Below are 57,671 nucleotides of genomic sequence, written 5' to 3'. Positions count from 1 at the left end.
GAATTTCAAGTAAATTTTCTTCGGAAATGTGGTAGTCTTCAAATTTTTTACCGATTTGATTTGCCATCGGCATGAATTCATCAAAGATTGCTTTTGCAACCGAAACCAATCCCGGATGGGCAACCCAAGTCCCATCGTGGCCATTTTTAACTTCGCGTTCTTTGTCGGCGCGGACTTTCGCATAAGCGATTTCGTTTTCCTTTTCGTTATTTTTCACGGGAATTTGCGCTGCCATTCCGCCCATCGCGTGAACATTTCTTTTGTGACAAACCTGAATTACTCTTTTGGAATATGCACTCATAAAAGGCGAAGTCATGGTCACCTGATCTCTGTCGGGAACCAAAAATTCGGGCAGATTCCGAAACTTTTTAATGTAAGAAAAAATATAATCCCACCTTCCACAATTGAGGCCGGAACTGTGTTCTTTTAATTCAAATAAAATTTCATCCAGCTGAAAAGACGCAGTAATGGTTTCTATGAGAACTGTTGCTTTAATGGTACCTTGAGGGATTTCAAGATAATCTTGCGAAAATTTAAAAACATCGTTCCACCAATTTGCTTCTTTGTAATGTTCTAATTTTGGCAAATAAAAATAAGGCCCACTTCCGTTTTCAATTAATTTTTCAGCATTTCTAAAGAAATAGATTCCAAAATCGATTAAAGAAGCGGAAGTCCTTTCACCATTGATTTTAATATTTTTTTCTTCTAAATGAAGACCACGCGGGCGAACCAAAAGCGTGGCTACCGTTTCAGCCAATTCATATTTTTTACCGTTTTCACTTTCGAAACTGATGGTTTTATTGACGGCATCGGAAAGATTTCTTTGTCCTTCCATACAATTTTCCCAGGTCGGCGAATTGCTGTCTTCAAAATCTGCCATGAAAGTGGAAGCTCCGGAATTCAAAGCGTTGATGATCATTTTTCGTTCAACAGGTCCGGTAATCTCCACTCTTCTGTCGAGTAAATCTTTTGGCAAAGGATTACAAATCCAGTTTTCTTTTCTGATTTCCTCTGTTTCTGCCAAAAATTTCGGAAGTTGGCGGTGATCGAATTCGATTTGCTTCACATTTCTTGCCTGAAGAAGTGCGATTCTTCTATTGTTGAAATTAACATGAAGTTCCGCCAAAAAAACCAATAATTCAGAGGTGAAAATGTCGCTGTACTGTTCCTGAGGGACGATCTGAAATTGTGTTGCCGTTTCCATGTGTATAAACTTTAAAGATTTGATACTGCAAACTTAAATAAAAAATTTTCACAAATAGCGAACGTTCGCTAAATTTACCAAACATAAATTATGCGAACAATCGCTTTATTTTATTTATCTTTGTGTTCATCGGATTTTACACCTATTTAGAAATAATATAAATTAATTTTTGACTAATGGCAAGTGACAGTGATTTTATAAAAACCGTTTTCGGACTGAAAATGAAACAGTTCCGTCAAAAAAAAGGTTTTTCCTTACAAGACCTGGCAAATTTAACGGGAGTTTCCAAATCGTATTTAAATGAAATAGAAAACGGCAAAAAGTACCCGAAACATGATAAAATCTCACAACTTGCAACTGCATTAAATTGCACTTATGACGATTTGGTTTCTACAAAACTGGATAAAAGCTTAGCGCCAATCGCAGAAATCATACAGTCGGATTTTTTTAAAGAAATTCCGCTCGACCTGTTTGGCATCAACAAAAACAACCTCATCAGTATCATCAGTGAAGCGCCCAAAAAAGTGACCGCTTTCATCAATACTTTAATTGAGATTGCGAAAAATTACAATCTCAGTAAAGAGCGTTTTTATTTTGCCGTCATCAGAAGTTTTCAGGAATTATACGACAATTATTTTCCCGAAATCGAGGAGAAAGCAAAGGATTACATTTTGGAAAATAATCTGTCGGAAAAACCTCATTCAACTGAATTCCGGCAGATTTTAGAGCGGCAGTTTCAGTACCAGATCCGGTCTCTCGATTTGGGGCAATATGGTGCTTCAGGAAAATTGCGTTCGCTTTTTATTCCAGAAAAAAACCTGCTTTTGCTGAATGAACTTTTAGATGAAGATCAGAAAACTTTTATTTTCGCGAAAGAAATCGGATTCAATGTTTTGAATCTCAATCCCCGACCAAACACTTATTCCTGGCTGGATTTCACAAGTTTTGAAGAACTTCTCAATAATTATTACGCTGCCTATTTCGCCGGATCATTATTGATTCGAAAAGAAACATTAACACAAAAACTAAGCAGTTTTTTTGAAAATGAGGAGTGGAATCCTACCCTTTTTGAAAATTTAATTGAAGAATTCACCAATTCGCCGGAGACATTTTATTATCGCCTGACCAATATATTACCGCAAGAATTCGCGATTAAAGATTTGTTTTATCTCTGTTTTACCAAAAAGAAAAATTCAGATAAAATTCAGATTTTGAAGGAACTTCATTTGAACCAGCAACAAGCTCCGCACGCAAACGCTACGAGTGAACATTATTGCCGACGCTGGATAGCGGTGAAAAACATGAGCAATCTAAAAGAAAATGAAAAGCTCACCGATGCACAAATTTCTCATTATAAAGATACGGGTTTAACCTATCTGGTAATTTCCACGTCACAGAAAAATCCTTTTTCTGATGGAACGAACAGAAGTTATTGTATTGGAATTTTATTAAATCCAGCTTCTTTGAAGAAAATTAAATTTGCCAAAAGCAATCAGATCAAAACAGTTAATGTCGGCGTAACCTGTGAGTTTTGCAGTATTTCTGACTGTGAAGTGCGGCAAGCGCCTCCTTTGAGATTAGAAAAGGAAATTTTTAATGCAAATATGAAAAAGTCTATCCAGCAGATTCGGAAGGAAATTTTAAAATAAAGCACAAGATTTTATTAAAATTAAGAGCCTGTTTAAAAATGATAAAAAATAATTAAGCCCTCTAAATTGTTCAAAGTAATTTGTAACTTTCACTAAACAAATGGAGTATGTTTTTAGTAGACTTACTTTTTCCGAATCGCTGTCTGGAATGCAACCGAATTATTCCTTCGGAGGAAGTGATTTGTGAACTGTGTTTTGATCAAATCAATTTTACTCATCATCACATTTCCGAAAGCAATCTTCTAACTGAGAAATGCCGTTTACTTTTTCCCATTGAAAACGCTTTCTCATTGATGCAGTTTGAGGAAGAAAGCACGAGTCAGAAAATTATTCATCAATTAAAATACGGAAGTCGGGAGAAAATCGGGAAAATCATTGCCAATTGGACGGTGGAAAAATTAGATTTTTCGGATTCAAAACCCAACCTTTTAGTGACCGTTCCACTCCATCCAAAAAAGCAGAAAGAACGTGGCTATAACCAGTTACACCTTTTCGGGGAGACCCTTTCGAAAGAGCTAAAAATCCCCATTGACCACCATTTAATTAAACGTAACTTTTACAAGAAAGCACAAGCTAAAAAAAGCAAAGAGCAAAGAATTTTCAATGAAAATCTGTTTTCAGTCACCAAAAACATTTCCAATCAGCATATTTTATTGATCGATGATGTTTTCACGACTGGAAATACGATGAGCGCCATTGCCTGGGAAATTTTAAAAGCCGGAGATAATAAAGTGAGCGTTTTGGTGATGGCAATGGATTAATTTAAAGAGCCATGAACCAAGGTTAAAAATCCAAGATAATTATCTCTGTAATTTTTCGCCGTAGGACAAATCACCAGCATCACCCAAACCTGGAGTAATATAGCCTTTTGAGGTCAACTTTTCGTCGATAACGCCTACCCATATTTTTGCATCTGGAAACTCTTTTTGAATGGTATCAACGCCTTGTTGTGAAGCGATTGCTGCGACAATATGGAGCTGTGTCGGTTTTCCGTGATTTAATAAATCCTTGATGGCTTCAATTAAACTTGCGCCTGTTGCCAACATGGGATCAGCGACAATCAAAGGTCTGCCGTCAATACTCGGGCAGGTTAGATAATCCTGTTTGATTGAGAAGTAATCGTTTGCATCATGTTTTCTATACGCCGCTACGAACCCACAATCTGCTTTATCGAGATAATTTAAAATTCCCTGAAACAATGGAACACCAGCTCTTAAAATCGTGGTAATTACAGGTTGTACAGCAACTTCCTGTGATTTGATTTTGTCTAAAGGCGTGGTAATTTCGATTTCCTTTTGTTCCAACCCTTTGCTGATTTCAAAGGCGGCAATTTCTCCAATTCTTTCCATATTTCTACGGAACCGGAGTCGGTCGTTTTGAATTTCTACATTTCGAAGTTCGTTAATCCAAGTATTAATGAGAGAAAATTGATCTGAAAGGACAGTAATCATAATATTGATTTGATGATGTGACGATTTGTTGATGTGATGATGTGGCGATTAATACGATCTTATTTATTAATTTTTGAAGTCGATATAATTTTTGACAAAAGCTTCTGAATACTGAGTAATGTTATTTTCAAATCTTCATTAAAAGGATAGCTTGGTGATTTTTCACAGAGCAAAAGCCAATATTCTGTTTCTTTTGCTTCTTTATCTGCTATTTTTAATTTGTGAATAAAATCTGCTCTGCTTTCTGCACTTTGAGATTCGAAAATATTTGCGCCCACAGATGTTCCTGATTTCAACAATTGATTAGCAATTACAAATTTTCTTTTACTCTCAAGAATTTCAGTAAATTCGATAATGTCTAATGCAAACTGAATACTCAATTCCAAAATTTCATTTCTTTTTTCCATTTGTTTATGTTTAATAATTAAATCAGCAAATTAACAAATCGACACATCATCAAATCAATTTATTTTTGTCTGAAGTAAATTTCAATAGGAACACCGGTGAAACCGAAATGTTTTCGAAGTTGATTTTCAGTGAATCTTTTATAAGCTTCTTTTACATATTGCGGTAAATTACAGAAGAATACAAACTGTGGACTTGGCGTTGGCAGCTGTACACAATATTTTATTTTCACATATTTCCCTTTCAATGCCGGTGGCGGAGTTGCCTCAAAAACAGGAAGCATTACTTCATTTAATTTTGAAGTTTTAATTTTCTTCGCTCTGTTTTGGTAAACTTCCATGGCAACTTCAACGGTTTTCAGAATTCTCTGTTTCGTTAAAGCAGACACAAAAAGAATTGGAATATCGGTAAACTGACCAATTTTTTCTTTAATTCTCGCTTCAAAATCACGGGTCGTATTGGTTTCTTTTTCTACCAAATCCCATTTATTCACCACGATCACGATTCCTTTTCTGTTTTTCTGAGCCAGTCCGAAAATATTCATATCCTGAGATTCCCAACCTAAAGTGGCATCAACCATGATAATTACGATATCAGAATATTCTATGGAACGAACAGCACGCATCACTGAATAAAATTCTAAATCTTCTTTTACTTTGGCTTTACGGCGCATTCCTGCGGTATCAACCAAAACAAATTCGTGCCCGAACTTGTTATATAAAGTCTGGATAGAATCCCGGGTCGTTCCCGCTACATCAGTTACGATGTTCTGTTCCTTGTCTAAAAGGGCGTTGGTTAAAGTGGATTTTCCTACGTTTGGTCTTCCTGCAATGGTAATTTTTGGTAAACCTTCGAAAGGATCTTTATATTCAGTAGTCGGGAAATCTTTTACGATATCATCCAACAACTCTCCGGTTCCGGAACCTGTTGCAGAAGACATGGTATAATATTTTGGAATTCCCAATTGATAGAATTCAGTTGCGGCCAATTCTTCTTTTGCAGAATCCGCTTTGTTAACAACAATATAAACCGGTTTATTAGACCGGCGTAACATTTCATGAATTTCAATATCGGTATCTGTTAAACCTTCAGCTACGTTGAGCATGAAAATAATCGATGTAGCTTCATCAACGGCTAATTCAACCTGTTTGATAATTTCTCCTTGAAATGCATCTTCAGTATCCACTTCGTAACCACCGGTATCGATCACGGTAAATTCAACTCCGTTCCAGTCAGATTTTCCGTAATGACGGTCTCTGGTAACTCCGGCTGTTGAATCTACAATTGCTTCTCTTCTTTCGAGAAAACGGTTAAAAAGGGTGGATTTTCCTACGTTGGGACGTCCAACTATGGCGACGATATTCGACATAAAATTTTGTTTAATAATGACATTATTAATGGGTTACTCGAACTTTTCGAGCCCAAAAATTTTTGCAAAGATAGTTTTTTTTCAGCGGCTGTATAAATTATGTTAAATATTTGTAACTTTCCGTTACATTTGATACATCATGCAACCGATTGCTTAGATCACATGTAAAAAAACCATTAAAAAAAAATTAATACCAAAAAACTTTAAAATTATGAATGCTATTTTAATTATTCTTGCTTTTTGCGCTGTAGCTTTATTCTATGGAGTATCTATCTACAATCAACTGGTAAAGTTGCGAACGATGGTTGATGAAGCGTGGAGCAGTATCGATGTAATGCTGAAAAAACGATACGATTTAATTCCAAATCTGGTAGAAACGGTGAAAGGTTATGCCACGCACGAGAGAGAAACCTTTGACAGTGTGACGAGAGCGAGAGCCGCCGCCATGTCGGCAAATTCCGTTGAGGAAAAAGAAGCGGCTGAAAAAAATCTGAATCAGGCAATGATGAATTTGAATGCTGTTGCAGAACAATATCCGGACTTAAAGGCAAATACCAATTTCCTGCAACTTCAAAGCGAATTATCCACTTTGGAAGGCGACATCGAAAAATCGAGAAGATATTATAACGGAACCGTTCGGGAAAACAATATTCTGGTCGCTACTTTCCCGAGCAATATCATTGCCAATATGTACAAGTTTACCAAATCTCCTTTCTTTGAACTGGAAAACATTACCGAAAGAGCGGTTCCGAATGTAAAATTCTAAAAACCATGAACCGGTTAATTTTTACATTTCTAATCCTGATTTTCGGGATTGGTGCAGCACAGGATTTGGCGGTTGATTCCTCTGCCCGGAAAAACTACGAACATATTATTTCTTTCGATTCCGATATCGTTATTGCTAAAAATGCACAAATTACGGTTACCGAAAAAATAAAAGTTTACGCAGAAGGAATTAATATCCGCAGAGGAATTTTCCGGTCCTTACCTTTATGGAGGAACATTAATGGCAGGAAAATAAGAATTAAATATGATCTCATTTCGGTTCAGAAAAATGGATCAAAAGAAGATTATCATACCGAAAGTACCAGTTCTGATTACGATATTTATTTTGGAAACAAAGACATCATCCTAACTCCAGGAGTTTATGAATATGAACTGAAATACAAAACATCAGATCAGATTGGATTTTTTGACAATTATGATGAATTTTACTGGAATGTGAACGGTACATTGTGGGATTTTTCAGTGGACGAAATATCGGCTAAAGTTACCTTGCCGGAAAATGTGCAAATTCTGCAACATTCCTGTTATACCGGAAGTTATGGATCGAACGCTTCCAATTGTACCGGTCACCAATCATCTTCAAACACCATTGAATGGTCCGCAAAAAACTTAGCACAAAATGAAGAATTAACGATTGCAGTTGGGTTCAACAAAGGAATCTTTGCCCCTCCGCCTCCACCGGGATTTTTAGAAAAATACGGGATTTTAGCAGCGCTTATTGCAGCAGCTTTAGGATTATCAGGATACTTTTTTACCAGTTGGAAGAAATATGGAATCGATCCGCAGAAGCCCGTTGTTTACCCGCAATTCAATGCGCCACAAAACCTGTCTCCTGCTTCTTTAGGTTATCTGGAAAACGAACATTACTCGACGCAGATGATTTCGGCAGCCATTGTAAGTCTGGCTGTTAAAGGTTTTATCAAAATCATCGAAGAAGATAAAAGAATTCTGGGAATTTTCGGCGGCAAAGAATATACATTAGAAAAGATCAAAGAACAGGATCAGACTTTACCAAAAGAGGAAATCAACCTGATGAATAAATTATTTTCCGGCGAATCAACGGTTATCACTTTCGATGGACAATACAATTCAAAAATTGAAAATGCTGTGAATGATTTCAAGGCCAGTTTAAAATTTCAACATGATGACTTTTTGAAAAAAGGAAATAATACGAGTAAATTAATCTTACCGATTATTGTCATTTTCGGCTTTTATGGACTTGGTTTATTTTTCAGTTACCGAATAAGTTATAGCGACACTCATTTGGGCGCAGGAATTTTTCTGAGTGCGGCTGCTTTATTTACAGGAATTTTTATTTCTGTTTTTTTTGAAAGATCAAGTGTGGTGAAAGTTTTATTTGCCTTCATTGCAATAGGATTGATGTCGATTCTTTCAACAATCTTTTCACTGGACACAGAAAGAACAGAAAACATAGGCTTCTACGCAAGTTATGGTTTCTTACTATTTGGATTTATCGCAATGGTACTTTATCAATATTTCATTAAACAACCAAGTTCAGAAAAACTGGAAACCCAATCGCTCATAGACGGTTTCAAAATGTACCTTGGAACGGCAGAAGAAAAAACACTGCAATTTCACAATCCGCCGGCAATGACGCCAGATATTTTTGAAAAAATGTTGCCTTACGCGATGGTTTTAGGTGTTGAGAAAATTTGGGGCGAAAAATTCCAAAGCATGTTAAAAAAATCAGCTTTAGGAGAAAATCAGCAGTATCATTCGAATTGGTTTATTGGCGCTTCGGTAATGAATATGAATTTTGCGGGCTCCTTAAATTCTTCACTGTCGCAATCCATCGCGAGTTCTTCTACGCAACCTTCAAGTTCCGGAAGCGGATCAGGTGGTGGTGGATTTTCCGGCGGCGGAGGTGGCGGTGGCGGAGGCGGCGGCTGGTAATTATGAATTGTCGTTTTTCTATTTTTAAACCATAAAAAAACGTTCTGATTTTCTCAGGACGTTTTTATGTAAGAAGAGAATTGATTTCTAATCAATATTTTTAATTTAAACCCTGCGGCCAGAGAGTAAATTAATTATTGCCAGTAAAACAATTGCACCGACAGCGCCAGTAAGAATCTGTCCAATAACCGCCGTTCCAAACAAAGTTCCTAAAAGCCAATATCCGATAAATCCACCGATGATACCGACGATTATATTTCCTATTAACCCAAGGCTTCCCCCTTTAAAAATCTGCGAGCCTAACCATCCTGCGACAGCTCCAATAATTAATGTCCATAAAATTCCCATAATGTTAATTTTTAATGTTAATATTTAATGATTTCTAAAGATAATATCCAAATTTATGCCGAAATATATTTTGTTAAAATTCTAACATTATTCATGTATTAAAAATAAACTTCGTTGCATAGCTTGGCCTGCTACAATTAATAAAACATTTAAATTTATTTAAAACACGTAATTCAACTTAAGTTCAAATGTTTTCATTTAGAAAAGAGGACAAAATAGGATCAACTATTTTATAAACTAATGGGAAGTGTTGTGACCTGTTAATTTTCAATTTTAATCAATAAAAGCATTATAACTTATCACATTATTTTTAAAAGGTAAACACTGATGGTCACTCCTGATATTTCATGAAATTACTGGTGGTTTTCACTTGAGAAATTTCCGTATATTTGCCCACGAAAATTTAAATAAATTAAATTATAACGCACTCAATACGGAGTGCCAAAGACGATCAAATTTTATGAATGCTCCACAAGCAATTATTGAAAAAATTCAATTAAGCGATGGTAGAGAAATCACCATTGAAACAGGAAAATTAGCGAAACAAGCTAATGGTGCTGTAGTAGTAAGAATGGGAGGCACGATGCTTCTTGCAACAGTTGTAGCCAGCAAAGATGCCAAACCAGGTGTTGACTTCTTACCTTTAACAGTAGATTACAGAGAGAAATTTTATTCCGCAGGAAAAATCCCGGGAAACTTTTTCAGAAGAGAAGCAAGACCATCTGACGAAGAAATCTTAACGATGAGATTAGTTGACCGTGTTTTACGTCCGCTTTTCCCGTCAGATTTCCATGCAGAAGTTCAGGTGATGATTTCCCTGATCTCGTATGATAAAGAATGTATGCCGGAATCTTTGGCCGGATTAGCCGCTTCTGCTGCAATCGCCATTACCGACATTCCTTTCAACGGACCAATGTCTGAAGTTACCGTAGCAAGAATCGACGGAAAATTGGTTGTTAACCCAAGTATGGAAAATTTAGCGAAAGCTGATTTGAATATTATGGTTGGTGCAACTAAAGATTCTATCGTAATGGTAGAAGGTGAAATGGAAGAAATTTCTGAACAGGAAATGATCGAAGCCATTAAATTCGCACACGAAGAAATTAAAGTTCAGGTAGCCGCTCAGGAAAGATTAGCCGAGAGAGTTGGTAAATCTCTTCCAAAAAGAGAATATTCTCACGAAGATCACAACGAAGAAATTCGTGAAAAAGTTTGGGCTCAAACTTATGATAAAGTATTGGATATTGCAAAAACTCCTTCTGCCAAAGAAGAAAGACATGATAACTTCCAGGCTGTTTTAGCAGACTTCTTAACTCAGTATTCTGAGGAAGAATTAGTAACAGTAACACCTTACGCAAAAATCTATTTCCACGATGTAGAAAAAGAAGCAATGCGCCAAATGATCCTTAACGACAAAATTCGTTTGGATGGAAGAAGCCCGGAAACGATTCGTCCGATCTGGTCAGAAGTTGATTATTTACCGGGAGCACACGGTTCTGCAATCTTTACAAGAGGAGAAACTCAGTCATTGACTGCAGTAACTTTAGGATCTGTAAAAGATGCAAACATGGTGGATACCGTTGCGATCAACTACGATCAGAAATTCTTCTTACATTACAACTTCCCACCGTTCTCAACGGGTGAAGCAAGACCTTTAAGAGGAACTTCAAGAAGAGAAGTAGGTCACGGAAACCTGGCTCAAAGAGCTTTGGCGAAAATGATCCCTACAGAAAACCCTTACACCATCCGTATCGTTTCTGATATTTTAGAATCAAACGGTTCGTCTTCTATGGCAACTGTTTGTGCTGGAACTTTAGCATTAATGGATGCAGGTGTTCAAATTTCAAAACCGGTATCCGGAATTGCGATGGGATTGGTAACTGATCCTAAATCAGGCAAATTCACCGTACTTTCCGATATCTTAGGAGACGAAGATCACTTAGGTGACATGGATTTCAAAGTAACTGGAACTGCAGACGGAATCACGGCTTGTCAGATGGACATTAAGGTTGTAGGATTATCAATGGACATTATGGAAAAAGCATTAATCCAGGCGAAAGACGGAAGATTGCATATCCTTAATGAATTATTGAAAACTCTTGACGCACCAAGACCAGACGTTAAACCACACGCACCAAAAATGGAAGTATTGGAAATCTCCAAAGACTTCATCGGGGCGATTATTGGACCTGGAGGAAAAATTATTCAGCAGATGCAGAAAGATTTCGAAACCGTTATCGCGATTGAAGAAATTGGCGAAATCGGAAGAATTGAAATTTCCGGCGTGAACAGAGAAAACATCAACGCAACGATCGCAGCGATCAACGAAATCTGTTTCGTTCCTGTGGTTGGAAGTGTGTACAACGGTAGAGTTGTAAAAGTAATGGACTTCGGTGCTTTTGTAGCAATTGCAAAAGGAACTGAAGGTTTATTGCATATTTCTGAAATCGAATGGGCGCGTTTGGATAAAGTTCCTTACAACGAAGGCGATCAGGTAGAAGTGAAATTCATGGGTTACGATGACCGTAAGAAAATGAAACTTTCTAGAAAAGTTTTATTGCCAAGACCGGCTCGTGAAGAAAGACCACAAGGTGACCGACCTCAGAATAACGACAGACCGAGAGAAGACCGTCCACAAGGTGACAGACCTCAACGAAGAGATGACCGACCGGAAAATAACGGCGGACATAAGCCTGAAAATAACGGATAAAATAATAGAAACCACCTCGAAATGAGGTGGTTTTTTTATTTATAAAGTTACTGTTAAGTCTTCTATCCTATCAGAAACTCCTTTCCCTTTTTACGATGATGCCCAGTTTTTCCAGGGTTTGATCATCGCGGAAAAGCACTTTGGCAAAAGCGACGAGCTGCGTATACTTTGGGTAAAGCATATCCAGCGCGGTATCCCGGATATCGGTCGCACGCTGTGCTTCGCCGAGTTCTTTTTTCTGAGATTCCTTTAGGGCAGAGACCTCCACCAAAGCTGTTTGCTGCGCAGCAATTGCGACATCGTCAATGTTTACCGAGGCTGCCTTGGCTTTGAAGGTTGGATTAGCCAAAATCTGCGCATAGAAATTACTTACCTGCTGAAACCATGCAGCATAAGCCTGTTTGCGTCCGGCATCGATCCCCAGCGTTGTGTTTGCCTGGCGGTCACCTTTGAAGATAATTTTTGCCAGGTTGCGGTGGCGGGTAAAGGCAGCGTCGATTTCGTCACGCTTTAGATTGAATTTGTCCGTTTCGGCATACTGCTCTCCATACTCCATTTTCTGTTGTTGGCTCAGCTGCTCCAGATTGGCAATGTTTGTCAGATAGTCGTCCAATTGAGTTTCGGTAATGCCTACGGTTACGAGTTCCGTTAATATTTCGGGTTGTTTGGCATTGGTGAAAGCAACTTTCATTTTTGCGATCAACTGTTCTGCGGAAACATATTTGCTTCTCGATTTCTTACCGTCTGGCGGATTTGTGTTTTTAAGATTCTCCATGTTTATTTGTATTTAATTGTAAATATAGCAAATAAATGGATGAATAAACAAATCATCAATTACAGAAATCCTTACACAATGTTGTTTTACCATTTACTGCACTTGCGGAATGATTTCTGACGCTTGCGGAACCATTTCCTGCACTTGCGGAATGATTTCTAAAGGTTGCGGAATAATTTCTTGCAGTTGCAGAATGATTTCTTGCAGTTGCGGAACCATTACTGAACCTTGCGGAACAAATTCTAAAGGTTGCGGAAGGATTTCTGAAGGTTGCGGAAGGATTTGTCGACTGAAAAAAGAAAACTCTGAAGTCGGGAAACTTCGGAGAGCGGGGAGAAAACATTCTTTTAATAGACGCCACTCGATATAATCGCGGCAGCGAGTGCTTTCATTTCTTGTCTTTCAGACAAAACGAAAGCTTAGTTATTATCTGTAGTGCTTTTTATTTTAGGTATTTTTTAACATCTACAAGTTCATATTTTGGGCTTCGTTTCATAAATTCGTTCAAAAATGCGGTATGAGCAGCACCCATAATTATAAAAATTCTATCGTCTTTTGTAACAGGTATTTGGTTTAAGTTAGAAAAAATTCTCAAATTTCTGTGATAAAATACGCTCGCTTCATCAGCACCTTCAAAATTCCCTTTTGTGCTGACATAAGTTAAGTTATCAGCATTAATGTTTATATTTTGGTCTAAATATTTTTTGGTGTTAATTCTTTTTAATTTTTGGAGCGTAGATAGTTTTTCAATTTCGTCAAATTCTTTAAAAATTTCTGCATTAAATTTTTTTTCGCTTAAACTATCAACTTGATTTTTTAGTTGATTGCCAATATTAAAATTGTAATATGAAATTTCTTGTTCATCTATTGCATACAATTTGTTCACTCCTGCAATTTTTCCAACTTGGTAAGCAATTAACGCAATTTCTCCGCCGTAAAAAGTTTTGTAATCCTTATTTTTTAAAAAATTTGAATAATCATTATTCAGTTTATATGTTTCATTTGGAACTTTTTCTATGCAAATAATTGTAGGTTTAAATTTTGCAATCATTTTTGCTATTTCATAAGTTTCATTTATATTTTTTTGGTCTTTTGCGTCAAATTTATAACTGTGTGCATCGGGTGTATAAGCCATATGAAAAGTTCCAAAATTTAGAACTTTAACTTTTTGAGCGAAAATTAAATTACAGATAAGTATTCCAAAAATTAATAATGATTTTTTCATTTGTTGACGGGATTTTTATAGCATTATAGATAACGGTTGGGTATTTCTGTTGGCGGGGATTTATATAACTAAACTTTGTAAATATAACAAAATGAACAATTAGCGAAAATCTTTATGATGTAAACTTCAACCCCGCTAATAGAAATACCTTGTTGTGCGATCGTTTTTTTAATAATTTAACAATTTGTCAAGCTTTTCGTAATCTCCATCTTGTCCGAAATTTTCAATGTTTTTATTTGTTCCCAAAATTTGATTTTTATTACATTCAAAACATATTTTTGCAATTCCGATGATTTTTTCATTCTTTTTGAAAACTAGAATATCTCGCTAAATGGCAATACAAGCATAATCAAGTCTTTGATTCACGGTTTTTTCAACAAATATTCTATTTAGTTCCAGAAATTTATTTTTTTTAACCTCATTTTTTACAAACCCAATTTTTTCTAAATCTTTAAAAAAGTCTGTGTCATAAATTTTTTGAGGTTTGTCTCTTAAAATAATATCATATTTTAATTTGCCAAGTTTTGAATTTGTTTTATTTGCTTCGATATTGTCAATACTGTCAAGTTTATTTTTGTAATGAAGAACAGCATCGTAATCGTAAAATATTTCTCCAAATTTTGGAATAAACTCTTGCTCAATTTTTGCAGTTTCATTTTCTTTTTTTGATTCAGTTTTACTGCAAGAAATTAAAAAACTGAAAAGGAGTAAAATCAAATATTTTGCTTGCATATCGGCAGTTTTGAGAAAATGTCGCACAACTTGTATATATGTCTCATATAATACTACAAATACAACCATATAATGTTGAATTTGTCTCATCAATGAGATTTTAGTCAGCAATCCAAATATAAGCAAGTTTTGGGAATTCGCTAAATAATTTAGATCTTTCAGCACTTAAAGAATTAAATAAAAATAAAATGATCTTAGACCAACTCAAAACCTCCCCGGAAACCATAGCCTTTAAAGAAGTCATCGCTTACATTGATGAGTATTATGACTTTACACCAATACAGTTTAAGAATGGAAATACAGTGAACGAAGCCAATGAAAATAACGGTTCGTGCAAAGTTTTCAGTTTTGCAAAATTGAATGATTTATCAAAAGAAGAAACCTTATCGTTATTTGGAGATTTCTATAGAAATGATGTTTTGGAAAATCCAGAAGGAAACGACCATCAGAATATCAGAAACTTTATGGAGTTCGGTTGGGACGCAATTTCGTTTGATGGCGAAGCTTTGAAGCTGAAATAATTTGGGAAAATATTTTTTACAAATTTTGGCAAAATAATTGCAAATACTCCTGCAATTAAAAAATAAGATTATGAATCCAGCACTTTTAAGAAAAATCCTGATTTGGGTTTCACCGATGATCATCGCTTTTATTGTAAAAAAATATGAAGAAAGACAATTGAAAAACCAACAGGCAAAAGCAACGGTAAAAAATTAGAAGTAAAAAAAATTCCGTCACGTTAAATGCGGGACGGAATTTTTTATTTATAAATCAAAGGAATTTACTTCCCGATATTCTTTCAATAAATTTTCAAAGACTTTTTTAACCGGCAAAATTTCATGAATTAACGCCGAGACCTGACCGATTTCTAATTCGCCTTCCTCTAAATCACCTTCGAACATTCCACGCTTAGCTCTTGCTCTTCCGAGAGTTTCTCTTAAAGCTTCTGCATCTCTGCCTTGATCGTAAAGTTTTTCCAAATCGTGGAAAAATTTATTTTTCACCAAACGAACGGGCGCCAATTCTTTTAAAGTCAAATATGTATCGCCTTCATTTAAAGAGATGACTTTATTTTTAAAGTTTTCATGCGAACTCGCTTCTTCGGTCGCAGCGAAACGGGAACCGATCTGAACGCCGTCTGCGCCAAGAATCATGGCCGCTTTCATTTGAGAACCCAACGCAATTCCGCCCGCGGCAATCAAAGGTTTTGAAATATGCTGTTTCACGTTTGGAATTAAACAGAAAGTGGTCGTTTCATCACGTCCGTTATGTCCGCCGGCTTCGAAACCTTCTGCGACAATGGCATCAACTCCCGCATCTTCGCATTTCATGGCAAACTTCGTCGAGGAAACCACGTGAGCGACTTTTAAACCTTCTTTCTTTAATGTTTCGGTATAGGTTTTGGGATTTCCGGCAGAGGTGAAAATAATCTTCACGCCTTCTTCCAAAACAATCTGGATGATTTCTTCTAAATTCGGATAGAGCATCGGTACATTCACCCCGAAAGGTTTGTTGGTCGCGGCTTTGCATTTGCGGATGTTTTCGCGCAGAATATCGGGATACATACTCCCGGCTCCAATTAAACCTAAACCACCGTTATTTGATACCGCAGAAGCCAGGCGCCAACCGGAATGCCAAATCATTCCACCCTGAATAATGGGATATTTTATTTCAAATAATTGAGTGACTTTATTTTGTTTTTCACTCATTTCTTTCATCTTTTTGGCCACGCCAAAATCTAAAAAATTACTCATGTGGTAAATTTAAATAATTCGGCGGTGAGGAAAAAATATGCGAGTGAAAATTTATTACAGAAGAAAGAGGTAGATCTGATATTTTATCATCATCAAAAAATGAACGCAGGAGAAACCTCCTTTAAAACAAAAAGTTAATCTTTAATAATTTTGTATTCCCCGAATTCTCCATTCCAATTTTCACCGTATGTTGAAAATTCGATATATAAAATTTTGCCGTCAGTAACGTCAATTACATAACTTAAACCCTGTTTTAAACCTTTAATTTCTATATTTTCTCCATTACTGAATAATGCATTCATATCATCAAAATTCAATTCTTCATCAGCATTCACATATTCAAGATTTACCTCCATTCCGACACCGGTGTTTTTTCTTTCCTTCACTTTTAAATAGGGAATATGAGATTTTAAAGAGGGATATTTTTCGGTCAAAGCGTTTAAAAGGGCCAATTCAAGATTGTTTAATTCTTCCATAGTTATGATTTTCATTGTTAATGAATATTTTTTTTGCCGGCAAAGTAAGGATAACAATTGAAACGAAATGACGATCAATCAAAATACATTCATCAAAGATACAGCCTTCAAAAACAGCGGGCGTAAAAATTATTTCGTTTTAAACAGAACCAAATGATACAATATTCTGGCAGTATGAGCGTGATATTTTATACAAGGTTTCGTTCTTTCAGCTGGTTTTCTACGGCTTTTTTTCGGGCTCTGTTTTTAGTAAAAACAGGAATGAAAAAGAGCGGAAAAAAAGTAAGAATTCCAAGACCGTTTTTTACCGTGCTGTAAGTGGCAACTCCAATCATGATGCTGCATAATACCGCATTGACGATTAAAGCTGATTTGATTTTCTGTACTTCCTGCAAGAGTTCCTGATCTGATAATTCTGATGGTTCTTTCTGTTTCATTTATCGTAATTTGTTTTTGGTGATTTTTCACAATATTTTACCTCTTAACGGAAGTTTACGTGTAGAACATTATTACACAACTAAAATAGTAATAATCCCTCATAAATAATCAAAAGAACTTCTTTTATTATAGACGTAAGGGATTCTTTCGAAAGAATAAATGCCTGATGTTCTAGCCCCGATTGCAGCGGCATCCTTTTTTCGAGGAGGAACGACGAAAAAAAAGATACAGCGGAAAGCGGGACCGGATTTCTACAAAGCGAAAATCTTGTTGCTCCTTATTCAGATTTTCATGCTTCATTCCCGTAGAATTTGTAATATGATATGCAAAAAAAATCTCCGCCAGTGCAGAGATTTAATTTTATTTATTTGGTAACTGTTTTACGCCAGTCAGTTTTGAAAGTACAGTCTTTGTAACGGTCATTGATAGAAATAAATACACTTGGTAATTTTTCTTTTACCCATTTTTCTACCATTTCGTTTTTCTTTTTATTAAGCGCCATTTGCTTAATTCTGTTGTAATCGGTAGTAATATCCAGTTTGTGCGCTGCGATCACATCATCGATTTTAATGATGGCTACGGTTTTTCGGTCCTGTTGCGCGGTATCTTGAAATACATCGGTAATGTCGCCTTTGTTATGTCCTGCAATCTGGTAAGAGATCGTGGGTGGGAGATTTAGCTTTTCAATTTTATCTGACCCGTCCTGTCCGGTGATAATTCCTGCATTGAACTTGGTTTGTTTGTCATCTGAAAATCGGAATGCTGCGTCTTTGAAACTCATTTTACCATCGATAATTAAAGTTCTGATGCTGTCTAATTCTTTTTTTGCAGATTGAATTTCTTCTGCATCCGGTTCGGCTTTTAAGAGGATGTGGCGGGCATCATACTGCTTCCCACTTTTCTTTACCAATTGAATGAGGTGGTACCCAAAATCGGATTCTACCGGATCAGAGATTTCCCCTTCCTGCAAATTCAGCGCTGCTGCTTCGAACGGTTTTACCATTTTGCCTTTTGCAATATTGGTGTATAATCCTCCTTTTGCGGCAGATCCCGGGTCGTCTGAATAAATTCTGGCCTGGCTTTCAAAAGATTCGCCTGCTAAAATATCCTGCTTTATTTTATTGAGCCGTGCAATGATTTCATCTTTGTGGGCATTGGTCAGTTTGGGATACATGACAATCTGAGAAAGCGAAACTTCATCTTTCACTTCTGGAAGCTGGTATTGAAAAGTAGTAAAAAAATCGGTTACTTCATTGGGTGTAACGTCAGCTTTATCGGTAATTCTGCCAAACTTCATCTGTCCGTAATAGTTGTCGGCATCAATCTTTTCGATGGCATTTTTCATCTCAAAAGCGGTGCGGAATTTATAGGTAGAAAGCATTGTTTTCTCATCCGGAAACTGCCCTAAAATCTGAGTGTATTTTTGGTTCGCCTGCTCTTTGATCGCTGCAGATCGGTTTTCGATCAACGTATCTCTTTTGGCTTCATAGATCAAAAGTTTATTGTTGATGATACTTTCCACAAATTCGCATTTGTCTGCAACATTCGCACCCTGCTGTTTTGCAAAGTTGGCCTGTTCTTCTATATCTGATTCTAAAATAATTTCATCCCCTACGACTACAGCAATCCCATCAATCATGTCGCCTTTTTTCAAATGCGTCTGCGCTTTGTTGAGAGTCCCGAAAAACACGAGCATTAAGCTAAAAAGCAGGGTGAATTTTACATTTTTGTTCATATCTATTTTTTATCGATTTGCAAAATTATCATTCTAAACGAAATAACCTGCATGTTTTATTATAATTATTTCTTAAAATTCTTTTCTAAATCCTTTAGGAATTCGGGTTGAACCACAATTTTAGTTTTCGCTTTCTGTTCAGCGATGATTTCATTGAGCTTTTTTTCGTTCACGGCATCTTTCAATTCTTCTGCTGCTTCTTCCTGGGTCATCTGGGAAGGAGGAAGAATTTTATCAATGGCGATCACCAAAGATTTATCTCCCATTTTAGTGGTGTGAACGCCTGTTTTAAAAGGAACATTGTATTTGGTAAAGACGTCAGCTTCTTTCGACATTTCGCCTTTTTCAAAATTCACCAGGACTTGTTTTTTGTCATTCAGTTTTCCGGCGAATTTCCCTTTTAAAAACTCCCAGGCCTTAACATCTTTTATTTCTTTAGCAATATCTTTGGTCAGTTTGGCGTCACCGAAGATGGCAACTCTACCTTCCGCTCTTTCGCCCCAAATGTATTTGGACTTGTGCTGGTTGTAATATTCGGTCAGCCATTCCGGGTGTTTTGCAATTTCTTCAGTCAAATATCTGGAGAAAATATAGTCAGAGTAAAGTGATTTTTTATTGGCTTCCAGTTCCTCTTTTACATTTTTAATAGTGGTAAAGTTCTTACTGTAAATTTTCAGAATATCCTGAGAATTGATATTATTCAGAGCTTCTGCCCAAACTGCAGGTGATAGTTTTGCAGCATCGTCTTTTTTGTCACCAATGAGTTCTTTGATAAATCCGGCGGTTACTTTTTCATTTTTATACTGATAAAGAAGTTCGCTGTCTTTTGCAGCCACTAAATTCTGATACGATTTTTTGATGTTTTGAAAAGCCGGAAATTCTTTATAAGAAGGATCTGTTTTCAGGAAAGCCGTCATCCTGTCCTGTAAGACTTCAGCATAAAGCGTGTTGTTCATCTCTCTCAGGAAGAATGCTCTGTTTTTTTCTGTTAAAACATAAGGTTCAACATTATAAATATTAAAAACAAAATAACTGTCTCCAAAAAGCAAAGGTTCCGGCGTGTAATATCCCGCTTTTTTTCCTTTGAACAATTCATAAACTTCGTCCGGCAAAGTTGGTGAACCCATAATTACGCCACCATTTTCTTTCTCATGTTCATTGGCTCCATATAGTTTTGCCACTTCCTGAAAGGTTTTTCCTTCTTTCAAATCCCGGTAAATTTTATCTTTTACCGAATCAGAACTGGCATCTTTAGGAAAAGAGATCGTTCCAAAAATCATGTAACCCAAACTTGGCCTGGAGTTCAGAACTTTGGCAAAACCTATATACGAAGGAGTGTTGAAAAATTTGGTCAGTGTATTATTCGGCAAAGTTTTAATCTCTGCGTACATTTGATTATCAAGACTTCCCGGTTTTATGTAAATTGGTTTTGGATTCGCTTTTGTATATTTTGAGATGGCGTCTTCAATCGTCAGTTTACCTGATTTTACATCGTTATAAACCTGCTGATAATCGGTTTTATCGCCTTCCGTTTTTTCTAAGATAAAAACCTGAACTTCTTTCTCTGTCTGATTATCTTTAACAAAATCATTTAAAACCGGATCGATCACCTGTGATGGAAAAAAATATTTACTTCTCAACTCCGCTTCTCTTTCCGACATTCTTTCACGGAAATAAGTCAAAGTATCTGCTTTTTTCTCGGCTGCAAATTGCTGAAACAGGTAGAAATTCTGTGTCGTATTAATGGTATTGGCAACACCGGCATTTTCTAAACCATATAAATTCTCTTTCTTGAACTGAGCCAGCGAAATACTGTCTTTGCCCACAATCATATATTGTGCAGAAATTCCACCGCCGAACACCATCATCATCAATACACCGACTATTTTTCTCATATTTTTACCTGTTATTTTTTTTGAAGATTAATCCAATTTTAAATTTATCATTCCGGGAATGAATTTATTGATATAGCAATTCTGATTCTTTAATGGGAGGAAAGTTAAACGTTTACTTCAAAAGTAGTCAATTCTTTAAAGCTATTGATTCTTTCAATCATTTCACTTTCTGTCACTTCTTCTAAACGCTGAGTTCCGAATTTCTCTACCGTGAAGGAAGCCATTGCAGAACCTACAATCAAGGCAGATTTCATGGTTTCAAAAGAGAAATCTTCTTTCTTCGCTAAATAAGAAGCAAAACCTCCTGCAAACGTGTCGCCCGCTCCGGTTGGATCATAAACTTCTTCTAAAGGCAACGCCGGAATTGCAAATATTTTTCCTTCGTGGAATAATAACGCACCGTGTTCTCCTTTTTTAATGATCACGAATTGCGGTCCCATCGCATGAATTTTTTGAGCCGCTTTTACTAATGAATATTCGCCGGAAAGCTGTCTTGCTTCTTCATCATTAATGGAGATTACATCGGTTTTAGCAATCATCTGCATTAAAATATCCAGAGCAGAATCCATCCAGAAATTCATGGTATCAAGAATAACCAGTTTCGGACGGTTGTGCATCTTTTCCAACACAGAAAGCTGAACGCCAGGATGAAGATTTCCTAATAATAAAATCTCGGCATCCTGCATTGATTCAGGAATTTTCGGATCGAAGTTTTCTAAAACGTTCACTTCCGTTACCAAAGTATCTCTTGAATTCAAATCGTTGTGGTATTTGCCACTCCAGAAAAAAGTTTTCCCTTCTTTGATGATTTCAATCCCTTCGATATTTACTCCTCTTCCGGTAAGCATATCCAGATCGGTCTGTGGAAAATCGCCACCAACTACAGAAACAATTCCAGATTCCACTCCTAAAACTGAAGAAGCAATACTGATATAGGTTGCAGCGCCACCCAAAATTTTATCTGTTTTTCCGAAAGGTGTTTCAATCGCATCGAAAGCCACTGAACCAACAACTAATAATTTCATATTTAAATTTGTTTTATTTTTTTTTATAAAATCTATCTTATAAAAGATATCATCTAATTTGTTTTATTTTTAACAGGATTACTTTATCCTTTCTTAAATCGTCACTTTATGAATCAACTCCGTTTTATTAAAAAATACCTTATTTTAAAATATTGCTCATTAATAAATGCTTATTGCCCATTATTCATGATTACTTTTTCCATTCAAAGGTTTCAATTAAATGGAGGATATCATTTTTAATATATTCTACCGCCGGTGCCAATGAATCCGGCTTTGGTCTTGAATTGAAATACAAATTTGCGGTCACATAATGGCGCGTAGAATCGGTCACAAAAAACTGAAGATTCGAGGCACTTTGACCTTTCAGTTCGTAGAAATTACCAAACACTTTCCTTTCAGGAAAACTAAATGATTTCGTGTCGATTGAACTCGCTTTGATGGTATGTTCATACACCATTTTCTCCGATTCTTTTACATGAAGATCAAAATCATTTTTAATGGGAAAATAGGTGATAAAAACTTTTGCTTTCATTTTCGGATATTCGATATAATACCAACACGGATTTTTCGCCGCTCTAACTTTGGCAAAATCCGAGTACTCAAAACTAAAATTACACGGGGAAGTGAATCTTTGATATTTCGGGGCGGGATATTCTAAACGAAGTTCACCAGAAGGTTTTGGCTGTGCTTCTTTTGAACAGGAAAGCAAAATAAATCCTAAAAAAGTGAAAATAAGTCTTTTAAACATTGCGCAAAAATACGAATTAGTTTTAAATTTTTAATAAAGAAAAAATAGGCTTATGAATGACACGAATTCACGAATGGTTATCTGCAAAGTATAAAGGATTGATTATTTAAAATTAAAGCAGTTTGATGAAAATAATTGAATCCGTGGCTAATAAAATGCCACGAATTCACGAATGAACATTTATCTACATGAATAATGGTTTGATTATTTGTCCTTAAAGCAGTTTAAAAAAAATTCGTGAATCCGTGGCCGAAGTAAATTCGTGAATTCATGGCAGAAAAAAAACGATAAGCTCTGATTAAGGAGTTCAGCGCATTAAAGATTTGTTTTCATAATAATCTTTCAGGTAATTTTCCAGCGGTTTCGGAAAGGATTTCTGGTGCGATTCTTCATAAGTTATGATTGAAAAGCCGTTCCCGTTTGCAAATTCGGTGAAAATATCCTGCGACTCCAGTACAACATGACTCATTTGAATCGATAAATTTTTATGCGTCAGTTTATGAGCAATGGTTTTCTGCTTAACGACGAACTGCTGCCAGTCTGCCGGAATTTCAACAGGAAATTCAAAAAGCTTTTTCCAGATAAAATCGTCTTTTCTCTGTCGTACCAAAAATTGACCGTTATATTCCACAAAAGAATAGTAAAGGTCTAAATCAGTTGGTTTCACTTTTTTGGTCTTTACCGGAAAACCGGAAATCTTGCCTAAGTTAAAAGCGACGCAGTCTTTATTTAAAGGACAGGATTCACACTTCGGATTTTTGGGTTTGCAGATTTCGGAACCCAAGTCCATCATGGCTTCATTGAAATGTCCGGCTTCATTTTCGGGCATCATCTTTAAAGCCAGTTCAGAAAAATAATCAAAGGCTTTGGAGTTTGAAATATCAAAATCATCGGCAAATAACCGGGATAAAACGCGATAAAAATTACCGTCTACCGCAGCGATTTTTTTTCCGAAACAAATGCTTGAAATGGCTGCTGCAGTGTATTTTCCGATTCCTTTTAACTGCAAAATACTGTCGTAATCTGCGGGAAAAATTCCATTAAAATCATTAATGATCTGCAGCGATGCTTTATGCAGATTCAAGGCTCTGGAATAATATCCGAGGCCTTTCCAATAGAGTAAAACTTCATCAGTTTCTGCCCCGGCTAAGGTTTGAACATCGGGAAATCTTTCAATGAAATTTCGGTAATGGTTAAGCCCCTGTTCTATCCGGGTTTGCTGAAAAATAATTTCGCAAATCCAAATCTTATAGGGATCATTGGTTTTTCTAAAGGGCAATTCTCTGCCATGGATTTTGTACCAATCCAGTAATTTCCTACCAACATGAAGAAAATCAGCATTTTGTTTTTTTGTTTTCAAAAATTCTTATTATATTTGCACACCAAAAATATAAATAAAAAAAGGAAATGACAAAGGCAGAATTGGTAAACACCATCTCAAATAAATTGGGAACTGAAAAGAATGAAACCCAGAAAGTTATTGAAGCTTTTATGCAGGAGATCAGAACATCAATGTATAACGGAGATAATGTGTATCTAAGAGGATTTGGTTCATTTATTATTAAAACCAGAGCAGCAAAAACAGGAAGAAACATCTCGAAAAACACCGCTATTGAAATCCCTGCTCATAATATCCCGGCCTTTAAACCTTCGAAAACGTTCGTAGAGAAAATCAAAACGAAAGTTCCAGTTAAGTAATAAACTAAATAATAAATATAAGTTACAAACAAAAAAATTTAAATTATGCCAAGCGGAAAGAAAAGAAAGAGACATAAGGTTGCGACCCACAAAAGAAAGAAAAGAAGAAGAGCAAACAGACACAAGAAAAAATAATCTCTTTGCGATTTACAATATAACAATATAGTTGGTGTTTTTATCTATTTAAAATTACACCGGCTATATTTTTGTTTATATCAAAAGGATGACATTTCGCCAAATTTGATAAAACAAAACCAAGAAACTATTAAAAAATTGAGCAATTAGAATTGATTTTTTCAGAATTTCTAAGACCCTTAATATTTTAATCCCTTATCAACAGAATGAAGAAAGAACTGATTATATCACATGAAGGCGAGCAATCTAAGATTGCTTTGCTGGAAGACGGACGGCTTTTTGAGCTCCACGAACAGGAGGACAAGAGTGAATTCGTGGTCGGCGATTTATTTATCGGTAAAGTAAAAAAACTTGCACCCAATTTAAATGCTGCCTTCGTAAGCATTGGTTATGAGAAAGATGCCTTTTTGCATTATCAGGATTTAGGCCCACAATTTCTTACTTACAAAAAATTTCTACAAGACACTGTTTCCAAAAAACAACACAATTCGTCGCTAAAGAATTTCGAAATTCAAAAAGAGATTAATAAGAACGGAACCATTGATAAAGTTCTGGCAAAAGACGACAGCGTTATTCTACAAATCACCAAAGAACCGATCTCAACAAAAGGACCGAGAATATCAACTCAAATTTCCCTTACCGGAAGATTTTTAGTCTTGATTCCATTTGACAAAAGCGTTTCTATTTCAAAAAAAATCAGCAACTCTGAGGAGAAGGAGAGACTCAAAACTTTAATTGAAAGCATTAAACCTGAAGGTTTCGGTGTGATCATCAGGACCGTTGCCGAAGGAAAAAAAGTCGCAGAACTCCACAATGACATGAATCAGCTGATTCAGAAATGGGAAACCGCATTTAAAAACCTTCAGAAAAACAAAGTCCCGAGCAGAGTATTGAGCGAAGAAGATAAAGCTTCCTCTATTTTACGGGATAATTTTAATGCCGATTTCGTTTCCATTATTTGTGATGATGAGCAAATGGTTGACGATATGCGGAATTATATCGAAGTTATCGCGCCGGAAAGAAAAAACATTGTTCAGTTCTACGATAAACCAATTCCATTAATGGAATATTACAACGTAGAAAAACAGATGAAACAGAGTTTTGGGAAACACGTGAATATCCCAAGTTCGAAAGGTGCCTATTTGGTCATTGAACATACAGAAGCACTCCACGTTATTGATGTAAACTCCGGGAATAATCTTTCCTCAGGAGCGGGTTCATCGAACAAAGAGCACGCTTTGACCGTGAATAAAATGGCAGCCACCGAAATCGCCCGTCAACTCAGACTGAGAGACATGGGCGGAATTATCGTAGTCGATTTTATTGACATGATCAATGCCGACCACCGACGAGATCTGTACGAACATTTCAAAGCCGAAATGAGCCGTGATAAAGCAAGACACAAGATTTTGCCACCGAGTAAATTCGGACTGATCCAGCTAACCCGTCAACGGACCAAACCGGAAAAAGTCATCAAAACCAAGGAAGACAATCCTAATATTGACGGAGAAATCCTGGCCCCAATCGTTGTGGTGGAGCGCATGGAAGAAGTGATCCGGAATTTGATTCAGACCGAAAAAGGCAAACTGTTTTTGCATGTCCATCCTTTTGTAGAAGCTTATTTGACCAAAGGTTTGCGAAGCATCCAAATGAAATGGTACTTGAAATACAAAAAATGGGTAACGATTATCCCAAGAGATTCCTTTAAATATCTGGAATACAAAATGGTCAATTCCAAAAAAGAGGAACTGATGAGTTATTCAAATTAAGAATAAGAAAGAATCGTACTAAAACATATAACTTCCGGAGATTTTCGGAAGTTTTTTTGTTTCGAATTAATGATCCCGCGGAGTTTTTTTTACCGCAAAAGAAACAAAAGATTTATTTTAAAAAGTTTTTCAAAAGATGGCAAAATGTTGCTGCAAATTATTTATTTCAACCGGAGGAAATCTTAATAATCTTAATCCCTTAACCGAATCTTCATGGTGCAATTTTCACTGATAATTTTCAACTTTTTTTAACCGCAAAAGAAACAAAAGATATATTTTAAAAAGTTTTTCAAAAGATGGCAAAATGTTGGTACAAATTATTTATTTCAACCGGAGGAAATCTTAATATTCTTAATCCCTTAACCGAATCTTAATGGTTCAATTTCTAATGATTCTTTGTAAATCTTTTAACTACAAAATAGGTGAAGTTATTTTTAATAAGTATTTCGCAAGATTGCCACAGTTTAACTTTTTAAACCATTTACCATTTAAAAGTTTTGAATGAAAAATATTGTTATATTTGATAAAGTCAATCATAATAAAATCACTTCTATGAAAACAAAATTATTTCTTTTGCTGACATTCATTTCCTGCTCAAGTATGTTTGCACAGAGTTTCGAAAAGTTACTGTATTCCAAAAAAGATAAGCCCACCGTTTTGATTAATGAAAACATTATCGCCAATTGGGAACTGATTAATACGCAGCCGAACATCACAATAAAGGAAATGCAGGTGATGAAATCCGCACAAAAAGGAATTGATCAATATGCGAAAACCTACCCAAATTTAAGTGAATATGGCTTGATTCTTTGTAAGGCAGATTTAGGAAACATTGAAACAAAAACTCAAAACGACATCAGAATATTTCTCGGTGCAGATCCTCAAACAAAAATCTATGTGGATGGTTTTTTATTGATGAATGACCACTATCTCATCGCCACAAAAAGCATTAAAGAAATTGAATTCATCAGTCCAAACGAGCAGGATTTTAACTCTGAAAAAATCATTAATATCTGGACTTTAACTAAAGACACAAGATTAGGTTCTCTGCATTTTCTTAGAACTGAAAAATCGAAGGATAATTAATGAAAACTGATTTACTTCAAATAAAAGTAAAAAATAAGCTCTTATAACATTTATGAAAATTCAAAAGAACAGCCTCAATAATTTTCAGTAATTTCAAAAAAATAAGGACAGTCAGACAGCGTTTTTTAAGCGCTGTTTTTTTATTTGTTTATCTTTTAAAACAATATTGCAATTCAATAACAGCTGTTTTAAATGATCTAAAACTCACCTTTTCTAAAATAGTTCGGGGATCGCCTCCGTTTATCCGTTGTTTGATTCTGAGGCAAAGAAAATAAAAAAAACAAATTGCCAGCTAAAAAAATACAGTTTGTAACCTATTTCTATTATATCTTTGTATCGTACTGAATATGAAAACGCTATGAGGATTTATTATAAAAATCCACAAACCGATGAACGTGCAAAGCTCTTCTTCCGATCAAATAACAGCATAATGAAAATCAGTTTACCCACAATCCTCTTTTTTCTCCTCCCGCATTTTATAGTGAGCCAGGATCTGATGGATTACACCACTATAAAAACGAATTCCGGGGAAGTAAAAATTCCGGGGAATTGGACCCAATTGAATACGGTACGCCAATCTGGCCAAACCTATTTGAAAAATGGCGACGGAATCATTATAGCAATTGCGCAGAATCTGAAGAAGTCTTATCCATTTTATAAAGCAAACCGGTCGGATTTTGAAAACCTAAAAGCATTTTATAAATGGGATTCTGATTTGAAAAAAAAACATAACTTTAAAACGCAAAAACTTAAAGAGAATTCAAACTTAGAATTTATCATTTGGAAATATAAAGATCAATTGGACCATGTATTTCTTTTCGGTTCCTCAGAAAAAAATTTCTTAAATTTTTTGATTTACACGAATCGATGGACAGAAAACGAAAAAATACAGTTTTTAGAAAATCTGTATCAATGGAATAAGTAACTCATATAAAGTGAGAGCTTTACAAAAATTGATCACTGCGTGAATCAGTAAAAGTAAAAATGATATCTAGCTGTTTTGTGCAAGACGGAAGATTTAAAATCAGAACTGGATATAGCAGCGAGTTAAGCACCTGAAACCAAGACTCCAAATTAATTTTAACATCTGTCATCATGTTAAATATATTCAATAAAAAAGTGACCGCCAGTTTAGTTTCGCCGGACAATAGTGCAAACCAACTCGCCGCGAAACAACTTTTAGAAGCCGCAGAAGCCGATCCCCAAAAACTGTTCACTCAACTCGAAAGCAGTGAAGAAGGCCTTTCAGATGATCAGGTTATAAAAAAACGGTCAGCATATGGCATCAACGAAATAGCGCACGAAAAAGCTCCCTCTTGGTATATTCAGTTACTCGGCGCTTTCATAAATCCTTTCAATGGGGTCTTATTTTTAATCGGCGTGGTTTCCTTTTTTATGAATGTAATTTATGCGGCTCCCGGCACCAAAGATTACAAAGAAGTGATTGTGGTTTTGCTCATGATCCTTACCAGTGTATTGCTGAGATTCTCTCAGGAATTCAGAAGCAACAAAGCTGCAGAAGAGCTGAAAAGCATGGTTAAAACGAATGCTTCTGTGCTGCGGAAAGACTCGGGTAAAATTGATATTGATATCAAAAAATTAGTCCCCGGTGATCTTATCTCGGTATCTGCCGGCGATATGATTCCCGCCGACGTCAGAATACTTCACTCCAAAGATTTATTCGTAGGCCAATCAATGCTGACCGGTGAAGCCATGCCTGTTGAGAAACACGATACGCTGCTGACTGACAGTTCCGAAAAATCTTCACTCGATTTAGAGAATATCTGTTTCCTTGGAACCAATGTGGTGAGTGGAACTGCTCAGGCAATCGTAGTGGCCACAGGCAATCAAACGTACTTTGGCACGATGTCGGAATCACTGGTGGGCAAAAGAGCCGAAACCAGTTTTGAAAAAGGAGTCAACAGTGTAAGCTGGCTGCTCATCAGGTTTATGTTTGTTATGGTTCCGCTGGTTTTTTTAATTAATGGATTGACGAAAGGAAACTGGCTGGAAGCATTTATGTTCGGTATCAGCGTTGCCGTAGGATTAACGCCGGAAATGTTGCCGATGATTGTAACGACCAACTTGGCAAAAGGCGCCGTAAGCATGAGCAAAAGAAAAGTAGTCGTCAAAAGATTAAATGCCATTCAGAATATCGGTGCGATGGATATTCTATGTACGGACAAAACCGGAACTTTGACGCTTGACAAGATAGTCATGCAAAGACATCTCAACATTCACGGTATCGAAGATGACGAAGTTTTTAAATGGGCTTATCTGAACAGTTTTTATCAAACCGGTTTGAAAAACCTCATGGATTTGGCCGTCATCGATTATCATGAAAACCATGAAGATGTACAGGCCGATTTAAAACTGGCCGAATTTAAAAAAGTAGATGAGATTCCTTTTGATTTTAACCGGCGAAGGATGTCTGTCATTTTGGAAGAAAAAAACCACAAACACTTTTTGATCTGCAAAGGTGCTGTCGAAGAAATGCTGTCGGTTTGTAACCGGGCAATAGATCCCGGGGCAGATGAACAAAGCCAGTTTTTCACAGATGCCATTATTCCTTTAGACGAAAATCTCAAAAACAAAATAATCCAAATCACAGATAAGCTGAATGGAGACGGACTTCGGGTCCTGCTTATCGGTGTAAAAGAAAGCGATGCACGACCGCTCACTTATTCGATTGCTGATGAATGCGATTTGGTACTTACCGGTTTCATCGGCTTTCTGGATCCTGCAAAACCCACGGCAAGTGAAGCCGTTCGTGAACTGCAGAAATTAGGAGTCAACATAAAAGTACTGACCGGTGATAACGGAATTGTCACTAAAAAGATTTGCCGCGAAGTGGGTATTCCGGTAACGAATGTGCTGCTCGGCAATGAGCTGGAAAAGATGACTGATGAGGAATTTCAAAATAAAATCGGCATGGTATCCATACTCGCAAAACTAAGTCCGCTGCAAAAATCCAGAGTCGTGAAACTGCTCCAGCAAAAAGGACACACCGTGGGATTTATGGGCGACGGAATCAATGACGCGGCGGCTCTGCGCGATGCAGATGTCGGCATATCGGTAGATACCGGCGTAGATATCGCCAAAGAAAGTGCCGATATCATCCTGCTCGAAAAAGACTTAATGGTTCTGCAGAAAGGCGTTGTTTATGGCCGCAGAACACATGGAAATATCATTAAGTATATCAAAATGACCGCCAGCAGTAATTTCGGGAACATGTTCAGCGTTTTGGGCGCATCGGCTTTATTGCCTTTTTTACCCATGCTTCCGATACAGATTTTAATTAATAATCTCCTGTATGATTTCTCGCAAATATCAATTCCATGGGACAGAATGGATTCTGATTACATTCAAACTCCGCACAAATGGGACGCAAGCGGAATCAGCAAATTCATGATCATCATCGGACCGATCAGCTCTGTTTTCGATTATGCCACTTTTGCTCTGATGTGGTTTATCTTCAAAGCCAATTCACCGGAACACCAGAGTTTATTCCAGACCGGTTGGTTTGTAGAGAGTCTGATTTCTCAAACTTTAATCGTCCACATGATTCGTACGCGCAAAATTCCGTTTATTCAAAGCTGGGCTTCGGCACCCGTTGTGGCACTCACCTCCACCATCATGCTGGTCGGCATCATGATTCCCTTCTCCCCTTTTGCCGCCGCTTTCAAAATGACACCTTTGCCCTTGATGTATTTCCCGTGGTTATTGGGAATCCTGTTCAGTTATTGCTTACTGACTCAGTTTGTGAAAAATTGGTTTATTAAGAAATACAACAGCTGGTTATAGAATTTGCCTTCCTCACCCCAAACCTCTCCAAAGGAAAAAGAGCCGCCGCAAAAGATGAATTTTACTCAGATTGGGGCGCAGATTTTCGCTGAGAATGAGATTGGAGATAAAAATCAGAAGTATGCCAGCTTTCAAACAATTATGAAACTTCCGTATATTTGGTAAGCTGCTATTGAACGACCCGCAAATATTGAACAACCGACTAAAAAGGAGAAATTGTGAAATATATTACACGCACCATTTGGATCTTGTCACTGGTCAGTCTCTTCACCGACATTGCCAGTGAAATGCTGTATCCGGTTATGCCCATGTATTTAAAATCAATCGGCTTTTCAATTGTGCTTATCGGAATACTTGAAGGAGTTGCAGAAGCTACCGCAGGCATGAGCAAAGCTTACTTTGGCAAACTTTCAGACAATTCAGGCAGAAGAGTTCCATTTGTTAAAATCGGGTATGCTTTCAGTGCGGTTTCAAAACCGATGATGGCTATTTTTACGTATCCCCTTTTGATTTTCTTTAGCCGTACCCTTGACCGTTTCGGAAAAGGAATCAGGACAGCAGCAAGAGACGCCCTGCTTTCAGATGAAGCCACCGCGGAAACGAAAGGTCAGATTTTTGGCTTTCACCGGTCCATGGATACTTTGGGAGCGGTCATCGGGCCTTCTTTGGCTTTAATTTATCTGTATTTTTATCCACAGAACTATCGGACTCTTTTTTTTATTGCTTTTATTCCGGGACTTCTTGCTGTTCTTGCTTCTTTTTTATTGAAAGATAAACACCCAAAAGATATCAAACCAAAATCAGCTGCTTCTTTCTTTTCGTTTATTAATTACTGGAAAGTAAGCCCGCCGGAATACAAAAAATTAGTCATCGGACTTCTTGCTTTTACTCTTTTTAACAGTTCAGACATTTTCCTTCTGCTCAAAGCAAAACAGTCTGGACTTGATGACACGATGGTTATTGCGGTTTACATCTTTTATAATCTTATTTATGCATTTTTTTCTTTTCCAATAGGGATTCTTGCGGACAAAATAGGCTTGAAAAAAATTCTTATATCAGGTCTCCTCCTGTTTTCAGCGGTTTATTTTGGAATGTCGGTGAATACCAATCTGTATGTGTTTTTTGGACTGTTCTCTCTTTACGGGATTTATGCCGCTGCGACCAACGGGATTTCAACAGCGTGGATTTCCAATATCAGTGACCGGAAAGATACCGCAACGGCGATCGGAACATTTTCGGGATTTCAGAGCATCTGCACCATGCTCGCAAGTTCATTTGCAGGCCTTATTTGGTTTCAGTTCGGTGCACCGGCGACCTTTTTAATCTCCGCATTTGCCACACTGATTGTCGTTCTTTACCTCCTCACGATTCCTAAACCCAACACTTTAATCAAAGAAAATCATTAGACAAAAAAAATGCACAATAGCCGGTTATCTTCAGCCTTTCATTTGATCTGAATCCTTTTAAATAAAATCATATCCAAACATTTACCTAAAAAAGATAATCGCTCTACAGTCATCTGATTTTTAATAAATTAATGTAAAAAGATAATTTTATAAACCTTCTATTTCCAAGATCCTTTAAACAAAAAAAACGGCACCTTTCAGTGCCGTTGATCAATTATTCAAACAGAAAAGTTTATTTAAAATCCTCTGCGGTCGCTTTGTTTAATTCGTAAGACTGTACATCCAACTGCATGTCCTGTCCCATTTGGTTTACTTTGATGGTAAACGGTAATTTAATTCCGTCAACTTCCTTATAATTGGAATAGTAACTGGGAACTTCAATTTCCTGACCCTGCATTTTCTGCTTTTTAATTTCACCTACTTTCAAGCCGGTTTTCACGTCATAGTAATAGGTGGTATTGCCAGACTTTACGGCGTAGGCATCCGCACCTTCAATTTTTTCGATGCCTCCGAGCGTGTACTCTTTAGAAGTTGCAAAAGCTAATTCCGGGAAAAGGTTTTTTTCTTTGGCATACGCTTCCTGCATTTCTGCGGGCATATCCATTTTATTTCCCTGTGCGGTCATCGAACCTTTGGTACCGTCGTAAGTCATTTTCTGAATGGTATTCCCCATCATCGAAACTTCCATATTTACTTTTCCACCACTTGCCTGTGTATTTTTAATACCCAGTTCCATTCCCTGCATTTTCGTGGTCGCTACAGAAGTGATCGAGGTAATCTTCGAAACTTTGTCTTTTCCACCGATGGCTGCAATGTATTTATCGGCAACGCTGGCTAGAGTGACACTGGCATCAGCTTTCTTTACTTCAGGTTTGGCCACAGGATTTCCATAGTTATCAAAATACTTTACCGGATAACCCAAAGCATCTAACTGCCCGGCAAACTGACTGGTTTTTCCCGCTATAAATATTCTCATATTATTGGGTTTGATAAAAGAATCAGAAGCTTTCTGTACCTGATCAACCGTCAGAGCATCCACCGATTTCAGATAATTGGAATAGAAATCTTTTGGTAAATCCTGGGTAATTAAATTCAATGCAAACCGCGCAACTGTTTCAGGTCTTTCCAGAGACAGAATGAAACTGCCTTTGAGTTTTTCTTTTGCGTTATGCAGTTCTTCTGGTTGAATGGTTTTTATTCCCTTAATTTCGGTCATGAACTCTTTGATCGCTTTGTCGGTAACTTCACCACGAACATTGGCAGTTCCGCCAAAACTGGAATCATATTTCGAAACGTCCAGAGAGGTATAAGCGCCGTAAGTAAATCCGTTTTTCTCGCGAAGGTTCATGTTCACACGGGTTTCCAGACTTCCGCCTCCTAAAATATAATTCGCCGTGGTTGCTGCAAAATATTGAGGATCTTTCATTTTTAAATTATGAAGGTCACCTAACATTATCACAGACTGCGCCGCCGTAGGAACATCTACCACATCGATTTCGGTTTTCGCAACATTAGAGAATTTCGGTAATGAAGGATATTTATAATCTGATTTTTTCCAGCCTTCAAAAGCATTCTCAATCATTTTCTTCACCTCGCTGTACTTCACATCACCGATGACCACTAGATAACCGGTATTGGGTGCGTACGATTTTTTGTACATATCCTGAACGTCAGCCAAAGTAATAGCATTTAAAGTCTGTTCCGTTTCGTATTCCCCTAAAGCGGTATTTTTGCCATAGGTTAAAACATCGAAAACTCGCTTGCCAATCACCTGTGCACTTAACTCACTCGATTTCAATCCTGCAATTCCTCTTTCTTTAGATTTACTCAATTCCTCATTCGAGAATTTGGCATCGGTAATTCCAGCAGCGAAGAGATTTAAAATTTCCGGGTAGTATTTTGAAAGCGTGTTGGCACTGGCGCCATTTGCCCGGTAATTAATGGAAGCTCCCAGGAAATCTACTTTTTTATTAAACTCGTCTTTCGATATTTTCGAAGTTCCGCTGCCCAAAAGATCCGCCATAATATCACTTACTCCAGCTTTGTTTCCTTCCACCATTGGCGGATGGTCAAAAGTCAGGGTGGTGTTTACCCGCGGAAGTTTATGATCTTCTACAACCATTACGGTTAAACCGTTTTTCAGTTTAAAGGTTTGGGGCGTGGCGATATTTACAGTCGGCGTAGGTCCCGGTTTCGGCATTTGGTTAAGGTCGATAACCTGTGCACTGATCAAGCCAGAAACAAAAAATACGGCGGCAATACTATATAATGATTTTTTCATTTTCGGTTATTTTTTTTCCGGTAAATAATTAATAATAACTCTTTGGTTGCTGTTCAGGTATTTCTTGGCAACCTCGCGGATGTCTTCCCGCGTTATGTTTCGGTAGATTTCAATTTCCTTATTGATTAAATTGGTATCGCCCTGTAAAACATGATACGTCGCCAAAGAACTCGCAATTCCCTGAATGCTTGAATTGGCATTCACGAACTGATTTTCAAATTGGTTTTGAAGTTTCTGAAAATCTTCTTCACTGATTAAAGTCGTCTGAAGCTTTTTCACCTCAGCATCGATATCTGTCCGTAAAGCAGCTTCTGTAGTTGTTCCCAACGGAATCGCAAAGAATGCAAATACGCTGTAATCCTCTTCTCCTAAATTAATGGCCTGAACCTGAAGTGCTTTTTTATCCTGATCAACCAGTTTTTTATACAGAACAGAAGATTTCCCATTACTCAAATAAGAAGAAACCATGTCTAAAACTTTAGAATCGCGTGTTTTATCACTTGGCGTTCTGTACGTATAAAGATAAGCCGGCAACTGAATATTAGGATCAGTATAAGTCATCACCGTTTCTTTGGTAATCGGATCTTCTTTAGGTAAATTTCTTACAATTGGTGCTCCTTTCGGAATGCCTGCAAAATAAGTATCGATCAGCTTTCTGGTTTCCGCCGGCTGAAAATCTCCTGCGACCACCAAAGTTGCGTTATTCGGAACGTAATATTTTTTAAAGAAAGTCAAAAACTCTTCCAGTTTCGCGGAATCCAGATCTTCCATTTCGCCGATGGTCGTGTTTTTGTACGGGTGTTTTTTAAACAAACCAATTTTAATGGCCTTCATAATATTCCCGTAAGGCTGATTATCAACGCGCATTCTTTTCTCTTCTTTCACCACTTCGTTTTGAGTATCCACGCCAATCTGGTTAATTACCGGATGTCTCAGACGCTCAGATTCCATCCACAAACCGAGCTGTAAATTATTAGAGGGGAACGTTTCGTAGTAATACGTCCGGTCATCGGTGGTATTCGCATTATTGGATCCACCATTGGCCCCTACAATTTTCATCCATTCACCCCGTTTGATGTTGGGCGTTCCTTCAAAAAGCAAATGCTCGAAAAAGTGAGCAAAACCGGTTCTGTTCTCGATTTCGTCTTTTGCACCTACGTGATACATCACCGCAGTGGTAACAACAGGCGCCTTATTGTCCTGATGCAGAATCACATGCATGCCGTTTGGCAAATCATATTCCTCAAATTTAATTTCCTGAGCCTGTGACACCACTCCCAAAAGAAGAAGGCCAAAAGCTGAAAAAGATTTTTTTATCATAATTTTTTATTATTTCTTTGGTGAATAAGTAGTTTATTTTCAGGGAAAGTTACAGTATCGGCAAAACTTTTAGGCTGACAGCGGGAATTTATAAAAAGATGAACGTTTCATGCGAATGTAGAAGGAGAATTTCCTTAATGATTCTTAATTCCTTAATGTTTAAAATAAATCTTTTAAATGAAAATATGACGGATTTTCCAGTTTGAGATTATGATAAACTTTAAGTTGAAGCCATAGGGTTTTTTATTAAAAATACTTTGAGGAAGTGAATGGTTAATTTTTACCATTAAGGAATTAAGGGAGATTAAGATATTTACTATGACCGACGGAAGCAGCATTTTCTTAATGATTCTTAATTCCTTAATGTTTAAAATAAATCTTTTAAATGAAAATCACACGGATTTCACAGATTGAGATTATGATGAACTTTAAGTTGAAGCCATAGGGTTTTTTATTAAAAATGCCTTGATGAAGTGAATGGTAAATTTTTACCATTAAGGAATTAAGGGAGATTAAGATATTTACTATGACTGACAGAAGCAGCATTTTCTTAATGATTCTTAATTTCTTAATGTTTAAAATAAAACCAAACTTCGTTGTTGAAAAAAAATCACAAACAACTGATAAACAATATGCCCCAAGCCGGACTTGATGATGATTCCCACCATCGCAAACAAAAAGAAGACCCCTGTTTCTCAGTATCAAATTAGGAATTCCGCAAAAAAATCCGTATTTTGGCAATATTGCTTAAGTATAGAATTCACATTGGAAATTCCGTTCACTGATGATTCATCAAATTATTTCCATGTTTAGAGACCAGATCTCTTCCTTCTGCATCCCGCAGAAAATTTTTAAAAGCTATTATTAATTTTAGAGAATTTACTTTTTGAAAAAGCAGATTTTCTTACTAAAATATTTTATATGATCAACAAAAATGTCATGAAAAACAAGCGTGTCGGCATTATCGGTGCGGGTCCAAGCGGTTTAGCCCAAATTCGTGCTTTCGAAGCGCTGAAAAACCAGGGTTACGCGATGCCCGAAATTATCTGTTTCGAAAAACAGGAGAATTGGGGCGGCATGTGGAATTATTCCTGGAGAACGGGCGTCGGCAAATATGGCGAGCCTATTCACGGAAGTATGTACAAATATCTTTGGTCCAATGGTCCGAAAGAATGCCTGGAATTTTCCGATTATTCATTTGACGAACATTTCAAGAAACCCATTTCCTCTTATCCTCCGCGGCCTGTATTATTCGATTATATTCAGGGACGGATTAAAAAAAGCAACGCGCGCGAGTATATCCGTTTCGACACCACCGTAAGATGGGTGAGTTTCGATGAGGAAACCCAAAAATTCAGTGTTGTTCTCGATGATTTAAAAATCGACAAAACCTATACCGAGGAGCTGGATTTTTTAGTCGTAGCATCCGGCCATTTTTCTACCCCCAATATGCCTTACTTCAAAGGAATTGAAAACTTCCCCGGAACAGTGATGCATGCTCATGATTTCAGAGGTGCAGATCAGTTTATCGACCGGAATGTTTTGATCATTGGCAGCAGTTATTCCGCAGAAGACATTGGCGTTCAATGTTATAAACACGGTTCAAAATCGGTAACGCTGAGTTACAGAAGCAACCCGATCGGCATCGACTGGCCGCAAGGGATCAAAGAACTTCCGTTGGTTACTCATTTCGAAGACGATACCGCTTTCTTTAAAGACGGCACGACCGAAAAATATGACGCTGTCATTATGTGTACCGGTTACAGACACAAGTTTCCGTTTTTACCCGATGAACTTCGGTTGAAAACCAAAAACAACCTGTTCCCGGATCACTTATACAAGGGAATATTTTTCAATCAGCTGCCGCAGTTAATTTATTTGGGAATGCAGGATCAATATTACACCTTCAACATGTTCGATGCGCAGGCCTGGGTTGCGCGGGATTTTATGATGGGTCGCCTGGCGTTGCCTTCGGAAGCCGCAAGAAGATTCGATATGGACCGATGGTTAAAGAAAAATAATGAATTGGAAAGCAGTATCGATAATGTCGATTTCCAGTCGGATTATATTAAGGATTTACTTGCTCTTTCGGATTATCCGCATTTCAGTGTAGATAAAGTGGCAGAAATGTTCAAGGAATGGCTTCTGGACAAAGAAGAGGACATTCTTACTTACCGCGACAAAACCTACCAAAGTGTGGTCACAGGAACCATGGCCGCTCAACACCACACCGACTGGATGGATGAATTAGACGACAGCAAGGAGCGCTATCTTTATGCAGCTGAGGAAGAAGAATTAATTCCCGAACGCATTTAAAAAAACGCACATCAAATTGTACTCTTCAGTATTTCTGAGGGGTATTTTTTTGTTTAAAAAAATGGATATCCGTTTTCATTAGCACTATAGTTTTTAACGCAAGGACGCAAATATTTCTTTCGACTAACACCCTTTTTTTAATGCTTTTTTAAGCGCAAAGGAGTTCAACTTCGTCGAATGTCAGATTTTATCCGGCAAAGTCTTTATGAAGTTTTCTGAGGGGTATTTTTGTTTAAAGTTTTACGATCATTAAATTTTTTAGTCTTACATACATTTCAATATCAGCAACGGTCTAAAGAATATTTTTTATCAATATATTTGTTAAAATTAAGAACTATGCAACTGGTAAAAGTCGGCCTTTGTGCCTTTGGAATGAGCGGAAAAGTTTTTCATGCCCCTTTTTTAAAGGAACATCCGGGATTTTTTATGAATGCGGTCGTAGAAAGATCGAAACAAGAATCAAAGTCCAGATATCCTGAAACCGTTATTTACAGATCCGTCGAAGAAATGCTTCAGCACGCAGATATCGAATTGGTCGTTGTCAACACGCCGGTTCAGACTCATTTTGACTATGCGAAAATGGCTTTGGAAGCCGGGAAACATGTCATTGTAGAAAAACCTTTTACGGTGGATGTTTCCGAAGCCGAAGAACTGGTGAAGCTGGCGGCAGAAAAAAACCTTTTTCTCAGTGTTTATCAAAACCGCAGATTTGACCGCGATTATCTTCAGGTTCAAAAAGTTTTAAATGAAGGAAAATTAGGAAATATCAAAGAAGTTGAAATCCGGTTCGACCGGTTCCGAACTGAACCCAGCGCAAAAGAGCATAAAGAAAATCCGCAGTTAAAAGGTTCCGGTGCGCTGCATGACTTGGGATCTCATCTCATCGATCAGGCGACACAACTTTTTGGCTTTCCCGAAAAACTGTTTGCCGATGTATTTTCGATGAAAGGTTCAGCTTTTGCAAATGATTATTTTGAAATCCTGCTCTACTTTAAAAATAATTTACGCGTCCGGTTGAAATCTTCAGTTTTCAGTAAAGAAGCACATTACGCCTATATTCTTCACAGCGATAAAGGAAGTTTTTTACAGGAAAGAACCGATGATCAGGAAAACGAATTGGTTTCCGGAGCCATTCCCACTTTCAGTGAAGACTGGATGAAACCATTAAATAACCCCGACGGAATTCTCAATTATTTAAAAGAAAACTCCGGTTCAGAAAGAATTCTCACTTCCAGTGAACCGGGGAATTACATGAATTATTATCAGGAAATTTACGGACATATTGTTTTTGGATACCCGTTACCTTCGCCGGGATCGGAAATTATTCAGAACATGAAAATCATTGAAGCTGCTTTGGAAAGTTCGAAAGAAGGTAAGATTGTTAATTTTGCCGACTAGGGATCACGCAATAAAGTTTCCGCTTCCCGATACTTTTTATTCCGGATAAAAATGGTATTGCCAATCAATTTCTCTTTATAGAAGATCTTGAAGCTATTTTTCATTATAAATGAAGGTTATGGGTATATTTGAGACTTAGTGGTAAACTTAAAATACAAACCAAAATAATATGTTAAAAAGAGGAGAACACATCGAAGGAATCCCGGCGGAACTTCAGTCATTGATTGAAAGTGACCAAAAAGCAAAAGACTTTTTTGAAACATTATCCGACTCCTACCAACAGGGCTATTGCGACTGGGTGGGTTCCGCAAAACAGGAAGCAACGAGGCACACGAGAGCCGGAAAAGCGGTTTTAATGCTTAGAAATAATCAAAAAACTTTAAAAACAGTTTAGTAATGAAAATAAAGTTACTTTTCACAACCCTTTTTTTCACACTGACGATTTTCTGCTTCGGGCAGCAAAGCAAAACCTGGGACCAATGGAACTGGTTAATCGGTGAATGGAAAGGCGAAGGCAGCGGACAACCGGGGCAAGGTGGCGGCACTTTCTCCTTTGCCTACAATCTTGATCATAATATCATTGAAAGAAAGAGCCATTCCGAATATCCGGCCACCGCAGATAAACCGCTGATCATACACGATGACCTGATGTTCATCTACCGCGACATTGGCGGAAATCCATCCAAAGCAGTCTACTTTGACAACGAGGGACACACCATTCATTATTCCATCTCGTACGCCGGTAAATCGATCGTCATGACCAGTGACAAAATTCCAAATGTTCCTGTTTTCCGGCTGACTTATACTTTGCTTGATCCTGAAAACATCAATACCAAATTTGAAATCTCGCAGGACGGAGTACAGTTCATGACCTATATCGAAGGTAAAAGTAAGAAGATAAAATAGGCAATCTGATAGTTTTAACACACTAACTTAATGACTTTGCGCCCAGACCAGGGGGAACTGATGCATGAGCGCTTCGCGGAACAGTTTGTCCTGTGCACTTGTAATGCCGAATGCCCTCAGCTGCTTTTGTTTTTGGGGTTTGTTTAAGCGGGGAATATTTGGGACGTAAATGTGGGATTCGCTGCTGACGAATACCAGATTCCCTAAAGGTCCGATCAGAATACCGTTTTTTTTGAAATACTTGCCAATCCTGGTTATTAGTTTAGGATATAGATAGGGATCCTTAACCTTACAGAGTACCTAAATCTTCAAATAATATACTGTAGGTTAATGGCTTAACTATAAAATCACTGGTGTGGCTGTGGAGTTGCTATGGACTCGCTATGGAGTATCGCACTTGGAGAGTGGAACGTGACTTGTCGGGAGAACGACAAAAATCAATAAATCATTATATCACTTACAAATATAAATAATAATCTTGAAAGAAGGATACAACTTCAGATTTTGCAGTTGAAGTTTAGGCTATCAATCTTCGGTATTTTCCTAAGTTTTTCGGTCTATTTCCCCACGCTGGTGCGAGCGTCTCGCTCGTACCCATAATAATTACAAATTTACATCAATTTCTAAAATCTCCTGATAATCATCACAGTAGTTTCTTGCGCTGCTGTATTTCCATTCCCAAGGCTCTATAACAAAACCACTTTCCTCACTCCGGGGAGGCTTTTATTAAACATCCTTTAATCAAAGACAGAAAGTAGCTTTCATCAGCTACATGAAGTCTATATCACCATGATTACTATTTTCTATTTTTCAGATGGTCTATTGGAACGATATTTCTATATCTTGTGTGCACTTAATGTGAAAAGAAAATGACAGATAAAGAATTAAATTTCGGCAGAGGATTTATCTTCACCAAACATACTCCGAAAGAAATCTCCCATTTTGACCGGGTTTTTGATGTTTTTAAAGATTTGCTGACCCACACCTCGGGCGATATCGAAGAAGCTTTTGAATGGCTCGACATGCTCGATAAAGAATACGATATTTTTACCGATGAATATACGCTCGCAGATTTTGAAGAAGATCTGAAAAAGCGCGGTTATATCAAGGAAGAAAAAGAGGACAAAGATGGCAACACCGGAACCGGCAAAGGCAAAAACATACTGACTGCCAAACTGGAAGCAGCTTTAAGGCAATTCGCTTTGGATCAGATTTTTGGAAAGCTCAAAAAAAGCGGTATCGGAAATCACAGCACCAAAAAAGCGGGCGTAGGTGATGAACGCGAAGGTGAACACCGTTCCTTTCAATATGGCGATGATTTATCAGCCCTCAATATGACCGAAAGTTTAAAAAATTCCCAGATCAATAATGGAATTTCAGATTTGCGTTTAACCGAAGACGACCTTATCGTTGAAGAAACAAAACACAAAGCACAAATGAGTACCGTATTGATGATCGACATCAGCCACTCTATGATTCTGTACGGCGAAGACCGGATTACGCCTGCAAAGAAAGTCGCTATGGCGTTGGTGGAATTAATCAAAAGAAAATATCCGAAAGACTCCATTGATATTATCGTTTTCGGAAATGAAGCGTGGCCCATTAAAATCAAAGACCTTCCCTATCTGCAGGTCGGACCTTATCACACCAATACCGTGGCCGGCCTGGAATTGGCAATGGATATCCTGCGGAGAAAAAGAAATACCAACAAGCAGATTTTCATGATCACCGACGGTAAACCAAGTTGCATTAAATTACCAAACGGCGAATTCTACATGAACAGCAACGGTCTCGATCAGATGATTGTTGATCAATGTCTCAATAAAGCCGCACAAGCCAGAAAACTCAAAATCCCAATCACCACTTTTATGATCGCCCAGGATCCTTATCTGCGAAAATTCGTGGATGCTTTTACGGCTCAAAATCAGGGAAAAGCTTTCTTAACAGGTCTTTCCGGTTTAGGAGAAATGATTTTTGAAGATTATGAGCGGAACAGGATTAAGAGAATTTGATAGAGGGAGAGACAATAGACTAAGAGACAGCAGACTAAGAGACAATAGACGGATAGACAGACCGATTTTAAAATAAATTAAGAAATAAATCATCATTATAAATACATGAAAAACGATATCACTTTTAAAGAATTAAAAGATTCCGGTTATACCCACAAAACCATTAATCAGGAAATTCAGGCGAACTTAATTGCCAGAATTAAAGCGAAAGAACCGGTATTCGAAGGTCTTTGGGGTTATGAAGACACCGTAGTTCCGCAGCTGAAAAAAGCAATTTTAGCCGGACATCACATCAACCTTCTGGGACTTCGCGGACAGGCAAAAACCAAGATTGCGAGAAGCATGGTCAATTTGCTCGATGAATACATGCCGATCGTAAAAGGTTCTGAAATCAATGACAGTCCTTTTCAACCGATTTCAAAATACGCACGGGACCTGATTGAAGAACATGGCGACGAAACCATGATTTCCTGGGTGCACCGTTCCGACCGTTTCTTTGAAAAACTCGCCACTCCAGACGTGAATGTAGCAGATTTAATTGGCGACATCGATCCCATCAAAGCAGCGACTTTAAAACTTCCCTATTCCGACGAACGCGTTTTGCATTACGGCATGATTCCCCGCGCGAACCGATGTATTTTCGTTCTGAATGAACTGCCGGATTTACAGGCAAGAATTCAGGTTGCCTTATTTAATATTTTGCAGGAAGGCGATATTCAGATTCGGGGTTTTCAGTTGAGAATGCCGCTGGACATTCAGTTTGTCTTTACGGCAAATCCGGAAGATTATACGAACAGAGGAAGTATTGTAACGCCTTTAAAAGACAGAATCGGGTCCCAGATTTTCACGCATTATCCGAAAACCATTGCGCTTGCAAGACAGATCACCGAACAGGAAGCTTTAATTTCTAAAGAAGATAAAGCACAAATTCAAGTTCCAAGTTTAGCCAAAGACCTTTTGGAAGAAGTGGCTTTTGCAGCGCGTAACAGCGAATATGTAGATGCGAAAAGTGGCGTGAGTGCGAGATTGACGATCAGTGCCATGGAAAACTTAATGGCCGCCGCAAAACTGCGTTTAATAGAATCATATGCTGAAAAAACGACGGTGCGTTTGCTGGATTTCCTGTCAATCATTCCGTCGGTCACCGGAAAAATTGAACTGGTTTATGAAGGCGAACAGGAAGGAGCCGATCATGTCGCGAAAATTCTCATTGACAAAGCCGTGATGACGCAGTTTGAAATGATTTTCCCCCGAATCCCGAAACTGGAAAAAGAAGGCATCAAAGCGCCATATACCGATGTCATTAAATGGTTTAATAAAAATTCTTTAGAATTAAATTTCGACGATACCGATCAGGAATTCTATACGAAACTAAACAGCATAAAACCCCTTTCAGAAATAATCGGCGAATATGCAGACCAGTTAAATCCGGAAGATCAAAACTTCTGCAAAGAACTTATTTTATGGGCTTTGACCATTAATAATAAGTTGGACAAATCAGAAAACGAAAAAGCGTTTACCTTCGATTCTGCCGGAATTGGCAAATATTATAGCAGCTAATTAAAAAGAGATTTCATCCCGCAATCAACACCAACCTCATTTAAAAAAGATTTAAATGAGGTTTTTCTTTTTAAATATTTTAATCCTCTTTCTTGTAAGGAAACGTTTAGGATTTTTATTCATCGATCTGTGCTCAATCGTGTCGGAATTACAGGACAATAGCCGGAATGTGAAAAAATATTATTCACCTCAACATTTAATCGAAATATAATTATTAAAATCACAAATAAATATCGAAGAACAAACACAAAATACATTAATATAATTGATATTATTAAAATAAAAACACCAAAATACCATTATTTTTATCAAAATAATATTGTTTATTGAAAAAAGAGAGTATCTTTGATGAACTGTAGTGCTTATACTCAGTTTAATTCTTAATAAATGAAAAAATTTATACTTTTGGCAGCTTCGGCTGCATTCATGAGCTTTAGTTCACTGGCACAAGCTCAGGCTCCGGTTCTGGGGAGTGCCGCTAACTTTGCACTTTTCTCTACGAATGGCGCAGTATCTAATACTGGCCTTTCTCACCTTACTGGAGATGTGGGCACCAATAACGGGTCAAGCACCAATTTTGGAAACGTAGATGGGGTAATGCATGATTCAGACGGAACGACGATGATTGCCGCAGCCGATCTTATCATTGCTTACAACCAGTTAAACGCAGCGACTCCCAACTATTTCCCTTCTCCTCTTTTAGGAAACGGACAGATACTTACTGCCGGAACTTACTCTATCGGAGAAAGTGCAAGTTTAAGCAACACTTTAACACTTGATGGTGGCGGAAATGCCAATTCAGTTTTTATCTTTAAAATTCAGGGAGCTTTATCCTCAGCAGCAGGTGCGCAGGTTTTACTGACCAACGGAGCACTTGCCTGCAATGTATTTTGGAAAGTTGAAGGCCTTGTTGACCTTGCCACGAACACTGCAATGAAAGGAACCATCGTAGCAAATAACGCAGCCATCATTCTTCGTTCTGGCGCTTCACTTGAAGGTCGTGCACTTTCTACAACAGGCGCTGTTACCGTATCGGGAGTTACCGTAAGAAAGCCGGTTGGCTGCGGATCAAAGGTACTTACAGGCCCGGCTCAACCGCCGTTAGGCACTGTTGTCTGTTACACAGTATTCACTGGAAACGGTTCGTTAACCAATACAGGAATCACTTATATAACCGGTGATGTTGGAACCAATGTAGGACTTACCACAGGTTTTGAAGCTACAAAAGTAACCGGCACGATCCACCTTATGCCGGATCCTTCTACCGCTAAAGCTTCATTAGATCTTAATAATGCATATACTTTCCTCAACACGCTTCCTACAGATATTGAACTTCTTTATCCTGCAGCGTTCGGACAGGATCTGGAACTGACTCCGCATACTTACGAAATGAATGCAGCCACTGTACTTAACGGAAAAGTGATCCTTAATGCGCAGAATAACCCAGATGCAGTGTTTGTCATTAAAATCAACGGCGCTTTGTCTACAAGTACTTATGCTTCCGTAGAACTCATCAACAAGGCGCAGGCGAAAAACGTTTTCTGGAAAGTTGATGGCGCGGTGAACATCAATGATTACACGAAATTTAAAGGTTCAGTTATTGGAAACAATGGTGCTGTTATCATTAATAAAGGTGTTGAGATTGAAGGCCGTGTATTAAGTACGAGTGGTGGAATTTCTACTTTTGGAATCAATGCACAGATGACTTCCGGTTGTGAACTTTTAGGAACAATTTCTAATACCGTTGCAGCCAAAGAAGCTCAGCTTTTCCCCAATCCTTTCTCCAATGTTTTAAACATAAAAATGGAGGACTTAGACGGAGGATCCACACTGACCATTTTCAATACAGCGGGCGCTAAAGTAATGCAAACTGTTCTGTCACAAAAAACAAGTTCATTACCAATGAATCTTCCTGTAGGCGTTTATTTTTACCAGTTAACCGGTAAAAACGGAGCCAAACAGAGTGGGAAATTAATTTCCAAACCGTAAAAATCTTTTTCAAAATTTTAATAAACCCCGCCATCCTGGTGGGGTTTATTTTTTGGGTGCCTGTTTCCGTCTGGAGTTTTTTCAGAGTTTGTCGGAGTATTCCCACTTTTTTTATGGGTGGCTTCGGCAGCGCTCAGCCACCAATAAAAAAAAGAGTTCCGTTCAGCGCGGGTCGTGTTTATATAAGCCCAACCGCATAAAACCACTTTCAGAAATTATTAAGAAGTATGCAAACCAGTGAAGTCCGGAAGGTCAAAAACTTTTGCAAAGAGTTTTTTTATAAGCTTTAATCATAAATAATAAATGGCATAAGTCAGAAAACGAAAAGGCATTTACCTTTGATTTTTCCGGAATGGGTAAATAGTACAGCGGCAAGATTATAAAATAATAATCTGCGTTTTTCCACTTTCAACTGGAGAAAAATTTCCCCAACTTTCTTCCAGTAAAATTACTGATACACTGTGTGGTCTGTCGTATATTTGCTGGAAGAATTTCATGTCCATTGAATATAAAAAATCTACAAACTTTAAATATTTTTAGGTTTTGGATATTGAAAAACGCATTTCTTTCGATAAATAATTAATCATAAACCAATACATGAGTAAACCAATAATAGCTGTAGCCGGCGGAACTGGTAATCTTGGCGGTAGAATCGTAAAAGCTTTGATTGAAAGAGGAGCCGAAGTTCGGGTTTTGGTCCGGACCACAAGTGACGCAGAAAAAATAGGTCAACTTGAAAAGCTAGGTGCCAAAGTGTTGCCAATAAATATGACGAGTGAACAGGAAATAGCGACTGCCTGCAGCGGTGCATCTTGTGTAGTTTCGGCATTGGCAGGGTTGAAAGAAGTGGTGATCGATACCCAAAAAACACTCTTAAACGGTGTAGTTTTAGCCGGCGTCCCTCGATTTATCCCTTCCGATTATTCTTTAGATTTTACAAAATTCAACGATGGTGAAAACCGGAATCTCGATCTAAGAAGAGCATTTCACACCTATTTGGATGCGGCTCCCATCGAGGCCACCACTATTTTTAATGGCGCTTTTATGGACATGCTTACGGCCGAATTTCCGATGATTATTTTCAAAAGAAAACTCATTATTTACTGGGGCAACGTTGACCACAAATTAGCGTTCACCACTTTAGACAATACGGCTGAGTTTACGGCAAATGTTGCGCTCGACACTTCTACTCCACGCTACCTGAGCATTGCGGGAGATCAAATCAGTCCCCGGGAAACTGGAAGGATTATGGAAGAATTGACCGGTCAGAAATTCCGTCTCTTTCGGTTAGGTGGACTTGGATTATTGAGTCTGCTTATAAAGATCGCCAAAAAATTAGCACCGGGAAAAACAGAAATTTATCCCGCCTATCAGGGAATGCAGTACATGCGAAATATGATCGACAAACGAGGCCTACTAAAAAGCACTGATAACAATCGCTATCCGGAAGTAAAATGGACGACGGTTGAAGACTTTCTTGTTAAAAATATCGATTCCAAATAAGAAAGAAATCAATCCAGTATTATTTCATGGTGTTTAAAATTAAACCGATGTGCGTGTAATAATTCAATGCGCCAAAAAGCAGCATAAACCAACCCGTAATCATCAATCCAATATAACATAACTGATCCAAAAATGAAACTTTATATTCTGATTTTGAAGCCTGATTAAAAAAACGAGAGGTTAACGCACCGCAAATACCGATTCCCAAAAACACCAACGATAATCCCCAGGCTTCTAACCACGGTAAATCAGCAAAATTCCCCGAAATAGGTTCTTCTTTTGGAGCCGCAAAAAACTGAAATTGTACGCCAGCAAAAAATATTGAAGTAAGCATTAAAGCCAATGCATAAAACAAAATATTTAAAGGCTTAAAGTGAACGCTGATTAACTTTAAAGGTTCTTTTGCTGTTAAAATTTCCGCAGAATTTTTCCAAAAATAAAACGCAAGGGCAAGATCCAAAGTTCCAAAAGCTAAAGTAGTTTCTCCAAAAATAATATTGTCAAACGGAAAATATTTCGCCATTGGCCAGGTTAAAGTCATGTGCAGACCGGTCAGAAAAAGAATAATTCCTAAAACTCCAAAATTGATCGCCCACCCTTTCGGATTTGGCATTTTGTGATAAACCAGTTCCCTTCCGATTTTTGCAAGACTGATCAGGGAAACGCCGACCAACAAAGCCATAATTGTGTTATAAGTTGGCAATTGCGTCCAGTCGATGATAAGATGTTGATCTGCCATAATAATTAAATTTAATTTTAAAATTACAATTTTTTGCGCAATCCTTTAATGATATTACAAATTAATCGCAGAAAAATCTTCAATACTTATATTTTGTCCCTTTATTAAATGACGTTTCAAATAAATCCCATAAATCTGGCGACTGCATTTTTAATGCAGAAAAATACTCCTTAGAATGAAAACCGCGCTGGATTCCACCATGGTAAAATTAAGAAGGTACTAAAATTAACAATATTGGCTGTATTTAAAGATGCACCAACTTTTAAAATAAAATAACTGAAGATGCTTTTTTGAGCGTCTTTTTCTTTTCGTCACTCCCGGTTTATGATTACGCCAACCTCTCCCAATCCAAAATAAAAAAAATCTCTTCACGCTGAACCAAATATTACCTTCAAACAATAGTTTGCTTTTTAATTTGTAATAAAACATTTTTTCAAAATAATTCTCTTTCCGTACCTTTGAAAATTGTGCTCAGGTACTGAAAACAAGTCCGCAAAAAGAAGACTCATTAGAAAAGCGGCACTCTTATCATCAAGATGGAAAAAGAAAAAACCAGCTGGACCGTTTGTCCCGACTGTCAAGGACTTGGCAAACAAAAGCGCCGTATCAAAAAAAGTGCGCGGCTTCGGTACCAATCAGAATTAGAAGCCTTTGCAAAAAATAATCCCGAAGGAACAGCGCCGGTTCGCCCGGAAGCTTCTCTTTATATGTGTCCAAAATGCGCAGGGTCCGGAATTATTCCCTCAGAGCACTTTCCCCTTCCAGATATTGAAAACTATCCGCACGTTGCCATTATCGGCGGCGGAATTGGCGGTGTTGCGCTCGCTGTAGCCTTTCTGCACCGCGGAATACCCTTTACCCTTTACGAACGCGACAAAAGTTTTGATGAACGATCTCAAGGTTACGGATTAACACTACAGCAGGCGAGCAAAGCCATCGAAGGTTTTGGCATTTTCAATTTGGTAAAAGGCGTCGTTTCCACCCGACATCTCGTTCATACGCCCGAAGGAAAAATCGTCGGGGAATGGGGAATGCGAAAATGGCTGGAAGATGATCCTGCAAAAAAAATCACCGCAAAAAAAACCAATATTCACATCGCCCGACAATCTCTGCGCTTAGCACTACTCGACCAACTTGGCGGAAAAAAAATGATCCAATGGAATCATCAACTCCTCAGTTTTAAAGAAAATAAAGAAGGAAAAATTAATCTCAACTTTCAAGTCGATGGGGAAATAAAAACCGAAACAGCCGATCTTGTTGTAGGAGCAGATGGAATCCGCAGCGTTGTCCGAAATCTGTTGATTGGCGAGAAAATTTCACCTTTGCGTTACCTCGACTGCATCGTGATTTTAGGGATTTGTCCTTTGTCTGCACTGGAAGATAATGAAAGTTCTTTACTGGATTCTGCAACCGTGTTTCAAACCGCCAACGGAAACGAGCGGATTTATATGATGCCATTTGATTCCGACTCCGTCATGTGGCAACTGAGTTTTCCCATGCCGGAAAATGAAGCGAAAGCACTGAGTGCAAAAGGTACAAAAGCATTAAAAGAAGAAGCGCGGCGCAGAACGCAATGGCACGCACCGATTCCACAGATTGTCGCAGCAACTTCAGAAACGCAGATTTCCGGTTATCCTGTTTATGACCGGGCTTTACTCACGACAGAATTACTGCAGAAAGCCGGAAACGCAACATTAATAGGCGATGCGGCACACCCGATGAGTCCTTTCAAAGGACAGGGTGCGAATCAGGCGCTGCTGGATGCACTTTCACTTGCGCGGGAAATTTCAAAAGCATGTAAACCCTTATCCGAATGGCGAACAATAGGAATCAGAGAAAGTGTTTTAAAAAATTTCGAAACAGAAATGCTGGAACGCAGTGCCACCAAAGTGGAAGATTCCGCCGCCGCTGCGCAGTTTCTTCATTCTGAAATTGCTTTGTATGAAGGCGATGAACCAAGGGGAAGGGTTTTGAAGAGAGGGCGCGAATAATAATAATAATAATAATAATAATAATAATATCACCAATGGTCGGTATTACAACTCCTCCGATGACGACCTTGTTGAGTAAAGGCTTACCTTCGATAACTTCAGACCGTACACTAAAAGTACAACCTCTCCATGCACAGAAGCTTCTTTATACATCTGCATTTTTTAAACAAAAAAAGCACAATCTCTAAAGAAATGGTGCTTTTAAAATTTTAAAAACGAAAGGAAATTACTCCGCCATCGCTTCCCCATTTTTTCTGTAAATATACTTTCCGTAAATATGTCTTCTGGCAAAACGGCTCGGAGAATCCGAATTCACCATTTTGATGTAGGTATTTCTTGGAACGCCAATATATTCAAACATTTTACCGTTAAAATGCTGAACTTTCAAAATTGATTTTTCGTAATGAAAATCCTGAATAATCGAACTGGAGATGGTTTCCGTATATTCTTCCTTGTATTTTTCCTGAGTTTCCGGGTTGATGCTCACCAAAAAATGGTAGGCTTCAATGACGGATTTGCTTTTTTCTTCGGCCTCCAGTTTTCCGGCTTCGTCATTCACGAATTTATCAGGATGCGCATCTTTCATCGTATTTCTGTAAACCGTTTTCAAGTCTTTTAAAGTCGCGGTTTTTTCAACCCCAAGAAGCTTTCTGTGCTCGCCAATTCTTTTCATAAGTAAATCAATATTTCGGGGTGCAAAATTAAGCTATTTTAATTTAAAAATAACGGCTTAATTAAATGAATATCAAATAATTTGCAAAGCCTTTTCATCATTGAAATTTTGCCTGGAAAGCCTGCAAAATTTTCACGCAGAGCATATTCAAAAATAATGACCCTGAAAAACAGTATTCACTGAAACCAATCATTCAAAACCCGGAATTCTGCACGGGAAGAACCGATTGATTCGTTCCCTGAAATGACAAACCTGAAACTTGGAACTCCTGCCTCAAATCGCTACCTTTGCCTCCTAAAATTTGCAAGAAAATGAACGCTTTTATTGAAGAACTGAAATGGCGCGGCTTATTTGCCGACATGATGCCGGGAACCGAAGAACAACTGAATAAGGAAATGACGACCGCCTATATCGGCTTTGATCCCACCGCAGATTCGTTGCATATCGGAAGTTTAATTCCAATCAAAGTTCTTGCACATTATCAGCAACACGGTCATAAACCCATCGCTTTGGTGGGCGGCGCAACAGGAATGATCGGTGATCCTTCAGGAAAATCCAATGAAAGAAATGCTTTGGATGAGGAAACGCTGAACCATTATGTAGAATGTTTGAAGGGTCAGTTATCCCGGTTTTTAAACTTCGACGGTACAGAAGCGAACAGCGCAGAACTGGTCAACAATTACGACTGGATGAAAGAAATTTCTTTCCTCGATTTCATTCGCGATATCGGTAAAAACATTACCGTGAATTACATGATGGCGAAAGAATCGGTGAAGAAAAGAATCACCGGCGAAGGCGGCGCGGAAGGAATGAGTTTCACGGAATTCTCTTACCAGCTGTTACAGGGTTACGATTTTCTACATTTATACAAAACGAAAAATATAAAACTGCAGATGGGCGGTTCTGATCAGTGGGGAAATATCACCACGGGGACAGAACTGATCCGCCGTAAAGTTCAGGGAGAAGCTTTCGCTTTAACCGTTCCCCTCATCACCAAAGCCGACGGTTCCAAATTCGGGAAATCGGAAGCCGGCGAAAATTACTGGCTCGATGCGAAAAGAACCTCTCCTTATAAATTCTACCAGTTCTGGGTAAACGCGACCGATGCAGATGCCGAAAGATTCATAAAATTCTATACTTTCTTAAGCAAAGAGGAAATTGAAAACCTCATCGCCGAACATCAAACCGCGCCACACGAGAGAAAACTGCAGAAAAAATTAGCAGAAGAAGTAACCGTTTGGGTTCACAACCGTGAAGAATTTGAAAAAGCGGTGAAAGCTTCAGAGATTTTATTCGGACGATCGACTGCAGAAGATTTGGTGAATCTGGATGAAGCGACTTTCCTGGAAGTTTTTGAAGGCGTTCCTCAAAAAGAGATTGCGAAATCTGAAGTTTTAGGAAGCAATGTGATTGATTTAATTTCAGAAAAATCTGGTTTTCTAAAATCAAAAGGAGAAGCCAAAAGAGAACTGACGAGCAACGCGATTTCAATTAATAAAGAAAAAGTAAGCGAAACCTTTGAGGTTAGCGAAAAAGATCTGATCGACGGGAAATTTTTGTTGGTACAGAAAGGCAAGAAAAATTATTTCATTGTAAAAGCGGTTTAAATTTAATTTCAACGGAGCTTAATTAAAATTCCGAAGCGCTTATTATTATGTAAACCCACGTTAAAATTTCATAAACCCTATCTTGCAGTAGGGATTAACGCTATCTTTGCAGCAAATTATTATTTTAATGACTATTATTATTTTTATCATCGTCCTGTGGTATTCAGGTCTGTTTTTTCAAACTTTTTTTCTGCACCGTTACGCAGCGCATCAATCTTTTAAAATGTCAAAATTTGGCGAGAAACTTTGCTTTATTTTAACGTGGGTTACACAGGGATCCAATTATCTTTCAGCTTACGGATACGGCGTTATGCACAGAATGCACCACGCTTTTGCAGATACCGAAAAAGATCCGCATTCCCCAAAATACGATGACAATCTGTTCTCCATGATGTGGCGTACAAAGAAAATTTATGCCGACATCAACAGTCAGAAAGCGATTATCGAAGAAAAATTCACCAAGAACGTCCCGCAGTGGGAAGGTTTCGACAAGTTCGCAAGTTCCTGGTTTTCAAGAATCGGTTGGGCAATTGCTTACACCGCGTTCTTTTACTTCTTTGCAACCGCTTGGTGGCAATGGATTTTACTTCCTGTGGCTTATATGATGGCGCCGATTCACGGCGTAATTATCAATTGGTTTGCGCACATTTACGGTTATACAAACTTTAAAGTTTCTGATACGTCTAAAAACCTTTTCCGTTTCGACTGGTTAATGATGGGTGAAGGCTATCATAACAATCACCATAAACATGGCGGCAGAGCCAATTTCGGTGGCGTGAGATGGCATGAAATCGATGTAACGTATTACATTATGATTCTTCTGCACAAAATGAAACTGATCAAACTGAATCCGATAGCGGTCGTAAAAAGAGACCATTAAAAATATAAACCGTCCCGTCAAATAATGACGGGACGGTTTTTTTTCATGTTTATTTGTTTAACAAAGGACTGAAAACATTTTCTCAGAACTTTATATTATCGTCCGAATAAAAACAACAAAAACATTGTGCTTTTGCCATGACTTTTCATTTATAGTACAACTCCATTTTATTAAATTCCATTTATATTTCGCGATATTTTTCTGGATTTTGCGAAGTATGAAAAACAGCTTTAATAATAATTATTTTCTGATTTTCATCAATAGTATAGAATATAATATAAGGAAATTTCTTCATCGGTACTCCTCTAAAATCTTCAAAAAAAAACTGAAAATATTTAGTCTTAAGAATATCCATATAGGTCTTTTTGTAATCTTGTAAAAAGAGTTTTGCCACCTTTGTAGAAACTACTTTTTTATAGTATGTAACTGCATCATCAAGCTGTCTTTCGGCATCAGGAGTTAATACAATTTTATAAACCATGTTTTGATTTTAGGTTCTCAAAAACTTTATCAGCATCTAAACATTCTTCCAACGGAACATCGTTCTGTTTTTTTAAATGTTTTTTTTGCTCTTCAGAAAGCTCAAAACTTTGTTTTTTTTCCAGTAACGCATCAGCATAACCCCAAATTTTTTCTAAAACAGAAGCGGGAGCATTTTGTAATTTTTTGGTAAGGTCTTCTAAAGTTATTGTGTTCATAATGTAAAAGCAATAGATTAAACAATTATATTCTAAACAAATATACGAACATTTTATTTTTTCAATTCCGAATTGTTCAGCGCAATTTCCGGTTCCAACTGCTGCACAAAACCAATCAGAAAAGGCAGTTCCTCTATATCTTTATCAATGAGGAACCCGTTATAAGTAAGGACATCAAGATCGATTTCACGCGGCGCATTTTTATTTTCAGTTCGCACTCTTCCTAACATTGCTTCGATCTGTTTTAAATGCATTTTCAGTCCCGGGAGACTTTTCCTGGTGTTGATCAAAACAGCGCCATTCAGAAATTCCGGTTGTTCCTCAAATTTCAACGCTTTTGTTTTAATAAACGATGTCCGCTGCATCATAAATCCAACTTCCTGAAGATGACTTAAAGCTTTACTGAAATTCTGTTCGGAATCAATATTGGATCCCAAAGCGATAACCGCTGTGTTGTACCGGTCTTTTCCGTCGATTTTAACCAGGACATTATCGGCAAAACGCAGCGCATGAGGTTTTTCCACTTTCACCTGAATCTCCTGAATTTCAGCGCCAGAAGATTGAATAAAAGCATATATTTTCTCCGCCAAGGTTTCAATGAGGTGAAAACTTTTATGATCCACAAAATCGATAATCTCTTTGGTGATCTTTTTATAATCCACCGCATTCTGCACATTATCCGTTTCGCAGGCCAATGCGGTATCATATTTAAAGGAATAAGAAATGATGACATCCTGCAGTTTTTCGGTTTCCCAATCGATGAACCCAATGAATGCCCGCAGACGCAGATTTTCTACCCGGACTGTTGATAATTTAGGATGATAGAGTGCTCCCATATTTAATTTAAATTTTTTTTTAGGATTTATTTTAAAACAAATGCCTGCAATTTGTGTTTTGTATTTCAATTGAAAACGCTGATTCTTTAATTTTAGACCAAATGCTCGCCCCCGTCAATATATAAAATCTGTCCGGTGAAGAATTTACTGTCCAGAATAAACTGAACCGCTTTTAAAATTTCGTCTAAATTACCAATTGTTTTTAAAGGAATATTTTGAGCTAAATTCAACAGGTAACTTTCATCTTTCCCTTCAGGAGGGAGAATCAGTCCAGGTGCGATTCCGTTGACTCTGATATTCGGCGCGAGCTCTACCGCAGAAATCCTGGTAAAATCTTTCAGTAATTTTTTACTCAAAATATAATCGAGGTGAACCGTACTGTTTTTGACCACTTTGGTATCGACGAAATTAATGATATTTCCCTTCCCAAAAACATTCGCAAATGCTTTGGTCAGAAGATAAGGATTTTTAAAATTAATGGTCATTTCTTTATCGAAAAGAGCACTCCCCTGATCTTTAAAATTCGAAGGTATAAAGTCCGAGGCGCAGTTCACTAAAAGTTCGATACTGATTTCCTTCTCTTTTAATGCTGTGAAAATTTGATTGAAATCATTTTCTTTTAAAAAATTAATTTGCAGCAATTCTACTGCTACTCCATTTGATAATGATAGAATTTCATCTTTTACTTTTTGTGCTTTTTCTACAGACGAATTATAATGCAGCACCAAATGATAACCTTGTTTTGCAAGATGAATGGCGACCGCTTTTCCGATCCGGTCGGCGCTGCCGGTTACGAGAGCATAATTTTTCATATTTGTTTTTTTAACTCAATAATGCTCAAGTCAGATCTTTTAACTTGAGCACAATAAATTTAATAAATAAAAATCGGTTTAAAAACCTTCTTTCACAATAAATTCTCCGGATATTCCTAATGTTTTTAAATGACCTTCCACCGCCGTCATCATTGGTGGCGGACCACAGAGATAATAATATTTCAAATTTTCGTCGGAATATTTTTTAATTAATTCCGGCGAGATATAGCCGTGTTCATAACCTTCTATAGTTTCGTTAGACAAAACGTTGATGAAATTCTTCCCAAGAACAGCATTAAAATGATCTTCTAAAATAATATCCGCTTTTTGTTTATTGGCAAAGATGAGCTTGTTTCCATTGAGTTCATTCTGCCTTTCTAAATTTTTCAGAATCGCGATAAATGGCGTTACTCCCGCACCACCTGCAATGAAAATTCCCGGGCCTTTATAATAGATATCTCCAAATGGTTTATAAATAAGAACCTCATCTCCGGGTTTGGCAGAAAGCAGCTCATTGGTTACTCCTTTACGTTCGGGATAAGTTTTGATGGTAAATTCGATCTGGTTATCTTCCGGAAGAGAGGTGAAAGTGAAACAGTTTTTCTTTTCGCTCCAGCCGGGTTTATTAAGAGAAATATCAACCGCCTGTCCGGGGATATAAGTCAGCCCTTCAGGTTTTTCAAGTACGACGTGTAGAACATCATGAGTAAGATGCTCAATCGATTTAATGGTAGTTAATAGTGACATGATTCCTTTTTTAGGATTATAAATATACGATAAAATACTTTCGCAAATGTTTCATTTTTGAAGCCTAAAACGAACATAAAGGTACTTCCATCAATAATTTTTACAAATAAATATAGGGATAACCGGCTTCTGGTAATTCGGCAATACCGTTATGCTACAGAGCTTACCAAATATTTTTAAACATAGATTTAAATAGAAAAAACCGAGCGTTGACTCGGTTTTTATTCTTACTAAAATACGCTGTGTTGATTATAAATTTTCAACAGAAATATGTAACTTTTATTTTTTAATACGAATCCTCATGAACAGAAAAAACCGCTCTTCCACTTGGATCATTGGCGTTTTTAAAAGCTTCATCCCATTCCAGCGCGGTTGGCGTAGAACAAGCTACAGAAGGAACAGAAGGAACGGTTGCGGCCGCAGTTTCGCTTGGAAAATGCTCTTCGAAAATAGTTCGGTATCTGTACTCTTCTTTGTTTTGAGGCGTATTCAAAGGAAAACGGAATTTTGCGTTGGTCATCATTTCATCTGAAACTTCTTTCAAGGCCACTTCTTTTAAAGAATCGATCCAGGAATAGCCAACACCATCAGAAAATTGTTCTTTTTGTCTCCAGGTAATGCTTTCCGGCAATAAATCTTCAAAAGCTTTTCTTAAAACCCATTTCTCAATTTTCGGTTCGTGTGCGCCCACCATTTTATCTTTCGGATTAATCCGCATTGCTACATCGATAAACTCTTTGTCCAAAAAAGGAACGCGTCCTTCAATTCCCCAACTCATCAGCGCTTTGTTGGCTCTTAAACAGTCATACAAATGAAGTTTTCCTAATTTTCTGACATTCTCTTCATGAAATTCTCTGGCATTCGGT

51 protein-coding genes (2 of these 51 cut by a window edge) are annotated in these 57,671 nt (G+C 37.6%); 24 read left to right on the top strand and 27 right to left on the bottom strand.

Annotated elements, in window-relative coordinates; genetic code table 11:
* Positions 1-1,204 carry the 5' portion of a malate synthase A gene (gene aceB / locus QGN23_RS14405; RefSeq protein ID WP_282904936.1) on the bottom strand. It extends 374 nt beyond the left edge of the window, so 1,204 of the gene's 1,578 nt are visible here — the first part of the coding sequence; the start codon lies at positions 1,202-1,204; the stop codon falls past the left edge of the window.
* A gap of 176 nt (positions 1,205-1,380) precedes the next feature.
* Here aceB and QGN23_RS14400 point away from each other — a divergent pair, with 176 nt between their 5' ends.
* Complete coding sequence (locus tag QGN23_RS14400; protein ID WP_282904935.1) at positions 1,381-2,853, top strand: helix-turn-helix domain-containing protein; 1,473 nt, start codon at positions 1,381-1,383, stop codon at positions 2,851-2,853.
* 107 nt (positions 2,854-2,960) lie between these two features.
* Positions 2,961-3,614 (top strand): ComF family protein, encoded by a 654-nt coding sequence (locus QGN23_RS14395; RefSeq protein ID WP_282904934.1) that lies wholly within the window; start codon positions 2,961-2,963, stop codon positions 3,612-3,614.
* Positions 3,615-3,653: 39 nt separating this feature from the next.
* On the opposite strand, the gene upp is transcribed toward QGN23_RS14395, so the two are convergent.
* From upp to der, 3 genes are read right to left on the bottom strand one after another with little or no spacing between them, the layout of a single operon-like run.
* Entirely contained in the window at positions 3,654-4,304 is a 651-nt protein-coding gene (upp, locus tag QGN23_RS14390) for a uracil phosphoribosyltransferase (RefSeq protein WP_282904933.1), read from the bottom strand.
* Between the two features lie 59 nt (positions 4,305-4,363).
* The gene (locus QGN23_RS14385; RefSeq protein ID WP_282904932.1) at positions 4,364-4,711 is read right to left on the bottom strand and encodes a four helix bundle protein; all 348 of its coding nucleotides are present in this window, start codon (positions 4,709-4,711) and stop codon (positions 4,364-4,366) included.
* Positions 4,712-4,770: 59 nt separating this feature from the next.
* A complete protein-coding gene (gene der, locus QGN23_RS14380) occupies positions 4,771-6,078 on the bottom strand; it encodes a ribosome biogenesis GTPase Der (protein WP_282904931.1) in 1,308 nt (435 codons plus the stop codon).
* 211 nt (positions 6,079-6,289) lie between these two features.
* Between der and QGN23_RS14375 the strand changes: the two genes are divergently transcribed.
* Together QGN23_RS14375 and QGN23_RS14370 are read left to right on the top strand one after the other, a co-directional pair.
* A complete protein-coding gene (locus QGN23_RS14375; protein WP_282904930.1) occupies positions 6,290-6,844 on the top strand; it encodes a LemA family protein in 555 nt (184 codons plus the stop codon).
* A 5-nt stretch (positions 6,845-6,849) separates the two neighbouring features.
* On the top strand, positions 6,850-8,778 hold the full coding sequence (locus tag QGN23_RS14370) for a DUF2207 domain-containing protein (protein ID WP_282904929.1): 1,929 nt from the start codon (positions 6,850-6,852) through the stop codon (positions 8,776-8,778).
* Positions 8,779-8,883: 105 nt separating this feature from the next.
* Here QGN23_RS14370 and QGN23_RS14365 read toward each other — a convergent pair whose 3' ends face one another.
* Complete coding sequence (locus QGN23_RS14365; protein WP_282904928.1) at positions 8,884-9,126, bottom strand: GlsB/YeaQ/YmgE family stress response membrane protein; 243 nt, start codon at positions 9,124-9,126, stop codon at positions 8,884-8,886.
* Positions 9,127-9,586: 460 nt separating this feature from the next.
* On the opposite strand from QGN23_RS14365, the gene QGN23_RS14360 reads away from it, so the two are divergent.
* Positions 9,587-11,836, top strand: a complete 2,250-nt coding sequence (locus QGN23_RS14360; protein WP_282904927.1) for a polyribonucleotide nucleotidyltransferase — start codon at positions 9,587-9,589, stop codon at positions 11,834-11,836.
* Between the two features lie 70 nt (positions 11,837-11,906).
* Here the strand turns inward: QGN23_RS14360 and QGN23_RS14355 are convergent, their stop codons facing one another.
* The 4 genes from QGN23_RS14355 to QGN23_RS14340 all read right to left on the bottom strand — a co-directional run bounded on the left by QGN23_RS14355 (position 11,907) and on the right by QGN23_RS14340 (position 14,658).
* Complete coding sequence (locus tag QGN23_RS14355; protein WP_282904926.1) at positions 11,907-12,611, bottom strand: hypothetical protein; 705 nt, start codon at positions 12,609-12,611, stop codon at positions 11,907-11,909.
* 93 nt (positions 12,612-12,704) lie between these two features.
* A complete protein-coding gene (locus QGN23_RS14350; protein ID WP_282904925.1) occupies positions 12,705-12,830 on the bottom strand; it encodes a hypothetical protein in 126 nt (41 codons plus the stop codon).
* A gap of 223 nt (positions 12,831-13,053) precedes the next feature.
* Positions 13,054-13,836 carry a DUF5694 domain-containing protein gene (locus QGN23_RS14345; RefSeq protein ID WP_282904924.1) on the bottom strand — a complete coding sequence of 261 codons (783 nt, stop codon included), beginning with the start codon at positions 13,834-13,836 and terminating at the stop codon, positions 13,054-13,056.
* Between the two features lie 327 nt (positions 13,837-14,163).
* Positions 14,164-14,658, bottom strand: a complete 495-nt coding sequence (locus tag QGN23_RS14340; protein WP_282904923.1) for a hypothetical protein — start codon at positions 14,656-14,658, stop codon at positions 14,164-14,166.
* A 98-nt stretch (positions 14,659-14,756) separates the two neighbouring features.
* Here QGN23_RS14340 and QGN23_RS14335 point away from each other — a divergent pair, with 98 nt between their 5' ends.
* Positions 14,757-15,089, top strand: coding sequence for a HopJ type III effector protein (locus QGN23_RS14335; protein WP_282904922.1), 333 nt, complete (start codon positions 14,757-14,759; stop codon positions 15,087-15,089).
* Between the two features lie 70 nt (positions 15,090-15,159).
* Positions 15,160-15,285, top strand: coding sequence for a hypothetical protein (locus QGN23_RS14330; RefSeq protein ID WP_282904921.1), 126 nt, complete (start codon positions 15,160-15,162; stop codon positions 15,283-15,285).
* A gap of 47 nt (positions 15,286-15,332) precedes the next feature.
* Here the strand turns inward: QGN23_RS14330 and QGN23_RS14325 are convergent, their stop codons facing one another.
* From QGN23_RS14325 to mutY, 8 genes are all read right to left on the bottom strand, one after another.
* Complete coding sequence (locus tag QGN23_RS14325) at positions 15,333-16,277, bottom strand: NAD(P)H-dependent flavin oxidoreductase (protein ID WP_396127355.1); 945 nt, start codon at positions 16,275-16,277, stop codon at positions 15,333-15,335.
* A 179-nt stretch (positions 16,278-16,456) separates the two neighbouring features.
* Entirely contained in the window at positions 16,457-16,813 is a 357-nt protein-coding gene (locus QGN23_RS14320; protein WP_282904919.1) for a hypothetical protein, read from the bottom strand.
* A 173-nt stretch (positions 16,814-16,986) separates the two neighbouring features.
* Positions 16,987-17,235 carry an FUSC family protein gene (locus tag QGN23_RS14315; protein ID WP_282904918.1) on the bottom strand — a complete coding sequence of 83 codons (249 nt, stop codon included), beginning with the start codon at positions 17,233-17,235 and terminating at the stop codon, positions 16,987-16,989.
* Between the two features lie 365 nt (positions 17,236-17,600).
* Positions 17,601-18,971: a peptidylprolyl isomerase gene (locus tag QGN23_RS14310; protein ID WP_396127329.1), complete on the bottom strand. Its 1,371-nt coding sequence runs from the start codon at positions 18,969-18,971 to the stop codon at positions 17,601-17,603.
* A gap of 65 nt (positions 18,972-19,036) precedes the next feature.
* On the bottom strand, positions 19,037-20,866 hold the full coding sequence (locus QGN23_RS14305; RefSeq protein ID WP_282904917.1) for a peptidylprolyl isomerase: 1,830 nt from the start codon (positions 20,864-20,866) through the stop codon (positions 19,037-19,039).
* 104 nt (positions 20,867-20,970) lie between these two features.
* A complete protein-coding gene (locus QGN23_RS14300; RefSeq protein WP_282904916.1) occupies positions 20,971-21,891 on the bottom strand; it encodes a PfkB family carbohydrate kinase in 921 nt (306 codons plus the stop codon).
* 190 nt (positions 21,892-22,081) lie between these two features.
* Positions 22,082-22,639: a gliding motility lipoprotein GldD gene (gldD, locus tag QGN23_RS14295; RefSeq protein ID WP_282904915.1), complete on the bottom strand. Its 558-nt coding sequence runs from the start codon at positions 22,637-22,639 to the stop codon at positions 22,082-22,084.
* Between the two features lie 307 nt (positions 22,640-22,946).
* The gene (mutY, locus tag QGN23_RS14290) at positions 22,947-23,999 is read right to left on the bottom strand and encodes an A/G-specific adenine glycosylase (RefSeq protein ID WP_282904914.1); all 1,053 of its coding nucleotides are present in this window, start codon (positions 23,997-23,999) and stop codon (positions 22,947-22,949) included.
* Between the two features lie 47 nt (positions 24,000-24,046).
* Between mutY and QGN23_RS14285 the strand changes: the two genes are divergently transcribed.
* From QGN23_RS14285 to QGN23_RS14260, 6 genes are all read left to right on the top strand, one after another.
* Positions 24,047-24,337, top strand: a complete 291-nt coding sequence (locus tag QGN23_RS14285; RefSeq protein WP_133439951.1) for an HU family DNA-binding protein — start codon at positions 24,047-24,049, stop codon at positions 24,335-24,337.
* 341 nt (positions 24,338-24,678) lie between these two features.
* Positions 24,679-26,241, top strand: a complete 1,563-nt coding sequence (locus QGN23_RS14280) for a ribonuclease E/G (protein ID WP_282904913.1) — start codon at positions 24,679-24,681, stop codon at positions 26,239-26,241.
* 501 nt (positions 26,242-26,742) lie between these two features.
* On the top strand, positions 26,743-27,327 hold the full coding sequence (locus tag QGN23_RS14275) for a carbon monoxide dehydrogenase beta subunit family protein (protein WP_282904912.1): 585 nt from the start codon (positions 26,743-26,745) through the stop codon (positions 27,325-27,327).
* Positions 27,328-27,757: 430 nt separating this feature from the next.
* Complete coding sequence (locus QGN23_RS14270) at positions 27,758-28,252, top strand: hypothetical protein (protein ID WP_282904911.1); 495 nt, start codon at positions 27,758-27,760, stop codon at positions 28,250-28,252.
* A gap of 170 nt (positions 28,253-28,422) precedes the next feature.
* On the top strand, positions 28,423-31,131 hold the full coding sequence (mgtA, locus tag QGN23_RS14265; protein ID WP_282904910.1) for a magnesium-translocating P-type ATPase: 2,709 nt from the start codon (positions 28,423-28,425) through the stop codon (positions 31,129-31,131).
* 218 nt (positions 31,132-31,349) lie between these two features.
* Entirely contained in the window at positions 31,350-32,537 is a 1,188-nt protein-coding gene (locus QGN23_RS14260) for an MFS transporter (protein ID WP_282904909.1), read from the top strand.
* 232 nt (positions 32,538-32,769) lie between these two features.
* Here QGN23_RS14260 and QGN23_RS14255 read toward each other — a convergent pair whose 3' ends face one another.
* Entirely contained in the window at positions 32,770-34,818 is a 2,049-nt protein-coding gene (locus tag QGN23_RS14255; RefSeq protein WP_282904908.1) for a M16 family metallopeptidase, read from the bottom strand.
* Between the two features lie 6 nt (positions 34,819-34,824).
* Complete coding sequence (locus QGN23_RS14250) at positions 34,825-36,138, bottom strand: M16 family metallopeptidase (RefSeq protein ID WP_282904907.1); 1,314 nt, start codon at positions 36,136-36,138, stop codon at positions 34,825-34,827.
* Positions 36,139-37,077: 939 nt separating this feature from the next.
* Between QGN23_RS14250 and QGN23_RS14245 the strand changes: the two genes are divergently transcribed.
* From QGN23_RS14245 to QGN23_RS14205, 8 genes are all read left to right on the top strand, one after another.
* A complete protein-coding gene (locus QGN23_RS14245; protein WP_317622321.1) occupies positions 37,078-38,454 on the top strand; it encodes a flavin-containing monooxygenase in 1,377 nt (458 codons plus the stop codon).
* A gap of 336 nt (positions 38,455-38,790) precedes the next feature.
* Positions 38,791-39,852, top strand: a complete 1,062-nt coding sequence (locus QGN23_RS14240) for a Gfo/Idh/MocA family oxidoreductase (RefSeq protein WP_282904905.1) — start codon at positions 38,791-38,793, stop codon at positions 39,850-39,852.
* Between the two features lie 169 nt (positions 39,853-40,021).
* Positions 40,022-40,246 (top strand): YdeI/OmpD-associated family protein, encoded by a 225-nt coding sequence (locus QGN23_RS14235; protein WP_282904904.1) that lies wholly within the window; start codon positions 40,022-40,024, stop codon positions 40,244-40,246.
* Positions 40,247-40,248: 2 nt separating this feature from the next.
* Entirely contained in the window at positions 40,249-40,758 is a 510-nt protein-coding gene (locus QGN23_RS14230) for a hypothetical protein (protein ID WP_282904903.1), read from the top strand.
* 869 nt (positions 40,759-41,627) lie between these two features.
* Positions 41,628-42,770: a vWA domain-containing protein gene (locus QGN23_RS14220; protein ID WP_282904902.1), complete on the top strand. Its 1,143-nt coding sequence runs from the start codon at positions 41,628-41,630 to the stop codon at positions 42,768-42,770.
* 105 nt (positions 42,771-42,875) lie between these two features.
* The gene (locus tag QGN23_RS14215) at positions 42,876-44,330 is read left to right on the top strand and encodes a sigma 54-interacting transcriptional regulator (RefSeq protein WP_282904901.1); all 1,455 of its coding nucleotides are present in this window, start codon (positions 42,876-42,878) and stop codon (positions 44,328-44,330) included.
* A 387-nt stretch (positions 44,331-44,717) separates the two neighbouring features.
* Positions 44,718-46,319 carry an ice-binding family protein gene (locus QGN23_RS14210; protein WP_282904900.1) on the top strand — a complete coding sequence of 534 codons (1,602 nt, stop codon included), beginning with the start codon at positions 44,718-44,720 and terminating at the stop codon, positions 46,317-46,319.
* A gap of 597 nt (positions 46,320-46,916) precedes the next feature.
* A complete protein-coding gene (locus QGN23_RS14205) occupies positions 46,917-47,822 on the top strand; it encodes an NmrA family NAD(P)-binding protein (RefSeq protein WP_282904899.1) in 906 nt (301 codons plus the stop codon).
* Between the two features lie 19 nt (positions 47,823-47,841).
* Here QGN23_RS14205 and QGN23_RS14200 read toward each other — a convergent pair whose 3' ends face one another.
* Positions 47,842-48,561 (bottom strand): DUF981 family protein, encoded by a 720-nt coding sequence (locus tag QGN23_RS14200; RefSeq protein ID WP_282904898.1) that lies wholly within the window; start codon positions 48,559-48,561, stop codon positions 47,842-47,844.
* Between the two features lie 536 nt (positions 48,562-49,097).
* Here QGN23_RS14200 and QGN23_RS14195 point away from each other — a divergent pair.
* Entirely contained in the window at positions 49,098-50,552 is a 1,455-nt protein-coding gene (locus QGN23_RS14195; RefSeq protein WP_282904897.1) for an FAD-dependent oxidoreductase, read from the top strand.
* A 226-nt stretch (positions 50,553-50,778) separates the two neighbouring features.
* Here the strand turns inward: QGN23_RS14195 and QGN23_RS14190 are convergent, their stop codons facing one another.
* Positions 50,779-51,225, bottom strand: coding sequence for a KTSC domain-containing protein (locus tag QGN23_RS14190; RefSeq protein ID WP_282904896.1), 447 nt, complete (start codon positions 51,223-51,225; stop codon positions 50,779-50,781).
* Between the two features lie 311 nt (positions 51,226-51,536).
* Between QGN23_RS14190 and tyrS the strand changes: the two genes are divergently transcribed.
* Positions 51,537-52,832: a tyrosine--tRNA ligase gene (gene tyrS, locus QGN23_RS14185; RefSeq protein WP_282904895.1), complete on the top strand. Its 1,296-nt coding sequence runs from the start codon at positions 51,537-51,539 to the stop codon at positions 52,830-52,832.
* A 127-nt stretch (positions 52,833-52,959) separates the two neighbouring features.
* Positions 52,960-53,712, top strand: a complete 753-nt coding sequence (locus QGN23_RS14180) for an acyl-CoA desaturase (protein ID WP_282904894.1) — start codon at positions 52,960-52,962, stop codon at positions 53,710-53,712.
* 181 nt (positions 53,713-53,893) lie between these two features.
* On the opposite strand, the gene QGN23_RS14175 is transcribed toward QGN23_RS14180, so the two are convergent.
* The 6 genes from QGN23_RS14175 to asnB all read right to left on the bottom strand — a co-directional run.
* A complete protein-coding gene (locus QGN23_RS14175) occupies positions 53,894-54,193 on the bottom strand; it encodes a type II toxin-antitoxin system RelE/ParE family toxin (protein WP_282904893.1) in 300 nt (99 codons plus the stop codon).
* On the bottom strand, positions 54,183-54,410 hold the full coding sequence (locus QGN23_RS14170) for a hypothetical protein (protein ID WP_282904892.1): 228 nt from the start codon (positions 54,408-54,410) through the stop codon (positions 54,183-54,185). The genes QGN23_RS14175 and QGN23_RS14170 overlap by 11 nt, the downstream gene beginning before the upstream one ends.
* Before the next feature lie 53 nt (positions 54,411-54,463).
* On the bottom strand, positions 54,464-55,246 hold the full coding sequence (gene folK / locus QGN23_RS14165; RefSeq protein ID WP_282904891.1) for a 2-amino-4-hydroxy-6-hydroxymethyldihydropteridine diphosphokinase: 783 nt from the start codon (positions 55,244-55,246) through the stop codon (positions 54,464-54,466).
* 92 nt (positions 55,247-55,338) lie between these two features.
* Entirely contained in the window at positions 55,339-56,058 is a 720-nt protein-coding gene (locus QGN23_RS14160) for an SDR family oxidoreductase (RefSeq protein WP_282904890.1), read from the bottom strand.
* Positions 56,059-56,136: 78 nt separating this feature from the next.
* Complete coding sequence (locus QGN23_RS14155) at positions 56,137-56,805, bottom strand: FAD-binding oxidoreductase (RefSeq protein WP_282904889.1); 669 nt, start codon at positions 56,803-56,805, stop codon at positions 56,137-56,139.
* Positions 56,806-57,091: 286 nt separating this feature from the next.
* Positions 57,092-57,671 carry the end of an asparagine synthase B gene (gene asnB / locus QGN23_RS14150; protein ID WP_282904888.1) on the bottom strand. It continues 1,091 nt past the right edge of the window, so only the last 580 of its 1,671 coding nucleotides appear in the window; its start codon lies off the right edge, out of view; it ends in the stop codon at positions 57,092-57,094.

The organism is Chryseobacterium gotjawalense (genome assembly GCF_030012525.1).
GTDB classification, from domain to species: domain Bacteria; phylum Bacteroidota; class Bacteroidia; order Flavobacteriales; family Weeksellaceae; genus Kaistella; species Kaistella gotjawalense.
The sequence above is the reverse complement of the archived record's forward strand: the minus strand, read 5'-3'. Positions and strand labels throughout refer to the sequence as shown.

Excerpts from the sequence above, each read along its gene's own strand:
- QGN23_RS14400 (WP_282904935.1), top strand. The coding sequence starts at position 1,381 with ATGGCAAGTGACAGTGATTTTATAAAAACCGTTTTCGGACTGAAAATG.
- QGN23_RS14395 (WP_282904934.1), top strand. The coding sequence starts at position 2,961 with ATGTTTTTAGTAGACTTACTTTTTCCGAATCGCTGTCTGGAATGCAAC.
- upp (WP_282904933.1), bottom strand. The coding sequence starts at position 4,304 with ATGATTACTGTCCTTTCAGATCAATTTTCTCTCATTAATACTTGGATT.
- QGN23_RS14385 (WP_282904932.1), bottom strand. The coding sequence starts at position 4,711 with ATGGAAAAAAGAAATGAAATTTTGGAATTGAGTATTCAGTTTGCATTA.
- der (WP_282904931.1), bottom strand. The coding sequence starts at position 6,078 with ATGTCGAATATCGTCGCCATAGTTGGACGTCCCAACGTAGGAAAATCC.
- QGN23_RS14375 (WP_282904930.1), top strand. The coding sequence starts at position 6,290 with ATGAATGCTATTTTAATTATTCTTGCTTTTTGCGCTGTAGCTTTATTC.
- QGN23_RS14370 (WP_282904929.1), top strand. The coding sequence starts at position 6,850 with ATGAACCGGTTAATTTTTACATTTCTAATCCTGATTTTCGGGATTGGT.
- QGN23_RS14365 (WP_282904928.1), bottom strand. The coding sequence starts at position 9,126 with ATGGGAATTTTATGGACATTAATTATTGGAGCTGTCGCAGGATGGTTA.
- QGN23_RS14360 (WP_282904927.1), top strand. The coding sequence starts at position 9,587 with ATGAATGCTCCACAAGCAATTATTGAAAAAATTCAATTAAGCGATGGT.
- QGN23_RS14355 (WP_282904926.1), bottom strand. The coding sequence starts at position 12,611 with ATGGAGAATCTTAAAAACACAAATCCGCCAGACGGTAAGAAATCGAGA.
- QGN23_RS14350 (WP_282904925.1), bottom strand. The coding sequence starts at position 12,830 with ATGGTTCCGCAACTGCAAGAAATCATTCTGCAACTGCAAGAAATTATT.
- QGN23_RS14345 (WP_282904924.1), bottom strand. The coding sequence starts at position 13,836 with ATGAAAAAATCATTATTAATTTTTGGAATACTTATCTGTAATTTAATT.
- QGN23_RS14340 (WP_282904923.1), bottom strand. The coding sequence starts at position 14,658 with ATGAGACAAATTCAACATTATATGGTTGTATTTGTAGTATTATATGAG.
- QGN23_RS14335 (WP_282904922.1), top strand. The coding sequence starts at position 14,757 with ATGATCTTAGACCAACTCAAAACCTCCCCGGAAACCATAGCCTTTAAA.
- QGN23_RS14330 (WP_282904921.1), top strand. The coding sequence starts at position 15,160 with ATGAATCCAGCACTTTTAAGAAAAATCCTGATTTGGGTTTCACCGATG.
- QGN23_RS14325 (WP_396127355.1), bottom strand. The coding sequence starts at position 16,277 with ATGAGTGAAAAACAAAATAAAGTCACTCAATTATTTGAAATAAAATAT.
- QGN23_RS14320 (WP_282904919.1), bottom strand. The coding sequence starts at position 16,813 with ATGAAAATCATAACTATGGAAGAATTAAACAATCTTGAATTGGCCCTT.
- QGN23_RS14315 (WP_282904918.1), bottom strand. The coding sequence starts at position 17,235 with ATGAAACAGAAAGAACCATCAGAATTATCAGATCAGGAACTCTTGCAG.
- QGN23_RS14310 (WP_396127329.1), bottom strand. The coding sequence starts at position 18,971 with ATGAACAAAAATGTAAAATTCACCCTGCTTTTTAGCTTAATGCTCGTG.
- QGN23_RS14305 (WP_282904917.1), bottom strand. The coding sequence starts at position 20,866 with ATGAGAAAAATAGTCGGTGTATTGATGATGATGGTGTTCGGCGGTGGA.
- QGN23_RS14300 (WP_282904916.1), bottom strand. The coding sequence starts at position 21,891 with ATGAAATTATTAGTTGTTGGTTCAGTGGCTTTCGATGCGATTGAAACA.
- gldD (WP_282904915.1), bottom strand. The coding sequence starts at position 22,639 with ATGTTTAAAAGACTTATTTTCACTTTTTTAGGATTTATTTTGCTTTCC.
- QGN23_RS14285 (WP_133439951.1), top strand. The coding sequence starts at position 24,047 with ATGACAAAGGCAGAATTGGTAAACACCATCTCAAATAAATTGGGAACT.
- QGN23_RS14280 (WP_282904913.1), top strand. The coding sequence starts at position 24,679 with ATGAAGAAAGAACTGATTATATCACATGAAGGCGAGCAATCTAAGATT.
- QGN23_RS14275 (WP_282904912.1), top strand. The coding sequence starts at position 26,743 with ATGAAAAATATTGTTATATTTGATAAAGTCAATCATAATAAAATCACT.
- QGN23_RS14270 (WP_282904911.1), top strand. The coding sequence starts at position 27,758 with ATGAAAATCAGTTTACCCACAATCCTCTTTTTTCTCCTCCCGCATTTT.
- mgtA (WP_282904910.1), top strand. The coding sequence starts at position 28,423 with ATGTTAAATATATTCAATAAAAAAGTGACCGCCAGTTTAGTTTCGCCG.
- QGN23_RS14255 (WP_282904908.1), bottom strand. The coding sequence starts at position 34,818 with ATGAAAAAATCATTATATAGTATTGCCGCCGTATTTTTTGTTTCTGGC.
- QGN23_RS14250 (WP_282904907.1), bottom strand. The coding sequence starts at position 36,138 with ATGATAAAAAAATCTTTTTCAGCTTTTGGCCTTCTTCTTTTGGGAGTG.
- QGN23_RS14245 (WP_317622321.1), top strand. The coding sequence starts at position 37,078 with ATGAAAAACAAGCGTGTCGGCATTATCGGTGCGGGTCCAAGCGGTTTA.
- QGN23_RS14240 (WP_282904905.1), top strand. The coding sequence starts at position 38,791 with ATGCAACTGGTAAAAGTCGGCCTTTGTGCCTTTGGAATGAGCGGAAAA.
- QGN23_RS14235 (WP_282904904.1), top strand. The coding sequence starts at position 40,022 with ATGTTAAAAAGAGGAGAACACATCGAAGGAATCCCGGCGGAACTTCAG.
- QGN23_RS14230 (WP_282904903.1), top strand. The coding sequence starts at position 40,249 with ATGAAAATAAAGTTACTTTTCACAACCCTTTTTTTCACACTGACGATT.
- QGN23_RS14220 (WP_282904902.1), top strand. The coding sequence starts at position 41,628 with ATGACAGATAAAGAATTAAATTTCGGCAGAGGATTTATCTTCACCAAA.
- QGN23_RS14215 (WP_282904901.1), top strand. The coding sequence starts at position 42,876 with ATGAAAAACGATATCACTTTTAAAGAATTAAAAGATTCCGGTTATACC.
- QGN23_RS14210 (WP_282904900.1), top strand. The coding sequence starts at position 44,718 with ATGAAAAAATTTATACTTTTGGCAGCTTCGGCTGCATTCATGAGCTTT.
- QGN23_RS14205 (WP_282904899.1), top strand. The coding sequence starts at position 46,917 with ATGAGTAAACCAATAATAGCTGTAGCCGGCGGAACTGGTAATCTTGGC.
- QGN23_RS14200 (WP_282904898.1), bottom strand. The coding sequence starts at position 48,561 with ATGGCAGATCAACATCTTATCATCGACTGGACGCAATTGCCAACTTAT.
- QGN23_RS14195 (WP_282904897.1), top strand. The coding sequence starts at position 49,098 with ATGGAAAAAGAAAAAACCAGCTGGACCGTTTGTCCCGACTGTCAAGGA.
- QGN23_RS14190 (WP_282904896.1), bottom strand. The coding sequence starts at position 51,225 with ATGAAAAGAATTGGCGAGCACAGAAAGCTTCTTGGGGTTGAAAAAACC.
- tyrS (WP_282904895.1), top strand. The coding sequence starts at position 51,537 with ATGAACGCTTTTATTGAAGAACTGAAATGGCGCGGCTTATTTGCCGAC.
- QGN23_RS14180 (WP_282904894.1), top strand. The coding sequence starts at position 52,960 with ATGACTATTATTATTTTTATCATCGTCCTGTGGTATTCAGGTCTGTTT.
- QGN23_RS14175 (WP_282904893.1), bottom strand. The coding sequence starts at position 54,193 with ATGGTTTATAAAATTGTATTAACTCCTGATGCCGAAAGACAGCTTGAT.
- QGN23_RS14170 (WP_282904892.1), bottom strand. The coding sequence starts at position 54,410 with ATGAACACAATAACTTTAGAAGACCTTACCAAAAAATTACAAAATGCT.
- folK (WP_282904891.1), bottom strand. The coding sequence starts at position 55,246 with ATGGGAGCACTCTATCATCCTAAATTATCAACAGTCCGGGTAGAAAAT.
- QGN23_RS14160 (WP_282904890.1), bottom strand. The coding sequence starts at position 56,058 with ATGAAAAATTATGCTCTCGTAACCGGCAGCGCCGACCGGATCGGAAAA.
- QGN23_RS14155 (WP_282904889.1), bottom strand. The coding sequence starts at position 56,805 with ATGTCACTATTAACTACCATTAAATCGATTGAGCATCTTACTCATGAT.